The sequence below is a fragment of the Rhodococcus sp. TAF43 genome (genome assembly GCF_052113525.1).
Lineage (GTDB): Bacteria > Actinomycetota > Actinomycetes > Mycobacteriales > Mycobacteriaceae > Prescottella.
In genome coordinates this window covers 1-57671 of the sequence record NZ_JBFRDL010000026.1, presented here as the reverse complement: position 1 = coordinate 57671, position 57671 = coordinate 1, and the positions used below count along the sequence as shown (strand labels likewise).

The window sequence follows — 57671 nt, the reverse complement described above, 5'->3', positions numbered from 1 at the left end:
GGCTCGAAGTAGTCGATGGCGGCACCATCGGTCTTCACCGGTTGCTGCGACTCGGTCAAACCTTCATCCTCTGTTCCGGTCTGGGGCGCTGGGCACCCTGCGCCCTCTATCAAACCGGACGAATGCCCGCGCACAGCGCGCAACACCGGAACGTGCCGACGTCGGCACGGCCTGCACCTACACGAGTCGCCTGCCGCGCCGGATCCGACGTTGCAGGTCGCGCATCAGCACCCGACTCGGCAGATGCCGGACGAATCGGGGAACGAAGCGGTTGACGAACGCGACGAAGATGAACAGGTGCTCGAACCGGCGGCGATCGTCCTCGCTCCACTCCAGCCCGAGCTGTTCCCGGAACAGCGGCGCCAGGAATCCGGCGGTGAGGAACTGCAGCAGGTCACCGAACACCAGTCGCAGCGGCCACGACACCATCCGCAGTCCGATCAGATCGGTGAGGTATCCGCGGACGGTGTCGTCGATCGCGACCCGCTCGCAGGCGATGTTCCAGTACCGGTCGAAGTCGGCGCGCGTGGCCGGCCACATGTCCTCGGTGACCTGCAGCGTGGTGCCCAGGGTCGACGACGAGCGGTAGAACTCCTCGGCCTGCGCGGGCGTCATCTTCCCGTGCAGCAGCTGGTGAGTGTCCTCGAACCCGATGAAAAGGCATGCCGCAACCCACAACTGCAGTTCCCGGTGGAAGGCGTTGTAGGTCACCGGACTGTTCTCGTCCGACCGCACGTACCGGTGGGCGCCGTTCACCGCCTCCCGGTAGGCACGGCACTCGTCGTCGGTGCCGAGGATCGCCACCGACAGGTACGTGAACGTGGTGCGGGCACGCTTCCACGGATGCTTGACCAGACTGCCGGACTCGACCTTGCTCTCCGCGACCCCGTGTCCCACCTCCGGCCACGACAGCTGCATCACGACGTTCGCCGCGCCGCCGGCGAACGACCAGAAGTCGAGGGCATCGGAGATCCGGGCCGGGCCGCGTGCCCGGCGCGGCGCGGTCGCGATGCGAATCCGGGTGCGCTCGTTGGTCAGTCGCGGCTCGGCGCCCGCGAGGTCCAGATAGTTGGTCGGCATGAGACCCCTCCGCTGCCCGTGGCTACTTGGTCTCGACGTTGTCGACGACCCAGCGATCGCCGTCCCGTTCGAGCATCACGACCATCCGGTACTTCTGCGACTTGCCTTCGGGGGCAATCACGTTCTTCGCCTCCTGGTCGACGAAGGCCAGCATCACCGCACTCGAATCGTCGAGGCTCTGGACACCGATGTTCGTGACGGTGGCCGTCGCCTGCCCCTGACCGTCGGTGACGAGTGCCCGCAACGCGTCGACCATCTCGTTGTACTTGCCGGTGAACTCGGGCGTGGACATCCCCGCGATCTTGTCGCGGTTCGCGTCCAGGTTCTGGTAGTCGAACGACGCCATCGTCTGCGCGTAGTCACCGGTGGTGTCGATCGCCGCGTCGCGCAGTGAATCGAGCTGCCGCTGCTCCCACCACTGCCAGCCCGCCACCGCTCCGAGGACGACGGCCAGAACCGCCAGGATCGCGACGGGGACGATCCCGAACCGGCGCCGGTCGGTCGAAGACGGCTCGCTCGTGTCCGCGGCCGCGTCCACCACCGGTTGCGCCGCCGTGGCAACCGCACCGGTGGTCGCGGTGTCGTCGCCGTTGTCCGGCTTATCGTTCGCCATCTCCGAGCTCCTCCAGCAGTTGGTTCCATTGGTCGAGCGCCTCGACCCCGGTGGGGACGAGGATCGGGTCCTGCACCATCGGCGGGCCGATGACCGTTCCCGGCGTCGTCGCGTTCTGCAGCCCGAGATCGTCGGGGCGTGGGGCCGTTCGCGATCCGCGCTGCGCGATGTCGGTTCCGGGCGGGCAGTACAGCGTGAGGTTCGGCTCGGTGGGCGTCAGGGCGCCCACGGCGCGACGGGTCGTGTCGAAGTTGCACACGGGCCCCTGCGTACCGACGAGCGCGAACTCCGCCCGGTCCCCCTTGACGATCGATTCGAGCTTGCCGAGCCCTTCGGGGATCTCGTCGAGTCCCGCGGCCAGTGCGTCATGTCTGTCGGAGATGACCGGGGTGACCGTCGCGAGATTCGCCAGCAGCGCACCGAAGGTGTCGTGGTACCGGTCGAACAGTTCCCTGGTGCGGGTGAGCGCCTCGGGCGAACGGTCGACCAGATACACCAGGACCGGCCGGTTGTCGTCGAGTTGGCCGGTGAAGGTGCGCGCCGCACCCATCCCGCGGACGAACGAATCGGAGGCCTCTGCCATCGTCCCCACCAGGCTCGCGGTGCGCGTGAGCAGTGAGCGCAGTTCGGGTGCCTGCCGTTCGAGCAGAGCGGTGAGCCGGTCGCCGTCGTCGATCAGTCCGGTCAGGCTGGGCCCGAGCCCCTCGAAGGATGCGCCCAACTCGGTGCCGAGGGTGCTGACGGCGTCGGGGTCGATACTGCCGAGCAGCCTCGCGGCGTCCCCCATCAGTTGGTCCATCTGGACGGGCTGCTGATCCTGTGGCGCGGCCAGGGTGTCGCCGTCCTCGAGATACGGCCCGGCGGCGGTGTTCGGGAAGATGTCGACGTTCTGGATGCCGGCAACGGTCCCCATCCCGACCTTTGCGATGCTGTCCTGCGGGATCCGGGTCCCCGGATCGAGGTCGAACTCGACACGCGCACCGCCGTGTTCGGCGTCGAGCGCCACCGACGCGACCTTCCCGACCTGCACGCCGCGGTAGGTGACGGTCGTTCCCGCGGTGAGCCCGAGTGCGTCGGACATGTTCGTATGCAGTCGGATCGGGTCTCCGAAGGCGCGTGGACCGGCCACGTACGCGATACCGAACGGCACGACCACTGCGGCCGTCAGCGCGAACAGGATCAGCTGGACCAGCACGACGCGCCTCATCCGATACCTCCCGACAACAGCGAGCGCATCGACCCTGCCTCGGGCGGCAGTGCGGCCGTCCCGCCGGTGATCAGGTTCTCGATGCCGGCGGGGATGTCGAGGGTGCCGTCGAACATCAGATAGTCACCCTTGGCCGCACGATCGAAGTTCCCGAGGAAGCTGTTCATGTTCGCGAGGGTCTCGCCGATGCGAGAGTTGTACGAGCGCAGCGATGCCAGCACTGTCGCAGTGTCACCGAGCACCGCACCCAGGCCGGTCGACGACTGCGACGTCACGAAGTCCACGTGCTCGGCCAGCCGTGCGCTCGAATCGAGCAGGGAAGCAATGCGATCCCGCTGTCCCGCCAGGATGGTCACCGTCTCGGGCGCGGTGTCGAGGAACCCGTCGATGACGTCCAGCTGCGCCACCAGTTGGCGCGAGATGTCCGCAGCGAGATCGGTCGCGGCATCGAAGTCCTGCTGGTGCTGCGTCGCCGTCCCGGTCAGGGCGGTGACCGTGTCGAGCAGGTTCCGGACCTGCTGGGGTCGTCCGTCGAAGGCGGCGTTCAGTTCGCCGATCACGGTCTGCAACTGGTCGAAGCCGCTACCGGTCAGGACCGCGCCCAGGGTGGCGAGCGCGCTCTCGATCTGCGGCCCGATCTCGGTGCGGGACAGAGCGATCACGTCGCCGTCGGACAGCGCGGTTCCGGACGGCTGCTCGGGCTCCCGGAGCCGGATGAACGGACTGCCCAGCGCGGACGGCAGCTCCACCGCGGCCTCGACGTTGTCGGGCAGCTCGACCGACGACGTCAGGTTCAGGTCCACGACCGCTCCGACGGTGTCGGTGGACAGGTGCGCGACCCGACCGATCACGCGCTGTCCGTGGCGGACGTCGGCACCGAGGAGCAGTCCGTCGGCGTGCGCGAGTTGGACGCTCACGGTGTAGTTGTCGCCGGGCACGGACCGCCCCAGCGGCAGGTCCTGGATGCCGGTGCCGCACCCGGTGGCGGCCAGGGCTCCGGCCAGAGCAACCGTCACGATTCCTCGGCGCCGCATCAGTTCCCCCCGATCGGCGCGGAACCTCCCGAGAGCAGCGTGGCCAGACCCAACGGGTCGGATGCGCTGATCGGGAAGGAGATCGGATTGGTGAAGCCGGCGCCCGTGCACAGCGGCATCGGGTACTGCTCGCACAGGGGCTGCGCAACCGCGAACTGGGTGAGCGCGGTGGAGATGTCGAGCCGGATCCGGCCGCGGTCGTCGGGTCCGACGGTCTTCGACAGGTTCTGCATCAGCAGCGGCACCAGGTCCATGAACTCGGCCAGGCCCGGCCGATTCGCGGCGAGCGCGTCACCGAGGGTCGCCATGTTCTGCGAGATCACCCCCACGTCGTCGCCGTGTTCAGCGGTGAAGCGGTCGATCTGGTCGAAGACGGTCGCCAGATCCTGCAGCGGCTGGGAGATGTCGAGGTCCTGGGCCGCCCATTCGTCGCCGAGCGCAGCCAGGTCGGACACCAGCGCGTCGAGGCTCACCTGCCGCTCGTCGAGCTGGACCATGAGCGTGTTCAGGTTCTCGACCACGGCTCCGATGTCCTCACTGCGCGCGCCCACGACACCCGTTGCGGCGCCGAGGTTCCGGACCGCACGGTTGAAATCGGCGCCGCGACCGCTCATCCCGGTCGCGGCCCGCGACAGCAGCTCGCCCGCGTCGCCGCCGTCCGGTCCCAGCGCCTGGGTGAGCGTGCTGAGGCTGCCCATCAGGCCGTCGAAGTCGATCGGTGCATGGCTGCGCTCGAGCGGTATCTCCGCACCGTCCTCGAGTTTCGGGCCGCCGCGGTAGGCCGGGCCGAACTCGAGGTGCCGATCGCTGATCACCGAGGGGTTGAGCACGTACGCGTGCGCGTCCGCCGGCAGGTCGACGGTGTCGGGCACCGACGCCGTCACCCGGACGTGGGTACCCAGCGGTTCCACTGTGGTGACCGTGCCGACAGGTACCCCGAGCACCGTCACGTCGCTGCCCGGGTAGAGACCGTTGACGTACGCGAAGTCGACGTGCACGGTCTTCGTGCGGTCGGTCCCCGCGAACACGAACCAGGCGCCGGCCGCCACCGTGATCACCACGACCAGCGCGAGCACGATCCGGCCGGAGATCCGTCGGTGGGGGGCACTCATCGGCAGCCCTGCATCACGCCGAGCATGCACAGCATGTTGTCGGGGACCACGGCGGCGGGGGCGGTGACGTCGGTCCACGATCCGTTGCCCGTCGCGTCGGTGGCCGCGCGCAGTGCCCGCGGCAGCCGGGTCAGGATCTGGTCGATGTGATCGGCGTTGCGTTGCAACGTGTCCGTCACCTCGACCAGGTTGGTGGTCATCTGCCCGAACTCCTCCTCGTGTTCGGTGTAGGTGGTCGCGAGGGTGGACAGCACGGACCGGAGATTCTGGACCAACCGGGTGAGCACCTCCTTGCGCACCGCCAGGGTGCGGACGATGGTCTGTGCGTTCGCCACCGTCGCAGTCAGCGAGTCGCTCTGTCGGACGGCCAGATCCGACAGCGAGCGCGACATGGTCAGCAACTGGTCGATCTGCTCGGCGTTCTGCGCGACGACCGCGGACGCTCCGCTGATACCCGCGAGAGCCTTGCCGAGCTGCTCGGGGTCGTCCGGCATCACTTCGGACAGCGTCGTCATCATCGCCTCCAACGACTTCGCGTCGATCCGAGTCGACGCATCGGTGGCGTCCCGGCTGACGTCGTCGAGGCTGTACGGCACGGTGGTCCGGGCGAGCGGGATGAGGTTCGCCGCCGCCCCGTCGGACGCAGCCTCGTCGACAATCCCGGCAGGGACCACCTCGAGGTACCGCTTGCCGAGCACCGTCTTCAGCCGCACGGTGGCGGTGGTCCGGTTCCCGAGCGGTTGTCCGTTGTCGAGCCGGAAGTCCACGCGCACATGATCACCCGCGAGGTCGATGCCCTCGACGCGTCCGGCGGGCACGCCCGCGACGTAGACGGGGTCGCCGCCGGACAGGCCGCTGGCATTGGCCAGTTCGGCCGTGTACGGGCTGGTCCGGGCCAGGTACCACACCTTGGGTATGCCGATCGCCGCCGCGAGACCGGCCACCAACAGCACGATGCCGACGGTGCCCAGCGCCAGCGGAGTGCCCGCACCGGGGCGGCGCTCACCACGGAAGACGAACAGCCACACCCCGACGACGACGTCGATGATCCGGACGGGGAACATCATCGGCACACCTCCGAATGGGTGGTACCGAAGATGTTCGCCTCCACGTCGCCGACCTTCAGGACGAAGTTGCACAGGTAGAGGCTGACGAACCCGCCGTAGCTGCTGATCCGGTTCACCCCATCCGCGAACTGGGGCATCTGTGCGACGAAGCGTTCGAACGCATCGGTGTCCGCGATCCAGGCATCGGTGACCGATGTGAGGTCGGTGATCGAACTGCCGAACGCGCCCTGCGAGTGCGTGAGGGCGTCCGCGAGCGACGCCACCGCGCGATTCCCGTTGTCCAACAAGGCCGCCAGTTGATCGTTGCTGCCGGCCACCGAGGTGCTCAGATCACGCAGACCGGTGACGAGTTCCTCGAGTTGCGGTTGGCGCGAGTTCACCGATCCCATCAGGGTGCTCATGTTCGACAGCAGTTCCTCGAACACACCCCGGCGGTTCGCGAGATCGGTGGTGAGGGTCCCGATCCGGTCGAGCAGCGTCGCTACCGTCGCCCCACCGCCGTCGAAGGTCTCCACGAAGCCGCGGGTCAGCGTGTTGACCTCGGCGGGGTCGAGTGCGTCGAACAGCGGCGCGAATCCGTTCATCAGGGCGGTGAGGTCGACCGGCGGTGTGGTCCGCTCGAGGGGGACGACGCCACCCGGCGCCAGTGCCTCCGACGACGCACCGGCCGCGACCGCCTCGACGGCGCCGCCCGGCGGTGGGGTGAGCGCGAGGTACCGGGCACCGAGCATGTCGCCGTACCGCACGGCCGCGGTGACGTTCCGGTCGAGCGGATAGTCCGACGACACCTCGATCCCGACGACGGCCTTGCTGGTGCCACCGCCCGCGTCGGCGAACTCGATGGAGTCGACCCGGCCGACCCGGACCCCGAACATCGTCACCGGATTGCCCTGGTTGAGACCCTCGACATCGGTGAACTCGACGGCGTATCGCTCGGTGGCACCGTGCACCGGGACCGACAGCGTGTTCGCAACCAACGAGGCGCACACGACACCCACCGCGCAGAAACCGATCACCTTCGCGAGCGGAACCCAGGCCACCTTCATCGGATCTGCACCTCGGTTCCGCGCACCAGGGGGCCCAGCATGAGCGTGGACACCGGACTCTGTGCAGGCTCCGAATCCGCTGTCGCGCCGAGCAACCGATCCTGCAGCACCTGCAGCGCCTGCTGCTCGTCGGCGCCGCCGTCGACGCCGACGGGCCCACACGCCCCGGCCAGCGCGCCGTAGGAAGGACAGTCGGCAGCCGTGTAGGGCATGGGATCCGCGAACGTCGGCACGGCGGTGATGTCGAAGTGGCCGGTGGAGAACACCCGCGCGCCGGCCGCGCCGAAGGTTCGCGCCCCCTCGAGCGTGTCGACGAGCCCGGTCGGGTCCGCCGCGGTGGTCGCGAGAATCACGCCGGTCGAATCGACGACGGTGACGATCCGGTCCCGCTGCTCACCGAGGAATCCGGCCAGGACGGGCGCGAAACTCGCGGCTGCCGAGAGACTTTCGGACAGGGAATCCGGGTTGTCGACCAGACTCCTGGACACCGACGCCGCCGACGACAGCGTCGCGACGACGTCCGGGGTCGCGGTGTCCAACGCCTGCAGCACCGCCCGGAACTCGGGGGTCGCGTCGAGGAACGTCTCCGCGGCCGGGGCGAGCGTCCGCGACGCGGCGTCGAGCCGGCCGACGATCCGGCCCACCGTCTCGCCGCGTCCGTCCAGGGCCTGCGACAGCGCCGACAGGGCCACCTGCATCTTCTGCGGTTGCATCCGGTCCAGGACGTCGACGAGCCTGGTGTAGACGCCGTACAGCGCCACCGCGTCCGGCCCGGTGTCGACGCGCACCTCGTCGCCGTCGGACAGGCTCGTCTCCGACAGCGCCGCGGGCCCCGGATCGTCGACGAGCTGTATGTAGATGTCCCCGAAAAACGTGCGGGGTACCACCCGGGCCGTGACGGTCGCCGGGATCAGTCCGATGGCGTCGGCGTCGAGCTGCAGCCGGACGACCGACGACTCGGTGCCCGGCTCGATCCCCGAGATGCGGCCGACGTTGACCCCGCTGTAGCGGACGGGCGCCTCCCCGCTGATGAGTCCCGCCGACGCCGGGATCGCGACGACCACCTCCGGGTCGCGGTGCAACTGACCGGTTCCCCGCAACACCATGGCGGTGCCGGCCACCACTGCGACCAGGACAGCGATCGCGCCGCGCACGAGGAAGGCTGTTCGGCGACGGCTGTACACGTCCACGTCAGACCCCCATTCCGGGGATCGTGGGCACCAGGCCCCAGAGCGCGAACGTCATGAGCACATCGAGGATGCCGATCGCGAGGATCGCGGTCCGGAGCGCGCGTCCGGCGGCCTGCCCCACCCCGGCGGGGCCGCCCGACGCGAAGTAGCCGTACGAGCAGTGCACGAGGGCGACGACGCCCGCGAACACGATGGCCTTGAGCGCCGAGTACACGAGATCGGTCGGCGACAACGCCAGGTGGAAGAAGTAGTCGTACGTGCCCGCCGAGGCCCCGCCCCAGAACACGATCACCAGTCGCGTCGACAGGTAGCTGGCGAGCAGACCGATCATGAAGATCGGCAGGACGCACACCATCGCGGCCAGCACCCGGGTGCCGGCGAGGAACGGGATCGACCGCACCGCCATCGAGTCGAGGGCGTCGATCTCGTCGGAGATCCGCATCGCGCCCAGCTGCGCGGTGAATCYGGTCCCCACCTTGGCGGCCAGCGCGATCGCGACCACCACCGGCGCGAGTTCGCGGGTGTTCGCTATAGCCGAAAGCATCCCCGAAAGTGTTGTCATGCCGATGAGTTCGAGGCCACGGTGGGTCTCGACACCGAGCATCATCGCGGCGGCGAGGGACATCGCGAACACGATCCCGATCGTCCCGCCGCCCGCCAGCACCGAGTTGGTGCCGAAGCTGACCTCGCTGATCTGCGTGAGGACGTGCTTGCGATACCGCGTCGCCGCGTACGGCAGCGAGACGAGGGTGCGGTAGAAGAACGTGACGTGTCGGCCCACATCGGCGAGACCGTCGAGCACGGCGGATACCGGCCGGACGGCCCGGCGTAATCGCACCCTGGTGTCGAAGCCGACCATCAGTACGCTCCCACTGCCGGGACGATCACCGTGTACAGCGCCGACAGCGCGGTGTTCACGATGAACACGAGCGCGAACGCGATCACCACGGCCTCGTTGACCGCGTCCGCGACCCCACGGGGTCCGCCCTTGGCGTGCAAACCCTTGAAGGTCGCGACGAGCGTCGAGGCGAGCGCGAAGATCGCGGCCTTCACGAGCGCCATCACGAAGTCCGACATGCGGCCGTACTGACTGAAGGTCGCCATGAACGTTCCGGCCGGCAGGTGCTGGACGTAGATGTGGTAGAGGTAGCAGGCCATCACGCCGCCGAAGGTGACCATCGCGCACAGCGCGAGCGACACCACGACAGCCGCGACCAGACGGGGCGCGACGAGCCGCTCGAGCACGTCGATCCCCATGACCTCCATCGCGTCGATCTCTTCGCGAATCTTCCTCGAGCCCAAGTCCGTACAGATAGCCGATCCGGCCACCCCGGCCATCATCAGTGCACACACCAGTGCCGACGCCTGTCCCACGATGATGAACGCCACCACCGCGCCGGAGTACCCGCCGGCGCCGATCCTCCCCGCCAACTCACCGACCGACACCGCGACGAACACCCCGATCGGAATCATCAGCAGCAGAGAGGGACCGGTACTCACGCGGCCGATGAACAGCGTCTGAGTCACCGTTTCTCCGAGCGAGAGTCGCCCGCGCAGCAGCGCCCGCACGAGCGCGACGAGAGCCTGCACGGAGAAACCGATGAGGTACCCGCTCTGGAGGGCGACGTCCTGCATCGGCCCCTTGGCGGTGGGTAACTCGTACGTCATTCGCCGGCCCTCCCCAGTTCCGTGTCGAACCCGAGACCGCTGCGGCCCCCCGCGCGGTCGGCTGCGCCGTCAGCCCTGCACGACGGCGGCCGCCCCGCCCCGCAGGTCGCCCTTGACGACCTTGCCACTCGCGTTGCGCGGCAACGCCTCCACGCACACGACCGCCTTCGGGTGCTTGTAGCGGGCCAGCTGCTCGTCGAGGAACGGCTGCAGTTCGGCGAGCGTGAGGCTTCCGCCGGCGTCCGGCCGCAAGGCGATCACCGCCACCGGAATCTCGCCCCACTTGGGGTCCGGGCGGCCGATCACGGCCGCCTCCTGGATCTTCGGATGCGCGAACAGCGCGTTCTCCACCTCGGCGCAGTAGATGTTCTCTCCGCCGGAGATGATCATGTCCTTCTTGCGGTCGACCACGTAGACGAAACCCTCGTCGTCCATGCGCACGAGGTCTCCCGAGTGGAACCACCCGCCGTGGAACGCATCCGCGGTGGCGGCCGGGTTCTGCCAGTACTCGAGCATCATCGTCGGCCCACGGTAGACGATCTCCCCGACCTCGCCGGGCGCGACGTCGTTCATGTCGTCGTCGACGACCCGGGCCTGGACGGTCGGGATCACCCGGCCCACCGAGCCCAGCTTGCGGAGTGCGTCCTCACCGTCGAGCACGCAGGTGATCGGCGACATCTCGGTCTGCCCGAACACCGCAACGTTCGACGCGTCCGGGAAGGTCTCGGCCATGGACCGCAGTACGGTGTCCGATGCGGGGGCCGCGCCCCAGGAAATACCGCGCAGCTTCAGCTTTCGCGGCTGTGCCTGCTGAATCGCACAGACGGCCTGCCACTGGACGGGCACCAGGAACAGCGTGGTGACCTGCTCCTCCTCGAGGACGTCGAGCAGCGCGTTCGGATCGAACGCACCGACCGGGTAGATCACGGTGCTCAGGCCCAGCATCAGACTCGGCGCCATCGACCCCAGTGCGGCGATGTGGAACATCGGCGAGGCACAGAAGCCGATGTCGTCAGGCCGGTTCAACTGGAACGCGCGGATGCACGTCAAGGCCTGCGCTTCCATGTTGCTGTGCGTGAGCACGGCGCCCTTCGGACGGCCGGTGGTGCCGGAGGTGTACATGATGAGTGCAGGCGTGTCGTCGGGGATGTCGAGTTCCGGACGCGGCGCACCCTCCTCCGCGATCAGATCCTCGTATCCGAGTACGCCCCGCTCGGTGTCGCCGCCGACCGTGACGGACAGTTCCAGTCCCTCGACCTCGGCCCGCACGGCCGCGGCGAGCGGCGCCAGGGTCGTGTCCGCCACCACCACGCGAGCACCACTGTCGCGCACCAGGAATGCAACCTCGGGCACGGTCATCCGGAAATTCACCGGAACCGCGATGGCGCCCACCGCGTTGGTTGCGAGCACCACCTCGAGGTACTCGGGACGGTTGAGCATCAGGATCAGCACCCGATCGCCGGCGCCGACACCGCGTCGGGACAGCGCATCCGCGACCCGCTCGACCCGCTCGTGCAGGGTCGACCACGTGACGGTCGCACCCTGAAATCGGAGCGCGGTCCGGTCCGGAATCATCTCCGCGTGCCGCGCGACCTGATTGTTCCAATTGTTGCGACGAAACCGGCGCGCCTGCAGGGCGGCGGCGGGAACAGCAGCGGAAGTGACCATCAAGGTTCCTCTCGTGCGTGGCGGGTCCTCCCGACCTGACCGGACCCGTGGTTCGATGTGAGGCAGATTACATGTTATGGGCAGTTTCAGTGAGCACTTTGTTAATTGGGATTCTCGAGAGGTACCGACCCGGGCGGCCCCCGGCGACGACAGCCCCGCGGGCGCCGACAATGCCTTGCAACCTGCACTTATCGGACGATCGTCCGACAACCTCCGGTCGGATACCGCGCCCGGAACGCCTCGAAAAGTAGACACAGATTCCACTTCCTACGGAAAGTGCGGACGCCTCTTCTGCAGCATCGCCGCCGCCCCCTCCGCGAAGTCCGCGGAGACGAGCAGTTCGGACTGACCCCGCTTCTCCGTCTCGAGCGCCTCGTCGAGCGCGGCCAGCGTGCCCGCGTTGAGCGCCCGCTTCGTGAGCTCGAGCGCCCGACGCGGCCCCGCCGCGAGTGTCGACGCGACCCCGCGCGCGTGCGCCATCAGGTCGTCGTCCGGCAGCGTGCGCGACACCAGACCCAACCGGTCGGCGTCGCCCGCGGACACCCGCTCGCCCAACAACGCCATCTCTGCGGCCTTCGCCCGACCGATCGCGGCCGGAACCAGCACGCTCGATCCCCCGTCCGGCATCAGACCGATGCCGACGAACGCGAGCAGGAAGTACGCACTGTCCGCCGCATAGGTGAGGTCGGCGGCGAGCGCGATCGACACGCCGACCCCCGCAGCCGGCCCGTTCACCGCAGCGACGACGGGAACCGGAACCTCCACGATCGCTCGGATCACCTCGTTCGCCACGTCCATGACGACCGATGGATCGGCCGGATTTTCCGCGGCTGCAGCCAGATCGGCGCCCGTGCAGAAGGCCCTACGGGCCCCCGTGACGAGAATCGACCGCACACTCGGATCGCTTCCGGCCGCGCGGACGGCCGCACCGAGATCGCGCATCGTGGCCATGTCGACGGCATTCATCCTTTCGGGCCGCGCGATCGTCAGTTCCAGAACCGAATCGCGCAGGTCCTGCTGCAGGCCGCTGCCTGTCGTCGTGGTCATACCCGAGCCCCTTCCTCGATCGAGTCCGTGAGCCGTCCCCGGATGATCTCCTCGGCCTCCTCGATCATCCGCCGGACCAGCACGTCGCAGGTGGGAATGTCGTCGATCAGCCCCTGACTCTGTCCGGCGGTCCAGATACCTGCGTCGAGATACCCCTCCTCGAACACACGCCTGCCGCGGGCGCCGGCAACGAGGTGCTGGATGTCCGCGAACTCGCATCCCCGCGATTCGATGTCGACCACCTCGTCACTGACCGCGTTGGCGGCGACCCGGGCGGTGTTCCGCAACGTCCTGAAGATCAGCCGGGTGTCTCGCTCGCTGTTGGCGACGATCTGTTCCTTCACCCGGTGCGCCACCGGTGATTCCACCGTGCACATGAAGCGGGTGCCCATGTTGACGCCGTCGGCACCCAGCGCGAGCGCAGCCACCAACCCCCGGCCGTCGGCAATCCCGCCCGACGCGATGACGGGGATGCGCAGTGTGCGGGCGGCCGCCGGGATCAGGATCAGCCCCGGAACGTGCCGCACGCTGGTGCACTTGTGGACGACCTTGATGCCCGCATCCTTGAAGTGCGGCAGATGCTCGACCGGATTGGCGCCGGCGGTCTCGACGATGCCAACTCCGGCATCGATGATCACCTGCCGGTACTCCGCGTACGGCGGTGGTGAAATTGACGGCAGGATAGTGAGGTTGACGCCGAAGGGCTTGTCGGTCAGACGCCGCGTGCGCTCGATCTCCTTCGCCAGATCGCCGGGTGTGGGCTGAGTGAGCGCGGTGAGGAACCCGAGTCCGCCGGCCTCCGCGACGGCCGCGACCAGCTCGGCACGCCCCACCCACATCATTCCGCCCTGGACGATCGGATAGCGGACTCCGAACATCTCCGTGAAGCGGGTTCTCACATGGGCCTCCTCGGATCCGGGTGACTCGGATGAACTCGGATGAACGAACAGGAACGAAAGAATCGGACGCGAACGAAAGGGCGGTGCGACACGAGCGGCGAAGCATCCGGCCGTCTGACTCAGACCGGACCGTGCAAGAATTGGCGTTAACTTTCGCGACGCACCGCCGGTTTGTCAACCCCTCGTGTCCAGGCGAATGTCACTGACGGACGGAACAATCCAGTTCACAAACAAGGGTCATCGGGACTCACCTGTGCGTTATGCTTCGGCCACCAGTCCCCACGCGTCAGGAGGTTCGGTGGCGGAACGGACGAAGGCCGGGGCCCGCGCGGGACGTGTCCGCATCGACGTGCAACACGTGGCCACCGGCGAGCCTCGGCGCAGGCCGAAGAACCGGAAGGCGCAGATCGCCGCGGTCGCCGCGGAAGCCTTCAGCGAGCGTGGCTACCACAGCGTCAGCATCGACGAGATCGCCACGACTGTCGGCATTTCCGGTCCGGCGCTCTACCGCCACTTCCCCAACAAGTACGCGCTCTTCCTGCACGCCGCGACCGGGCTCGCGACCGCACTCGAGGACGCCATCGCAGACGACGCGAACGAGGTCGCTCCCGACCCGGCCGAACGTCTCGATCAACAGATCCTGGCCGCGATCCGCACCACCGTCGCCAACCGGCGGACCGCCGGTCTCTACCGCTGGGAGAGCCGATATCTCGAGTCCCGCGACCGTGCGTGCATCCGAGACACCATCTCGACCGTGAACCGGCGGATCGGCGCGACGCTCGAGGAACTCCGCCCGGACCTCGGTCGGCGGGACAACCTGCAGATCTGCGTCGCCATGCTCAGCGTCATCGGGAGCATCACCGTCCATCGGGCTACATTGCCCGCTCGCCGCCTCGAGAGCCTGCTCCTCGCCGCCTGCCGGTCTGTGTCCCGGGCCGAACTCCCCACGCACGAGGAGCCCGAGACTGCCTCCGACGGAGGCAGCGGAATCCCGTTGTCCAACAAGAGGGAAGTGCTGCTCAACGAGGCGATCCTGCTGTTCCACGCCCGCGGGTACCACGAGGTGAGCATCGAGGAGATCGGGCAGGCTGCAGGCATCAACGCGTCCGGCGTCTACCGGCACTTCTCGAGCAAGTCGGACCTGCTGGCCGCGGCGTTCCACCGTGCAGCGGACCGGCTGGCCGTCGCGGTCAGTACCGCATTGGGCGATTCCAGTACGCCGCGCGAGGCCCTGGCGTCGCTCGTGGAGGTCTACGTGCGGCTGTCGTTCGCGCAATCGGAACTGATGAGCGTGTACTTCGCCGAGATCGGCAGCCTTCCGGATGCGCATCGCACGGACCTGCGAAACACGCAGCGGCTCAACGTCGAGGAGTGGGCCCGCCTGCTCCGGGAGTCCCGGCCCGGACTCTCCGCGGTCGAATGCCGGTTCCTCGTCCATGCGGCGCTGAGCCTGGTGCTGGACGTCGGGCGGGTGATGCGCTTCGAACCGACCGCGGCCAACGAGGCGCGGGTTCGCACACTCATGCTCGCGACACTGTTCGGCGAGACGACCGACGCGTGAGTGTCTCGGCGACCGCTGCCGTACTGCGCGGGCACGGAGAGCCCTTCAGGCTCGAATCCGTCAGGGTTCCCTCCATCCGCGCGGACGAGGTGCTCGTTCGCGTCCACGGCGTGGGCATCTGTCATACCGATCTCACGGCCGCGGCGGGCGGCGTCCCCTTCCCCCTGCCGGCGGTTCTGGGACACGAGGGCTCCGGGGTGATCGAAGCGGTCGGGGCCGAGGTGACCGGGCTGGCGCCGGGCGATCCCGTGGTCCTCGGCTTCGACTCGTGCCGGGACTGCCGCAACTGTGTGCGGGGCCGGCCCGCCTACTGCACGCGCTTCGCGGCACTGAACTACGGCGGCACCCGCGCCGACGGCAGCACCACGCTCACCGAGGCCGACGGGTCTGCACTGCACGGCAACTGGTTCGGACAGTCGTCGATGTGCTCGTACGCGGTCACCTCCGCCCGTAACACGGTGCCACTACCCCGCGACGTGCCCGTCGCGCTCGCGGGACCTCTGGGCTGTGGCCTGCAGACGGGGGCGGGGACCGTCCTCGAGGTCCTCCGCCCCGAACCCGGTGCGTCCCTCGCGGTGTTCGGTCTCGGGGCTGTGGGGATGGCGGCGGTCATGGCCTCCCCCACCGACCACGCCGACGTGGGCCGGGCGGTGCGCCACGCCTCGGACGGCGGCGTCGACTTCGCGGTGGAGTCGGTCGGCACGGACTCCGTTGTCCGTCAAGCCTTGTCGTCGCTTCGCGCTCCGGGAACGTGCGCGACGCTGGGCCTGCGACCGGGGCGGAACCCGATCACCGTCGACCAGAGCCACCTGCTCAACGGCCGTACCCTCACCGGCGTGATCGAGGGCGACGCCGACCCACTGGTGTTCCTACCCCGGCTCGTGGATCTGTGGCGGCAGGGCCGGTTCCCGATCGAGAAGATCGTTCGGACGTTCCCGATCGACCGGATCGACGATGCTGTGACCGCGGCCCGGTCCGGCGACGTGGTCAAGGCGGTACTGACGTTCACGACCGACGACACAGGAGGTTGAGCATGAACTTGCAGGACGAGGTCGCGGCGCTGCGGGCCCGCACCGATCGGATCGATCCGCGCGAACTCGACGAACTCTGGGCACGGCTGGAGCCGTGCCGCCCTGTCGACCTCATCGGATTCCGCTGGCGTGGGTTTGCCTTCGACACCGGGCACCGGACGAGCCGTCTTCTCGACAAGGCACATTGGTACGGCAAGGCGTTCGCGAGCGAGTCGGACGTCCAGCCCCTGCTCTGCCGCGGCGAGGACGGACAGTTGTTCTCCGACATCGGGACCGGGCACGGCGAGGCCAGCCTCTGGGAGGTGGCCTTCCGCGGCGAGGTGACCGCAACGATGGTCTACGACGGCATGCCGGTGTTCGATCACTTCAAGAAGGTCGACGACGACACCGTCATCGGCGTCATGAACGGCAAGGGCACGCTGGTCTTCGACGGCGGCGAGCACTTCTGGTTCGGGCTCGAACGCGACGTCGCACTCTGACGCCGCCCCCATTTCGCGACCGACGGCTCCGCAGTGGCGGGACCGAGACGATCGAAGGAAGAATGGGTGTGGAGCAACACGCGGCCCGGATCGGAGGTGGYCGGGATGCTGCGATGGTCGATGCCCGCCGGTCGGGTCGTGGGTGTTCGCATCTACGCGCACTGGTCCCTGCTCGCGACCCTGGTCCTGATCGCCGGCCTGATGTCCACGTCGGTCCTTCCGACAGAGTTCGGCGGACGGTCGGCCATCGAGTACTGGACGGTCGGCACGGTCGCCGCCGTGCTGTTCCTGCTCTCGATCGCCGCCCACGAAGTCGCGCATTCGATCGTGGCTATCCACGACGGTGTGCCGGTGGAGCGCATCACGCTGTGGCTGCTCGGCGGGATGTCCGAGTTGCGCGGCGAGCCGGCCGATCCGCGTTCGGAGTTGCGGATCGCGCTCGCCGGCCCGCTGGCCAGTCTCGCGATCGGGATCAGCGCGGTGATCCTCGCCTTCGGCGTGCACGACCTCGTCGACCCGGTCGTCACCGCTTCTCTCGCCTGGCTGGGCACCGCCAACATGATTCTGGCCGTGTTCAATCTGCTGCCCGGCGCCCCACTCGACGGCGGACGGGTGCTGCATGCCGCGCTCTGGCGCAGGAGTGGGGACCGCCTGACCGCGGCGGCCGGCGCGGCCCGCAGCGGTCGGATCATCGGATTCGGTCTGATCGTGCTGGGCGCCGTACAGGTCGTGCTCGTCGGCAGCATCTCGGGGCTGTGGCTGATGCTGCTGGGCTGGTTCCTCCGCAACGCGGCTTCCGTCGAGTTGATGGGCGCGTCGATGCGTCACCGGATGGGAGAACTCACGGTCCACGACGTGATGAGCACCCCCGCCGTCGTCGTACACGCGGACCAGGACGTGACGACGTTCGTGTCCGACGTCCTGCCGACGTTGCACCACCGCACCTTCCCGGCGGTGGACCGGTGGAACCGACCGGTGGGCGTGTTGTCGCTACGCGACATCTCCCGCGCGTCGCCCGAGGAGCGGCGCGGGAAACTCGGGGCTCTCGCACGACGACTGCCGGACCCGGCTCGGGTACACCCCGGCGATCGTCTGGCCGACGTGACGGCGAAGGCGGTGCTGCGACCCGGCCGAGACCTCCTCGTCGTTGTGGACGGCGAGCAGGTCACCGGAGTCATCACTGCCACGGATCTGGTGCGGGTGTGCGAGCGGACGGCGCTGGGCCTGCCGGGGCGCCGACCTCCGACCGCGTCGAGCTGAACGATCCGGCCCGAGCGCGTCAGATGAGATGCCGGTGCGCCGCGAGGCGCCGGCGCATGTCCCGCAGGTAGTACGTGGCGGTGATCTGGCGGATCGGCCGCGGAACTCGCCGGTAGACGACGGGCAGGACCGCCATGAACCGGTCGAAGCGGCGCTGATCGCGTGGGCTCCACGGCAGCTCGAACTGGTCACGGATCCGGGACGGCAGCAATCCGATCGTGAAGAAGCGCTGCAGCGGCATCACCAGCCGCACCGGCAGCGGCGCCCTGCCACCGGAGAGCAGGCCCCGCACGTACGCTCGCACCTGATCGTCCACCTCCGCCGACGCGATCATCCGGTCCCAGTAGGCATCGAACTCGGCCCGGGTGGCAGGCCACATGTCGTCCCTGACCTGCAAAGCGGTGCCGTACACCGCGGACTGCCGGTACAGCCGCTCCGCGTCGGCATCCGAGGGGGCACCGAAGAACCGCGAGTACATGTCGGAGCCGTTGCGGTACAGCGTCGCCGCCACCCACAGCTGTAGCTCCGGATCGAACGCGTTGTAGCGTTCGGATCGCACCGGGACGTGTGCCCGGTTCACCAACCGGACCACAGCCTGCTTCTCCTCGGGCGTGCCGCGCGTGACGGCGTACACGTACGTCATCGTGGTGCGCAGTCGGTCCAGCGGTCGTTCGAGCGTCGTGCTGTGCTCGGCGACGCCGTGCCCCACGCCCGGCAGCGCCAGCTGGAGCAGGACGGTCGCCCCTGCCCCGATCAGCAGCATGGACTCCCCGACGAAGTCGGCCAGGTCGACCGTGCCGGCCGGCGGCTCCCCCGCCCGGATCCCGGTCTGTCGGCCAGCGGTCTCGGTGGCCATCGCATGGCCTCCCTTCCCAGTCGAGTTGCTCTCCACAGCAACCGGATTCGATCCCGCGGTCATGTCCAGATCCCCGCTCGCCCCAGGTGCGCGACCAGCCGCTCGGCCGCATCGTCGAACTGGATGCGGGTGTGGCGCACTACCGCGTCCCGATCGTGGACACGGATCGCCTCGATCAGACTCGTGTGGGATCGCACCGCCAGCTCACCCCATGCCGGATCCGCCGCGTACAGCCGGTAGGGCGTGTACCGCGCGGCGTTGAGCAGGAACCACGCCAGCTTCGGGCCGCCCGCGATGCGGCACAGCTCGCGGTGGAACTCGTACTCCGCGTCCGCGATCCGGTCCGGGTCCGCGAGTGTCACGGCGTCACGCAGCACGTCGTTGAGTTCCCCGAGCCGGGTCAGGTCCTCGGTCCCCGCGGACCTGGATGCACGCACCGCCAGCTCCACGGTGATCTGCCCCTGCAGCCAGAAGATGTCGTGCACGTCCTCCGGCGCCAGACGTGAGACGACGTAGCCACGGTTGGGCACCGACTCGACCATGCCCTCGCCGCGCAGGGTCAGCAGGGCCTCGCGCACCGGCGTGACGCTCACCCCGAGTTCGGCTGCGGTCTCGTCGAGTCGCACGAACTCGCCGGGCCGCAATCGCCCCGACATCACGGCGCCGCGCAGATGCGCCGCCACGTCGTCGGAGAGTTGTGTCCGACGCAGCGGCCGCGTCGGACGTACCGGTGCAACCACGATCGGCTCCTACAACCCGTACGTCTTGCCGATGATGTCGCGCTGGATCTCGTTGGTGCCACCGTAGATCGACGACACCAGCGTCTTGCGAACGTGACCCTCCATGTCGAACTCGGTGGCGTACCCGTAGCCGCCCATCATCTGCATGCCCTCGAGCGCCACCTTCTTCGCGGTCTCGGTGGCCTTGAGCTTCACCATCGACGCCTCGCGCGGGAACAGCTTCGTCGGGTTCGCGTCGATCAGTCGCGCCGTGCTGTACACCAGCAGCCGGGTGCACTCGATCTCGGTGGCGAGGTCCGCGATGCGGTGCCGCAGCGCCTGGAACGTCCCTACCGGTCGGCCGAACTGCTTTCGCTGCGTGATGAATTCGAGCGCGTCGTCGAACGCCCGCTGCGCCGTGCCGAGCATCATGGCGCCGAGGATCAGCCGTTCGATGTTGAGTCCGGTCATCAACTGCGTCCACCCGCGGCCCACCTCGCCGACCACGGCGTCGTCGGGCAGCAGGACATCGGTGAGGTACAGGTCGTTGACCTCCTTGCCGCCCATCGTCTCGATGCCGCTGATCTTCAGTCCCGGGGTGTCCGCCGGCAGGTGGAACATCGTGAGCCCCTCGTGCTTGGAGCCGCTGCGATCGGTGCGCGCCACCAGCAGGATGTTCTCGGCGAAGTGCGCGTTGGAGCACCACGTCTTCTGCCCGTTGATCAGCCAGCCGTCGGACACCTTCTCGGCCCGGCAGCTGAGGTTGCCGACGTCGGAACCGGCCTCGGGCTCGGACATCGAGATCGACTCGGACGCCCCACGGACGATGCCCCCGAGCACCGCCTCCTTCTGCGCGGGCGTCCCGAACTTCTCGTACGCGGCGCCGGTGATGAGGGTGGGCCCGATACCGCCGATCGGCGCCATGCCGCGGGCGGCCTGCTCGAGCAGGATGCACATGTCGACGGCGGTGCCGGCGGATCCGCCGTACTCCTCGGGGACCGTGACACCGAGCCACCCCAGCGCCGCCATCTTGAGGTAGAGGTCCTGGTTGTGGTTGTGCTCGCCGCGTCCGGTGAGGGCGTCACGCTGTTCACGGGTACCGCATTCCTTGCGACAGAACGCGGCCACTGCCTGCGCGAAATCCTGTTGCTCGGCGGTGAAGTCGATCGTCATTGATGTGCTCCTGCCTGCGAAGAATCGAGTGAACCGAGATCCGTGCGGTACGGGCCGGGCGAGGACGCCGCGCGTGGGGGTTGTCCACACCGGCCGCGCCGAATAGTGTGAGCGTCACCACAGTAAATCACATCAAATATATTTGATGCGATCCCTTGGAGGAAGCCCGACATGACCCGAGAACTGTCTTCGAGCGACGCGGCACCCGGTTTACCTGCTTCTCCATCCCCCACCGACGCACCCGCGATCGAGAGCCTCGATCCCCGCACCGGCCAGGTGCTCGCCGAATACCCCGTCGCGAACGCGGCCGACGTGCACGCGGCCGTCGAGCGAGCACACGGCGCGGCCCGCTGGTGGGAAGCACAGGGGTTCCGTGGACGCCGCGACTGGCTGCTCGAGTTCAAGAAGGCGATCGCCTCGGACGCCGACGGTCTCGCGAGGGTCGTGTCCGCAGAGACCGGCAAGCCGCACGACGACGCGCTCCTCGAGGTGATGCTCGCCGTCGAGCATCTCGACTGGGCCGCCCGCAACGCCAAGAAGGTCCTCAAGCCCCGTCGGGTGCCATCGGGACTGGTCAGCGCCAACCAGTCGGCCACCCTCGGCTACAAGCCGATGGGCGTCGTCGGCGTCATCGGCCCGTGGAACTACCCCGTGTACACGCCGATGGGTTCGATCTCGTACGCCCTCGCCGCCGGCAACGCGATCGTGTTCAAGCCCAGCGAGCTCACCCCCGGTGTCGGCAAGTGGCTCGAGGCCAAGTGGAACTCGCTCGCCCCGACCCAGCCCGTGCTGCAGGTGATCACGGGGCTGGGCGCCACCGGCGCGGACCTGTGCCGGGCCGGGGTCGACAAGATCGCGTTCACCGGGTCCGGCCCGACCGCCCGCAAGGTGATGGCGGTGTGCGCGGAGACGTTGACCCCCTTGGTGGCCGAGTGCGGCGGCAAGGACGCGATGCTGGTCGCCGAGGATGCCGATCTGGACAAGGCCGTCGAGTTCGCCGCCTTCGGCGCGTTCGGCAATGCCGGCCAGACGTGCGCGGGCGTCGAACGCATCTACGTCGCCGAGCCGGTGTACCGGCAGTTCCTCGACAAGTTCACCGCCGCGGTCGAGCGCGTCCGTCCGGGCAGCACGGACGGGGACACGTACGGCCCGATGACCCTGCCCCGCCAGGTCGACGTCGTACGCGGCCACATTGCCGACGCCCTCGACAAGGGCGCTCGCGCGGTGATCGGCGGAATCGACTCCGTGCACGAACGATTCGTCGATCCGGTGATCCTCACCGACGTCCCGGAATCCTCGTCGGCCGTGTGCGAGGAGACGTTCGGGCCCACCGTCGTGGTCAACAAGGTGCGCGACCTCGAGGAGGGCATCGAGCGCGCCAACGCCACGTCCTACGGCCTCGGTGCGTCGGTGTTCACCGGAAACCGTTCCCGCGGAAAGGACATCGCGGACCGCCTGCGCACCGGCATGGTGTCGGTGAACTCGGTCCTCGGGTTCGCGGGCATCCCGTCGCTGCCGTTCGGCGGCATCGGGGAGTCCGGGTTCGGCCGCATCCACGGCGCCGACGGTCTGCGCGAGTTCAGCCGACCCAAGGCCGTGACCGTCCAGAAGTTCTCGGCCCCACTGAACCTGCTGACCCTCGAGCGGTCCGCGCGGGACATGAAGATCTCCGCGTGGATGCTCAAGGCCCGGCACGGTCGGTGACCGGGATGAGCCTCACCAACTCTCGCCGCGCCGGCACCTTCCCTCCACCCGACCCCGACCAGCGGCCCGGTCCGGGCCGGATGGGGTGGGTCGAGGTGATCGAGCAACTCGATCCAGCGACCCGGCACCAGGACATCCTGCGGATCACGGCGGGCTACGAATTCCCGTGGGACTACCAACGTTCCCTCGAGTTCGCGCTGTTCCGGACGTACTGCGTTCCGACGATCTCCGAACTCCTCGCCCGCACGGGCGAATTCGAGAACCGGCCGCAGAAGCGTTACGACGACACCGCGCTCCTGATGGCCGAACTCATCGAGCACGGCTACGACTCGCCGAGGGGGCGGGAGTCGCTGCGGAACATCAACCGCATGCACGGCCGCTACACGATCTCGAACGACGACATGCTGTACGTGCTGTCGACGTTCGTGTACGACCCGATCGACTGGATCGACCGGTACGGCTGGCGTCGGCTGCATCCGCACGAGCGCCTGGCGTCGTTCCACTTCTACCGTCAGGTGGGAATCTGCATGGGAATCAAGGACATTCCCGACTCGTATCAGGATTTCCAGCGCTTCAAGATGGACTACGAGCGCGAGCACTTCGTCTACAGCGAGGACAACCACCGGATCGGTACGTACACGCTCGGCCTGTTCCAGTCGTGGTACCCGAAGGCCCTGGCCCGCCCCGTCGCGGCGGCCGTCTACGCGCTGATCGACCACCGCATGAGTACCGCGTTCGGATTCCCCAAGGGCTCACCCCGGGTGCGGGCAGCCGCCGAGGCGGGGCTGCGTTCCAGGTCGGCGGTGGTGCGCCTGCTCCCGAAGCGGCGGGCGTCGGCGTCGGCGCACGATCCGCGGAACCGCACCTACCCCGGGTATCCGGTGGGCTACTGCCCGCGGGACCTGGGGGTCGAGCAGGATCACTCACTGCGCGAGTCCTGAGCTTCCCCGCTCCCGAACGCCGCCTCCACCGCGTAGATGTCGCGGTGGAGGCGGGGTTCGGTGGCCACGAGCGCCACCCCGGCGGGCGGCCGGTCCACCGCCAGACGGGGCACCAGCGCCGCCGCGAGTCCGGCGGCGGCAAAGGCGAGGTGCGTCGAGATGTCGGACGCCTCGAAGTCGACCCGGGGCTCGAAACCCTGCCGCCGCAGCGTCCGCACGAGCCACGCGTGGAAGGCGGTCCCCGAGCCCCATGCCACCCACGGCATTGCCGACAGCGCCGACAACGGAACCACGGCGCTGCGCGCGAACGGATGATCCGCGGGGAGGGCGACATCGGCGGTGTCGCGGTGGATCAGTCGCGATTCCAGCTCCGTCGGGATCTCGACGGGCGCCGATTCCCAACTGTCGACGACACCGATGTCGATCCGGCCCCGGCTGACGGACTCGAGTGTGACCTCGGTTTCGGCCTCGGTGACCGTCACGTGGACGTGGTACCGGGACAGCAGGAACGTCACCGCGCCCGGAAGCACGAGCCGTGACGCGGTGACGAACGCCCCGAACCGGATCGGGCCGACGACCTCACTACGCATCGCCACGATCTCGGCCTCGATCCCGGAGGCGTGGGACAGCAACTGGTCGCCGCGACGGGCGAGGAGTTCACCGGCCGGCGTCAGCCGCACCCCGCGCCCCGTCGGCTCGAGCAGGACCGCACCGACCTCGCGTTCGAGTTTGGCAAGCTGCTGGGACACCCCGGAGGGCGTGACATGCAGGATCCGGCCGGCCGCGGCCACCGACCCCGCCTGCGCCACGGCGCACAGCGCTCGTACTCGATCGAGGTTCAACACGGTAGAAACACTACCGAATCGTAAGAAGAACTTCTTACTTGTCGTTTCCGCAGGTAGAACGCAGAATCTCAGAAGTGCGTACCGTTCGTTTCCCCACCGCCCGCCCGGCTGCCGGCCCCGCGTTCGGCGGGTTCCGCGACCCGCGGGCCGTTGCCGTCTGGGGAGCCCTCTACATCTCGCTGACGGCCGTCCTCATCCGCCTCGCGGACGTGGCCCCCGCGACGGCCGTGTTCTACCGATGCCTGCTCGCGCTGCCGCCACTCGCGTTCCTCGCGCTGCGCGAGCACCGGGCCGGACACGGATTGTCCCGCCGCGCCGTCGCCCGCTACGCCGTCGCCGGATCCCTGCTCGGTGTCGACTTCGCACTGTGGTCGCAGTCCATCCTGCTGATCGGAGCCGGTATCTCCACCGTCCTCGTGAACGTCCAGGTGGTCGTGGTCCCGCTGTTCTCGTTCCTGATCTTCCGGACGCGCATTCCGATGCGGTTCGTCGTGTCCGCCCCGGTGTTGTTCGCCGGCATCGCACTCGCCGCCGGACTGAGCGACGGCGCGTCCACGGGCCCGGACCTGGCGTGGGGAGCGTTCCTCGCGCTGCTGTCCGGCGTCGCGTACGCAGGCTACATCTTCATCGTCGGCCGATCCGGTTCCGCCGAGACCGCCGCCGCCCAGGTCCTCGTCTCGACGGCCGCGGCGGGCGTGGTCGGCTCGGCCGCCGGATCACTGTGGGGTCCGGTCGATCTCACCCCCGGGTGGAGTGCGTTCGGTTGGCTGCTCACCCTGGCACTGTCGGCGCAGTTCCTGGGCTGGATCATGCTCGGCCGGTCGCTGCCCCGACTGGCACCCGAGGTCGGCGCCACCCTCCTGCTGCTCCAACCGGTTCTCGCGATCGCCGCCGCGATGGTCGTGCTCGGGGAGCGCCCCACGCTCCCGCAGCTCGTCGGCTGCACCATGGTGATCGGGGCGGCCTGGTTCGTCTCGATTCGACCGGGCGTTTCGCGGAAAGCGGTCCCACTGAGCGAGATTCGGCACACGCAATAGTGACGGAGGCGACAATGGTGCCTCCAGCGCAACCCCTGGTTCCGCCGTTTCGGCGGGCAAGGCAGATCGGGCCCGGGACTCCTCTCAGGCCACAACAGCTAGGAGGCTCGACTCATGTATCCCGGCGTCTACGCAGCGACCTCACCCGACCGGCCGGCGGTCGTCATGGCCGCCACCGGCGAGACGGTGACGTATCGAGAGCTCGAGGACCGTTCGAACCGACTGGCGCAGCAGTGGTTTGCGCTCGGACTCCGCAAAGGAGACCACGTCGCGATCCTCGCCGAGAACCACCCGCGATACTTCGAGGTGTACTGGGCGGCAGTCCGATCCGGGCTCTACATCACGGCCGTGAACCGGCATCTCACAGCGGACGAGGCCGCCTACATCGCCAACGACTGCCGGGCGAAGGTGCTGGTGACGACGACACGCATGACCGACCTCGCGGTCGCGGTCCTCCCTGAACTGACCGACACGCCGCACCGGTTCATGATGGACGGCACCGTCGACGGGTTCGAGGCGTACGAGGCCGCGATGGCGCGGTTCGATCCGGCCCCGCTCGCGGAGCAGCCCCGCGGCGACATGATGCTCTATTCGTCGGGAACAACCGGTCGCCCCAAGGGCATTCGACGGCCGTTGACGGGTATGGACATCGACGACCCGCGCGGCATGGGCGCCGGCCACTTCGCGAGCAGCCTGCTCGGGATGGGCGAGACCTCCACCTACCTGGTGCCGGCACCGATGTACCACTCGGCGGCGCTGCAGTGGTCGGTCGGCGCGCAGGCGCTGGGTGCGACGGTGGTCCTCATGGAGCGCTTCGACGCCAGGGACTTCCTCGCCGCGATCGAGCAGTACTCCGTCACGCACACGCAGGTGGTGCCGACGATGTTCGTCCGACTCCTGAAACTGCCCGCCGCGGAACGGGAGAGCTTCGACCTGTCGACGCTGCAGAACGTCCTGCACGCGGCCGCCCCGTGCCCTCCCGCGGTGAAGCATCAGATGATCGACTGGGTGGGGCCGATCGTGTGCGAGTTGTACTCGGGCACCGAGGGAATGGGCATCACGTTCATCACCGCACAGGAATGGCTCGACCGCCCCGGTTCGGTGGGCCGCGCGGTGCTCGGCGTCCCGCACATCTGCGACGAGGCCGGCAGCCCGCTCCCGGCCGGCGAGATCGGCACCGTCTACTTCGAGCGCGACGTCGTGCCGTTCGAGTACCACAACGACACCGACAAGACGGCCGACTCCCGGCATCCCGACCACGCGCGGTGGTCCACCGTCGGCGACGTCGGCTACCTCGACGCGGACGGCTACCTGTTCCTCACCGACCGCAAGTCGTTCATGATCATCTCCGGGGGCGTGAACATCTGTCCCGCCGAGATCGAGTCGTGCCTCTCGGCCCACCCCGAGGTGTCCGACGTCGCGGTCTTCGGGCTTCCCGACCCCGAGATGGGCGAATACGTCCACGCGGTGGTCGAACTCGATCCGGGGGTTCCCGCCGACGACGTGACCGCCGAGCGGCTGCGCGAGTACGTCCGAACCCACCTGGCGGGCTACAAGGTTCCGAAGACCATCGAGTTCTGCGAGCGGTTGCCGCGCCTGGCGACCGGCAAGGTCAAGAAGCACGAGTTGCGCGATCTGGCGCTGCGCGCCCTCGCCTAGAAACGCCGAACGGGCGGTTACTGCGCTCGGCTCTCGGCCGATGTCGCAGTAACCGCCCGTTGTCGATGAGCTAAGCGGCAGCCTTGACTGGTTCGTCGTCGGTGAGGCGGGTGTCCGGGGCTTCGATCGGCCCGATCTCCTGCGCGTAGTGGAAGTGCGGGCGCCGGTGGCCGAGGAACGATCCGAACCACGACATCACCGCGACGTAGCGGTTGCGGAAGCCCACCAGGTACACCATGTGCACCGCGAGCCACAGCACCCACGCGACGAAGCCGGTGAGCTCGATGCTCTTGACCTTCGTCACGGCGCGGAAGCGGTTGATGATCGCCATCGAGCCCTTGTCGCGGAACTTGAAGGGCGTGCCGCGCTTGGTCTTACCGAGGATCGTCGCGGCCACGTGCCGGCCACCCTGCATCGCGACAGGCGACTGCCCGGGCAGGTTGTTCAGCGACGTCATGTCGCCGACGGCGAAGATGTCGGCGCGGCCACCGACGGTGAGGTCGGGGTTGACCAGCAGGCGTCCGGCGCGGTCGGTCTCGCAACCGGTGCGCTCGGCGAGCGCGGCCGCGAAGTCGTTGGCCTGCACGCCCGCCGACCAGATGATGGTCTCGGCGGTGCGACGCTCACCGGTGTCGCTGCCGTGCGCCTTGAAGGTCGCGCCGTGCTCGTCGATATCGGTGACGAGGGTGCCCAGGACCACCTCGACACCCGACTTCTCGAGCGACTCCTTGGTGTACTCGCTGAGCTTGCCGCCGTACGCGGGCATCGCGACCCCGGCGCCCTCGACGAGGGTGACGGTGACGTCGTCGGCGGTGACGCCGCGGATCGACTGCTCGAAGTAGCGACCCGCGAGCTCCTTGATCTGCCCGGCCAGCTCGACGCCGGTCGCACCGGCACCGATGACGATGAAGCTGAGCAGGTTCTTGCGGCGCTCGAGGTCGGTGGTGGTGTGAGCCTCCTCGAAGCAGCGCACGATCTGGGCGCGCAGCCGCTCGGCGTCGTCGACGGTCTTGAGCGCGTAGGTGACCTTCGCGAACTCGTCGCGGCCGAAGTACGACTGCCGTGCGCCGGTGGCGGCGATCAGCGAGCTGTAGCCGAGGGTGTGCCGCTGACCGGCAGCCTCGTAGACCAGCTCCTGCTCCTCCGGGTGCACGTCGACGACGCGGCCGAGCCGGACGTCGGCGTTGGGGTACTTGGCGAGGATCGCGCGCACCGACGGGGCGATCTCACCGGCGGCCAGGACACCGGTCGCCACCTGGTACAGCAGCGGCTGGAAGAGATGCTCGGTGGTCTCCGAGATCAGAACGAAGGGCTTGCCGGCCTTGGCCAGCTTCTTCGCCGCAGCGAGGGCACCGAATCCGGAACCAACGATCACTACTTCGGTCCGGTCGACTGCTACTTCGCTCACGGGTACCTCCTCGTCGAGATGTATGAGGAACACCGTAGGAGCGCTAACGACGTTTGCGCCAGTAATCAGGGATATTCGGAAAACAGTTATCTCGATTACTCATAAGTAGTATGTCGTCATGGACTTCCGACAGCTGCGCTACTTCCTCGCCGTGAGCGAGGAGCTGAGCTTCAGCCGAGCGGCCGAGCGCTGCTTCATTTCGCAGTCTGCCATCAGCCACCAGATCACCAAGCTCGAGCAGGAACTCGGCGCGCCGCTGTTCGAACGATCGACCCGGGTCGTGCGCCTCAGCCCGGCCGGAACCCGGCTCGTACCGATCGCGCAGGAGGTGCTCAGCCTCGAGACCAAGGCCTTCGCCGTCGCGAAGGGACCGCGCGACCGGATCCGGATCACCGCGAGCATGAGCTTCGCGCCGCAGAGCCTCGACGCCATCGCCCGCGTGCGCGAGCGGCACCCGGACCTGGACATCGAGTTCGTGATCAAGAACTTCACCGACCGCATCGACGCGGTGTCCGCCGGGGACGCCGACATCGCCCTGATCCGCGGGGAGGTGGACCGACCGGGCCTGGAGACGGTGGAACTGGGCGTCGAGGACCTGATGATCGCGACGTCGAGCCGGCATCCGGTGTCGGCGTTCTCCACCGTCGAACTGGGCGAGCTCGCCCCCTACCCGCTACTGCTGCCACCGCGGTCCAGTCAGGTCCTGATCCACACGGTCGTCGAGAACGCCTTCGTCGACGTCGGACGCCGGGTGCAACTCGGGCCACCGATCGCGCGCGACCACACCGCGATCCTCGACGTCATCACCAACCCCCGGGCCTGGACGGTCCTCTACGCGAGCACCGTCGGCGAGGCACCCCGCACCGGACTGGCCCTCATGCGGGAGGCTCGCAACCGGCTGCGCGTGCCCGTGAGCGGGATCGTCCGCACCGGCGCGGCCGCCTCCCCCGGCCTGTCCGACCTGGTCGAGTCGCTCCGCCGGACGGTGACCGCGCAGAGCAGTGTGCCCCCGAATCCGGGACACGGACTCGGGGGCACACCGCAGGCTCGGTAGCCGCTACAGCGTCCGGCGCCCCGACAGCGCGCGACCGAGCGTGAGCTCGTCGGCGAACTCGAGATCGCCACCCATCGGCAGCCCCGACGCCAGCCGGGACACCGTCAGGCCGGGGAAATCCCGCAGCATCCGCACCAGGTACGTCGCCGTCGCCTCCCCCTCGGTGTTCGGGTCGGTCGCGATGATCACCTCGGCGACGTCGACGCCGTCCTCCTGATTGCCGATGCGGGCCAACAACTCCCGGATCCGCAGCTGGTCCGGCCCGATGCCGCTGAGCGGATCGAGCGCGCCACCGAGAACGTGGTAGCGCCCCCGGAACTCACGGGTGCGCTCGATCGCCTGCACGTCCTTCGGTTCCTCGACGACGCACACCATCGTCCGGTCCCGACGCGGGTCGGAGCAGATGCGACACTTCTCCTCCTCGGAGACGGTGCCGCACACGATGCAGAACTGGACGCCGTCGCGCACCCGCTGCAGGACGGCCTGCAACCGGTCGATCTCCGGCGGCTCGACCGTCAACAGGTGGAACGCGATGCGCTGGGCGCTCTTGGGCCCGATACCGGGCAGCTTGCCCAGCTCGTCGATCAAGTCCTGGACGGGACCCTCGTACAACGCGCGGTCCTAGAAACCGGGCAGTCCGGGCAGACCGCCCCCACCGAAGCCGCCAGCCAGCGGGCCGAGCTTGCTCGCCGCGAACTCCTGCGCCTTGTTCGACGCGTCGGCGATCGCACCGATGACGAGATCCTGCAGGGTCTCGACGTCGTCCGGATCCACCACCTTGGGATCGATCGTGAGGCCGACGACCTCACCGGTGCCCTTGACCGTCGCGGTCACCAGGCCTCCACCGGCCTGACCGGTCACCTCGGCCTGCGCCATTTCCGCCTGCGCGGCCATCAACTGCTGCTGCATCTGCTGCGCCTGCGCGAGCAGCTGCTGCATGTCGGGCTGTCCACCTGGTTGCACCTGAATGGTCCTTTCTGAAGTCGCGTTGCCAGCGTAGTCCGTCGCGGGCCTTACCCCAGCTCGCGAACCAGATTCGACAGCGTCTTCTCCTGGATCTTGCGCAGCCCGAGGGGCGCGAAGGTGCGCTCGAAGAAGCCGCCGATGCCGCCCGCGCCCTTCCACTCCGTCGTCGTGGTGACCGTGGAGCCGGTCCCGGAGGGGGCCACCTCCCACGTCGTGACGAGTGATGAGTTCGCATCACGCTCGGTGATGGTGTGGCCGGCAACGGTGACCGACGCCTTGATGTCACGCGAGCGCTTCTCGGTGGCCTGCAGCGTCCACTGGGCAACCGTGCCCGCGCCCTGGCCGCCCTCGAGCACCCGATAGTCGAGATACTGCTGCGGCAGGATCCGCGGTCGGACGGTCTCGTAGTCCGACAGGGCGGCGAGCACATGCTCGGGGGCCGCGGTGGTGGTGATCGAACTGCTGGCGCTGACCTGTGCCACTAACTGTCTCCTTGCTCTGGGTGTACCCCTCCATCCTGCACGTTCGCCCGCGATGGCGACGATCGTGCGGGCACCTCACGCCGCGGCCGCCAAGTCGTTAGCATGGCTACAGAATGGCGACGCACCGGGATATCCGTGGCCCGCCGATCCGACTAGCGATAGCGTCAGGGTGTGGCCGACTCTACGAGTGGTATCCGCGAAACTGGACTCGCCGCGCATCGCGCAGGAGTCGATCGTCTGCTGACCAGCTACCGGGCAATTCCCCCGGACGCGAACGTGCGACTGGCGAAGAAGACGTCGAACCTGTTCCGAGCACGGGCGAAGAGCACCGCCCCCGGACTGGACGTCTCGGGCCTCGACGGCGTCATCTCGGTGAACCGGGAGGCGCGCACCGCCGACGTCGCCGGCATGTGCACGTACGAGCACCTCGTGGCCGCCACCCTGCCGTACGGGCTGGCGCCGCCGGTGGTTCCGCAGCTCAAGACCATCACCCTCGGCGGCGCGGTGACCGGGCTCGGCATCGAATCGACGTCGTTCCGCAACGGCCTGCCGCACGAGTCGGTGCTCGAGATCGACGTCCTCACCGGGAGCGGCGACATCATCACCGCCACCCCGGACGGGGAGCACTCCGATCTGTTCTGGTCGTTCCCGAACTCGTACGGGACCCTCGGCTATTCCACGCGGATCCGGATCGAGCTCGAGGCGGTGAAACCCTATGTCGCGCTGCGCCACCTGCGCTTCACCGACCTGAAGCAGCTCGAGGAGACGATGGACCGGATCGTCGAGGAGCGCAGATGGGACGGGATCGCGGTCGACTACCTCGACGGCGTCGTGTTCACCGCGACGGAGGCCTACCTGACGCTCGGGGTGCAGACCGACGAGCCGGGCCCGGTGAGTGACTACACCGACATGGACATCTACTACCGGTCCATCCAGCACGAATCGGTCAACCACCCGAAGACGGACCGCCTGACCATCCACGACTACCTGTGGCGCTGGGACACCGACTGGTTCTGGTGCTCGCGCGCGTTCGGCACCCAGAACCCCAAGATCCGCCGCTTCTGGCCGAAGCGCTACCGCCGCAGCAGCTTCTACTGGAAGCTCATCGGGCTGGACCAGAAGTACGACATCGCCGACCGCCTCGAGGCCCGCAAGGGGCTGCCGCCGCGTGAGCGCGTCGTACAGGACATCGAGGTACCGATCGAGAACACGGCGGACTTCCTGCACTGGTTCCTCGACGAGATCCCGATCGAGCCGCTGTGGCTGTGCCCGTTGCGCCTTCGCGATCCCGCGCATCCCGCGGCGGACACCACGCGGCCGTGGCCCCTGTACCCGCTCGAGCCCGGACGCACCTACGTCAACGTCGGATTCTGGTCGTCCGTGCCGATCGAGGCCGGCGCACCCGAGGGCGCGGCGAACCGGCTGATCGAGAAGAAGGTCAGCGACCTCGACGGTCACAAGTCCCTGTACTCCGACTCGTTCTACGGCGAGGACGAGTTCGCGCTGCTCTACGGCGGCGAGCACTACACCCAGATCAAGAAGCGGTACGACCCCGATTCACGTCTCCTGGACCTCTATTCGAAGGCGGTGCAACGAAAGTGACGACTCTCAGAACGAACCCCGACACGGCGCAGAAACTCAGCATCGCGGAGATTCTCGAAACCGTCTCCGACGGCCGGATCCCGCTGCGATTCACCGCGTACGACGGCAGCGCGACCGGGCCGGAGGACGCACAGTACGGCCTCCACCTGAAGTCGACACGCGGCACCACCTACCTGGCCACCGCCCCCGGCGACCTCGGCATGGCCCGCGCGTACGTCTCCGGCGATCTCGAGGCCGTCGGCGTCCATCCCGGCGATCCGTACGCGATCCTGAAGGCGATGACCGACCTGCACTTCCACCGCCCGTCGGCGAAGGAACTCGCAACGATCACCCGGTCCATCGGCTGGGACAAGTTGCGTCCCATCGCTCCCCCGCCGCAGGAGCACCTGCCGCGGTGGCGCCGATTCGCGGAGGGCCTGCGGCACTCCAAGACCCGCGACGCCGAGGTGATCCACCACCACTACGACGTCTCGAACACTTTCTACGAGCACGTGCTGGGCCCCTCGATGACGTACACGTGCGCCGCGTACGAGTCCGAGGACCAGAGCCTCGAGGACGCGCAGGAGAACAAGTACCGACTGGTCTTCGAGAAGCTGGGCCTGAAGGAAGGCGACCGGCTGCTCGACATCGGTTGCGGCTGGGGTGGAATGGTCCGCTACGCCGCCCGGCGCGGCGTCAAGGTCATCGGTGCGACGCTCTCGCGGGAGCAGGCCGAGTGGGCGCAGAAGGCGATCGCCGAGGAGGGCCTGTCCGAGCTGGCCGAGGTGCGGTTCTCGGACTACCGGGACGTCCACGAGACCGGGTTCGACGCCATCTCGTCGATCGGCCTCACCGAGCACATCGGCGTCCACAACTACCCGGCGTACTTCGGCTTCATGAAGGAGAAGCTGCGCGAGGGCGGACGGCTGCTCAACCACTGCATCACCCGGCCCGACAACCGCAGCGGCGCCAAGGCCGGCTACTTCATCGACCGGTACATCTTCCCGGACGGCGAGCTCACCGGCTCGGGCCGGATAATCAGCGAGATCCAGAACGTCGGCCTCGAGGTCCGGCACGAGGAGAACCTGCGCGAGCACTACGCGCTGACCCTCGCCGGCTGGTGCCGGAACCTGGTCGAGAACTGGGACGCGTGCGTCGCCGAGGTCGGCGAGGGCACCGCGAAGGTGTGGGGCCTGTACATGGCCGGTTCGCGGCTGGGATTCGAACGCAACGTCGTTCAGCTGCACCAGGTGCTGGCCGTCAAGCTCGGACCCGACGGCGAGGCGAACGTGCCGCTGCGCCCGTGGTGGAAGGGCTGATCGCCGCCACACCGATGTCGCCGATGCCCGTCGTCCGAGTACGGACGGCGGGCATCGTCACGTCGTGCGGGAGGCCGCGTTCACCTGGCGTGCCGCCCGCTCGATCGCCGCGGCCGCTCGTTGCACGGCCTCGGCCATCCGGCGGTCGTTCGTGATGCGGTCGAGCGGACCGCAGATCGAGATCGCGGCGGGCTTGGGGATCCCCCGCGATATCGGCGCCCCGATGCACCCGAGCTCCGGGACGGCGGTGCCCCGGTCGTAGGTGACCCCCTCGGCGAGGGCGCGATCCAGTTCGGCCTCCAGGGCCTTCCGCCCGCCCACGACACCGGCCTCCAGGTGCGCGAACGCCGGCTGGTCGAATACCTCGCGCGGAAGGGTCATGAGCAGCGCCTTCCCGACCGCCGAGCGGTGCACCGGATAGCGGGCGCCGATCCGGGACGGGACGTTGGCACCGAACGTGCCCGACAGCTTGTCCCAGTAGATGCTGTCGGCACCGTCGAGGAACGCGAGGTGGACGACGGCACCGGTGGACCGGTGCAGATCCTGGAGGATCGGCAACGAGGTCCGATGGAACCAGTGATTGCGCACTGCCCGCGATCCCAGTTCGAACAGGCGAACCCCCAGCTCGTACCGCGATCCGTCACGGTTGAGCCAGCGCATCGACACCATCTTCTCGAGCAGACGATGCGCCGACGAGCTGGGAATTCCGGTGAGCCGCGTCGTCTGACTCAGGGTCAGATACCCGTTGTCGTCGAGCGCCTCGAGCACCAGCTCGATCCGATCGAGCATCGACGTGGCGGGGGCCTGTTCACGGTCATCCGACACGGCCGAGTCCTCTCCGCTAGGGCAGGTCAGACAGGTCAGACACCGATCCTTCTGACATCGAGATGTACAGCCCCGAAATATAGTTCCCCCGCACGCCCCGCAGGCACGAGTTCCCACCGACAGAGACGAAGGTGCCCTCCGTCCGGTGACGGACGGAGGGCACCTTCGAGATTCTGCCGAAAATTCGCCGCTCAGGCCTCGAGCGACGCCGGCGGGGTGAAGCGCTCGCCGTACTTGGCGGCGAGTTCCTCGGCGCGCTTGACGAAGCCGGCCTTGCCGCCCTCGTAGCCGGCGACGAACTGGCTCACGCCACCGGTCCATGCCGGGTAGCCGATGCCCATGATCGAGCCGATGTTGGCGTCGGCGGTGGACGTGATGACGCCCTCGTCGAAGCACTTCTGCGTCTCGATGGCCTCGATGAACAGCATGCGGTCGATCAGGTCCTGGATCGGCGGCGTGACCGAACCGGAGTTGAAGTGCTCACGCAGGCCCTGCCACAGGCCGGAACGCTTGCCGTCCTCGTAGTTGTAGAAGCCCGCGCCGCCGAGACGGCCCTTACGGTCGTTGCCCTCGACCAGGTAGTTGATGACGTCGCCGGCCGGGTCGGCGGGCAGTGCCTTGCCCTCGGCCAGCGCGGCGGCCTTCGACTCGGCGCGAATCTTCTGCATCAGCGTCAGATTCAGCTCGTCCGACAGCTGCAGCGGTGCCGCCGGGTAGCCGGCCTGCATGCCCGCCTGCTCGATGGTGGCCGGCTCGATGCCCTCGGCGACCATGCCGATGGCCTCGTTGACGAAGGTGCCGATCACGCGCGAGGTGAAGAACCCGCGCGAATCGTTGACGACGATCGGGGTCTTGCGGATCGCCTGCACGAAGTCGAACACCCGCGCCAGCGACTCGTCGGACGTCTTCTCGCCGCGGATGATCTCCACCAGCGGCATCTTGTCGACGGGCGAGAAGAAGTGGATGCCGATGAAGTCCTCGGCCCGCTTGACGCCGGTCGCGAGATCGGTGATCGGCAGCGTCGAGGTGTTGGAGCCGAGGAGCGCGTCGGGCTCGACGATGTCCTCGATCTCCTGGAACACCTTCTTCTTCAGGTCGGGCGACTCGAAGACGGCCTCGACGACGAAGTCGACACCCGCGAAGTCGGCTGGATCCGCGGTGGGCGTGATCAGCGCCAGCAGGGCCTTGGACTTCTCCTCGGTGGTCTTGCCGCGGGAGAGCGCCTTGGCCTCGATCTTCTCGGAGTACGCCTTGCCCTTCTCGGCGGCCTCGATCGTGACGTCCTTGAGCACCACCGGGATTCCGGCCTTGGCGCACACGTACGCGATGCCGGCGCCCATCATGCCGGCGCCGAGGACGCCGACCTTCTTGATCTCACGCTTGGGGATGTCCTTGGGACGCGAGGCACCCGAACCGATCGCCTGCATGTCGAAGAAGAACGCCTGGATCATGTTCTTCGCGACACGGCCGGTGACCAGCGAGGTGAAGTAGCGGGACTCGATGAGCAGCGCGTTGTCGACGTCGACCTGGCTGCCTTCGACCGCGGCGGCGAGGATCGCGCGCGGCGCCGGCATCGGCGCACCCTTGAGGGTCTTGCGCAGGTTCGCCGGGATGGCCGGCAGGTTCGCCGCGAACGCCGGGGTGGCGGGGGTGCCGCCGGGGATCTTGTAGCCCTTGACATCCCACGGCTGGACGCCGCCCTCGGGGTTGGCCTTGATCCACGCCTTCGCGGCGGGGACCAATTCGTCGACGGAGGAGACCACCTCGTCGACCAGGCCGACCTCCTTGGCCTGCTGCGGCCCGCGCTGCTGGCCCTGCAGCAGCATCTGGGTCAGCGCGGTCATCAGGCCGAACATCCGGACGGTGCGGACGATGCCGCCGCCGCCGGGCAGCAGGCCGAGGGTGACCTCGGGCAGGCCGATCTTGACGCCCTTGACGTCCGCCGCGATGCGGTGGTGCGTGGCGAGTGCGATCTCCAGGCCGCCGCCGAGCGCCGCACCGTTGATGCAGGTGACGACCGGCTTGCCGAGGGTCTCGAGGCGACGCAGGTCGGCCTTGAGGGTGAGGCTGTGGTTGAAGATCTGCTCGGCGTCCTCGGGGCCGACCTTCATCATGTTCTTCAGGTCGCCGCCCGCGAAGAAGGTCTTCTTGCCGGAGGTGAGGACGACGCCGGTGATCGAGTCCTTCTCCGCGTACAGCCGGTCGACGGTCTCCTGCATCGACGAGATGTAGCGGTCGTTCATGGTGTTCGCGCCCTGGTTGGGGTCGTCGATGGTGAGCACGACGATGCCGTCGGCGTCCTGCTCCCAGTTGATGATGTTCTGATCGCTCACTGTTTCGTATCTCCTGCTTGGTCCGTGAGCGTCAGACGCGCTCGATGATGGTGGCCACGCCCATGCCGCCGCCGATGCACAGCGTGACGAGGGCGCGCTTGGCGCCGCGGCGCTCGAGCTCGTCGACCATGGTTCCGGTGATCATGGCGCCGGTCGCGCCGAGCGGGTGACCCATCGCGATGGCGCCACCGTTGACGTTGAGCTTCTCGTCCGGGATGTTCAGGTCCTTCTGGAACTTCAGGGCGACGGCGGCGAACGCCTCGTTGATCTCGAACAGGTCGATGTCGTCGACCGTCAGACCGGCCTGCGCGAGCACCTTGTGCGCGGCCGGCGTCGGGCCGGTGAGCATGATCGTCGAGTCGGCGCCGGAGGTGGCGGTCGCGACGACGCGGGCACGCGGTGTCAGGCCCATGGCCTGCCCTGCGCTTTCACTGCCCACGAGCACCAGCGCGGCGCCGTCGACGATGCCGGAGCTGTTGCCGCCGTGGTGGACGTGGTTGATCTTCTCGACCCAGTGGTACTTCTGCAGCGCGACGGCGTCGAAGCCGCCCAACTCACCGAGACCCGCGAACGACGGCGCCAGCTTGCCGAGCGCCTCGGCCGTGGTGCCCGGACGCATGTGCTCGTCGTTGTCGAGGACCGTGATGCCGTTGATGTCCTTGACCGGGACGACGGACTTGGCGAAGTAACCGCCCGCCCACGCCTTGGCGGCCAGGTCCTGCGAGCGCGCCGCGTAGGCGTCCACGTCCTCGCGGGTGAAGCCCTCCATGGTGGCGATCAGGTCGGCGCCGATGCCCTGCGGCACCAGGTAGGTGTCGAAGTTGGTGGCGGGGTCCTGCATCCAGGCGCCGCCGTCGGAGCCCATCTTCACCCGGGACATCGACTCGACGCCGCCTGCGATGACCAGCTCGTCCCAGCCGGAGCGCACCTTCTGCGCGGCCATGTTCACGGCCTCGAGGCCGGAGGCGCAGAAGCGGTTGATCTGCACGCCGCCGACCGTCTCGGGCATCCCGGCCACGGTCACGGCAGTGCGGGCGATGTCGGCGCCCTGGTCGCCGAGCGGGGAGACGACACCGAGGATCACATCGGAGATGCGGTTCTCGTCGAGGTCCGGGAAGCGGGTGCGCAGTTCCTGGATCAGGCCGGTGACCAGCGAGATCGGCTTGACCGAATGCAGCGAACCGGTGTTCTTGCCCCGGCCGCGCGGGGTTCGGATGGCTTCATAGATGAATGCCTCTGTGGTCACTGTGAGGTGTTCCTTCCTGTTCACGTCTGCGTGCCGCCGCAGCGACCTGCCCATTCGAGGCACAGACCTCGGCTCGCTTCACCTTAGAACGTGTTCCATTTTGCGGGAAGGACCGAAGCGATCCCGGTCTGTGACCGAGGCGATCACCGGACCCTCCCGCGGGCGTCGCCATCAAGCATTCGATCGATTCGGCCGTTAGCCTTCTGGGGAGTCGGGCAGTGCGGAGGGATCGAAGTCGATGAGTGCAGTGGGGGGCGGATCGCGGTCCGGGCTGACACGACGGGGCTTCCTGGGCGCGGCCGCGCTCGGTGCGGCCGGCGCGGCGAGCGTGACGGCGGTGGCGGCGGTGGCGGCCCCCGGGGTGGCCGCGGCGCGATCCACCGTCCGCCGCAGTGCCCCCGCGCAGGGTCTTCCCGCACCCGGATCCATCACGGCGACGGATCCCGCGCTGCTCAGCGCGGTGGAGGCCGCCAGCCTCCTGCAGTCCGGCACGCTGCATCCCCGAGAGTTGCTCGACGCCTGCCTGAACCGCAGCGCCGCCTTCGACGGCGCGACCGGCGGCTGGGTGCGGATCTATCCCGAGATGGCGTACGAGGCAGCCGATGCTGCGGCGCAGCGACTGTCGGGCAAGGGCCGCGCCGCCGTCGGCGACGCCCCGCTGGTGTGCGGGTTGCCGCTGGCTCTCAAGGACCTGTTCGCGGTCGCGGGCCTGCCGCTGACGGCGTCGAGCAAGGTTCTCGAGGGCAACATCGCCGCCGGTGACTCGACGGCGTGGACGCGCCTGCGCGACGCGGGCATGGTGTTGATGGGTCACGCGCACACCGACGAGTTCGCGATCGGCGTCGCCACCGAACAGGTGGGCAACCCGTGGAACACCGAGTACTCACCGGGCGGATCGTCGGGCGGCAGCGCGGCCGTCCTCGCGGCGCGTTTCGTCCCGCTCGCAACCGGCACCGACACGGGCGGTTCGCTCCGTCTGCCGGCGAGCGCGTGCGGGATCACGTCGATCAAACCGACGTTCGGCCGGTGCAGCACCCGCGGCGTCATTCCGTTGACGTGGACCCGCGACCACGCCGGACCGATGGGCCGCAGCGTCGCCGACGCCGCACTACTCCTCGGCTTCATGGCGGGCGCGGATCCCGACGATCCGACGACGACGGTCGGCCCCGACGTCCCGGCCGGCGGCTACCCGATCGCCGCGAAGGGCGGCCCGACACCGCTGTCGGGCAAGCGGTTCGGTGTGGCCCGACGCAGTGTCGATGCGCTGCCCGCACCACTCGGCACACTGTTCGCGGAGTACCTCGATCTCATCGGACGCCTCGGCGGCAGCTTCGTCGACGTCGCGCTGCCGATCGCCGGCCCGGACCTGTTGACCGGCGACTCCGCCGAGATGGGCAGCTACCACAAACAGTTCGCCGACAAGCTGGGCTCCTACCGCCTCGACAACAACGTGACCGTCGCCGGCGCCCTGGCGGCACTGGCGGTTCCGTCGATCGACTACATGACCGCTGCCCGCAACCGACTGGTGTACCAGCACGAGTACAACCGGATGTTCGCCGACAACGACCTCGACGCCGTCCTGGTGCCGGGCTCGAAGGTGGACGGGTCCAAGCGACTCGAGATCGCGGGCGTCTCGGTGTTCGGCGGTACGACCGGGGACGTGCGGTGGGCCAACCTCACCGGCGCCCCCGTGATCTGCACGCCGGCCGGACGTTCCGCGGCCACCGGGCTGCCCTTCGGGGTCCAGATCGGCGGGCGCCCGTGGGACGAGACCGCGCTGATCGAGATCGCACTGGAACTACAGGCGGCGCGCCCCGATTGGACCGAGGCGCCCCCGGTGGCGCCGGCGCCGCGGCAGATCCCGCAGGTCCGGGTCACCACCCCCGGTCCGGGCCCCGATCCGACCAACACGGCGAACATCGGTTTCGGATTCCACTTCCTGCCGACGACGTCGACGGTCGCCATCTGATCGTCACCGCCCGGGACTCGACCTGCTCAGTGATCCATGACGATCCGACCGCCCTCGCCGGTCGGCGCCCCCGGCAGGGTCTCATCGGCCGCCCACTCCCGTCGCGTGTACGCCTGCACCCGGGTGAACAGGCCGGTCGGGCAGGTACCCGAGGACCTGTCGCACCCGCCGGCGGCGTACACGATCCCGAGGACCGCGACCGTGCCGTCGGCCCGCGGTACCCACACGGGGTTTCCGGAATCGTTCGGGGCGACGGCGGGGGCCGCGTCGAGGCCGGCGAAACTGCAGGTGTCGCTCGTAGTGGGGCACGGTGCCGTCAGGCGTCCGCACCGGACGTTGCCGGCCGCCGCGGTGTATTCCGACGCGAACCACTCGGCGCCGGACTGGCACACGACGGCCCCCGGCTCGAGGTCGTCGGCGACAGCGGCGATTCTCGCCGTGCGCGGCAGCGTCACTCGATCGGTCCCGGACCCTGTCGGCACCACCACGACGTCGTCCGGCGTCGCGCCGCGGGCCGCCGACAACGTCAGCACCGGCGAGACGGGCTCCGGACCGGTGTCCACCATGGACATGTCGAGACCGGATCCACCCGTGACCGAGCCGAAGTCGGCATCCCAGCGGCGGGTGCTGTGGCTGACAACCGCCTGCGTGGGCCCCGACCACCCGAGCTCGAGGTGCGCACCCACCTTGCCGCCGACATGACCGGCAGACAGCAGGTAGTACCTGCCGTCCCGTTCCAGCGCTATCGAGTACTTGCCCCACTGCGCATGCGCCGAACCGGGATACGTGTTGTACGTGACGAACGGTCCCGCGGTCCGAGCGGGGTCCGGCGTCCGGATCGGTGGCTCGGCCGGCACCACGGAAGGTGCCGCATACGCGGCGGTCGGCGGGTCGTCGTGTCCGCCGCCGTCGAGCCGGTCTGCGTCACGTGTGTCCCACACCGTCACGACGGCGAGTACCGACGCGACAACGAACGCAATCGCCGCTCCCGACAGAAGGATTCGACGACGCACGACGGAAGTGTCAGGCCAGATCGGGCAGCTCGTTCGGCCGCACCCGCGATGCACGGACGAGGAGCAGCCCCATCACCAGCACGAACATCACCAGGACCAGGGCGCCGGCAACCGGCGCGCCCGTGAAGGCCAGCGTTCCCCCACCGGCCACGGCCGCCGAGCCCGCACCGGCACTAGGCCCCGCACCCAGTGTGTACATCCGAATCCTCTTCTTCTCGTGTCGTTCTCGACTCCGATACTCCGCTACCCCGCTCGATGATGCCTCGCGCAGCACCGCCGCCAGCGCCGGGCGGTCCCGATGTGCGGGTTCGGTGCGCGCTACCGCACCACTCAGGTGCCGGCGATCCGGTGCATCGGCACCGACGTTCGCTCGGCGTTGCGTTTCGTCTTGACCCAGTCGCTCTGACGACTGATGAGGCGCCCGAAGGCCCTCCACGCCACGACGTAGGACATCAGCATGTAGCCCACGTAGCTCATGCCCAACACGATCCCGTGGAGACGCGACAGCTGCGGTTCGCTGCGCCGGCGATACAGCGGACCCCAGATCGCGAACTCGCCCACACCGAGGATCAGATAGGACACGAACAGCGCCCACCCGCCGCTCACCAGGTACGACTTGAAGAACTCCGGGTAGTTGACCATGTTCCAGGTCATCACCAGCAGTGGCAACGGATAGACGATCGTGCCGATCACCTGCAGCCAGGGAGTCAGCATGAAATAGGTGATCTCCCATGCGCCGAGGTTGGTCACCCGCCGTGAGCGCCAGATCGCCGGCAGATAGCGGATGCACTGCATTCCGCCCTGCGCCCAGCGAACCCGCTGCCGGATCAGCGGTTTCAATTCCGGCAGCGCCTCCTGATCGACCCAGCTCGCCGTGGTGTACGCATTGCGCCATCCCAGCAGGATCAGGTGCAGTCCGAGTTCGAAATCCTCGAGCAGTGCGCCGTGCCACGGCTCACCGAATCGGGCCGCGACCGCGTCGAGCGCCGACAGCCGACTCAGCTGACCGTTGCCGCCGATGCTGACGGTCCGTGAGTAGCGCCGGGCCATCTGCATCGCGGAGATCGGACCCCGGAATTCCAGATCCTGCAGACGCACCAGGGTCCGGGCGAACCTGTTCTTCCACTTCCGACCCGGGCCGAGCGGCTGCGGATCCGCGCGGTTGCTCATCCGGACCTCGACCTGCACCGACCCGACGTAGTCGTTGCCGAAGCAGTCCGGGCCCGCCGAGATCTCCAGCATGTTCGGAGCAGGTCGTCCGTCCGCGTCGACGATGCAGATCAGCACCTTGTTCCGGTCGACGTCGTCGGGCAGCTGGGCGTCGATCGCGCGATAACCGAAATTGAGCGCGTCGCCCTTGCCGGTACGGGCGTTCGGGAGGGTGCGTGGGAGGAGGTGGACCATGGGATCGAACTGCTCGATCGCAGCGACGACGTCGCGCGTCCCGTCCTCCGACTCGTCGTCGGTCACCCACGCGTGACAGTCCGGGAAGTGTCGCCGCAGGTAGCTCAGGGTGTCGCCGATCACCACTTCCTCGTTGAGGCAGGGGATGATGAAGTGCAGTTCGAATTCGTCCGGGTCGCCGGGGCGTTCGGGAACGTGGCGCAGGAACGGGACGAGAATGGCGATCACATACACCAGGAACACGAGGCCGAGGATCAGCGAGAGCACGATCGTCAGGCCGAGCACGGTATCGAAGGTCACTGACAGGGACTCTCTTTCAATCGCGCACGGATCGGACCGGCACCATCCGCGACCGTGCTGGCCCGACCGATCCACCTACTGAAGACCACCAGGGTCGTGCATCCACCCGCCAACACGATGAGCGACCCGATGATGGTGTGCGCCATCTCGAAGCCGGAGCGCCCGTTGTGCACCGTGTACACCCCCACGACGACCAGGCGGATCATGTTGACACTGAGCATGGCCACGCAGCTGATGACCAGTCCGATCGTCATGTGCAACAGCCGGACCCGGCCGAAGTGGAGGTAGATGGCGGCCAGCAGCAGCATCGGCAGGATCAGCAGCGCGGTGCTGCAGCCGGTGACCAGTTCCAGGGCGAACACCTTGTTGGTGCCGATGCCGACATAGAAGGTGTCGGACCCGCGCACCCATTTGGTGGGCGCCCCGACGAGGCCGTTGAGCAGCGCCGCCAACCCCGCTTCCCAGGCACGGAACTGAGGTTGGCGAATCAATAGCATCACGATGATCAGGGCATAGACCCCGACCCCCATCCATCGGACCGACGGAGCATCCGGCATGCGCACCCCTCGTCCGGCGGTCACTTCGGGACTCCTCGTTCCCGGATCACACTCGACCGCAACACGACCGTCGAATAGACGCCGAGCACGAGTACCAGTCCGACGGTGAGGTTGGTGAGCATCAGGTGCTTGATCAGATCGGACGCACCGTCGGAGAGATTCACCGCCCAGAACTGTGCGATCGCGGCGACCGCGAGGAACAGGCCGGTCGCGCCGATGCTCTTGTCCTGCTGGTCCGGGCACACCCGCAGCACCGCGACGAACAGCACGCATGCAACGAGCGTCAACGCGACGATGAGCAGCGGAAGCGCGCCGAACATCATGCGCCAGAAGTGGTAGAAGACCGACACCCGCCACTCCTGGGTGTCGGGCCGTCCCGAATACCACGGATACGAGTAGATGTAGTCGGCCCGCAGCTTGGACATTCCCACGAGACCCCGCCCCATCATCGAGAGCAGTCGGGTGGGCTCGTGCAGGTAGACCTGCGAGAGCAGATCCCACATGGAGGTCTTGTCCAGGAAGCCCTGGTAACCCGGAAGTTCCGTGACCGAGTTCGGCGAGTTGATGCGGGAGCCGACACCGGACACGAGCGACGGATCGAGCCCCAGCCGGGCCAGGTCCTGGTCGGGATGTGGGCTGTGCGGGAGCATCTCGACGAAAACCGCGTTGTACTGGTTCAGTTCGGCGAACCGGGCCGGCTGCGTGCGTAGGTACTGGCCGACCGAGGCGAGCAGTGCACCAACCGCGCCGATTCCGAACCACCTGCCCTGCAACGGATACTGGCCGAGGGACGCCGGGTCACCCACACGGCGGCAGAGCATCAGCCCGGCCGCGACGAYGGCGAACGTCACCGCCTGGGTCTTGGTCGTTGCCGTGAACAGCGCGATCAGCCCAATCGCGGCGACGTGCCACCAGTGCACGCGCTGCGCCCGCCACATCGCCAGGGACGCCACCATCAACGCCAGTACACCGAGGATGGCCCCGGTGTCGCTGTAGGGCGACACGAAGTAGCCGGCGAACGATGCGTCGGCCACCACCAGCCACACGCCACTGACGACGAACGCCTTGCCCACCAACGATCCCGGGGTCCAGGCGAAGAGGAGTCCGGCGAGCAGGCCGAGTACGACGGCGCACAGGACGCCGAGCGCTCGCAGGTCCATGACTCCAGGCAGGCGCAACAGCGGAGTCAACCACTCGGCCAGCTGAAGCAGGTAGAGCTGCGACGAGTTGTACGCCTGCCCGTATGTGTTCCACGGGCAGTCTTCGCCGTACCACCGGTGGTCGAAGTACGTCGTGTACACCAGGTCGTCGACCGGAGTGTTGTAAGGGTTTCCGGCGCGCAGACCCATGCCGCACGTGAGCCGCTGACCATCGCCCTGGTCACTGAGGCCGATGGCGCCACCGTAGAACAGACGCATCAGCATGAGGCCCGCGAAGGCCGCGCCCGCGCCCACCGATACCCAGCCGAGCGCCGTGCCCTCGATCCGGTATCCGAAGATCCGGGAGACCGTCGCGAGCGCCGCCCGCAGTCGCGGGCGCGGCTTCGGGGGCTTGGTGCCGGGCACCAACGCCAGTGGATCCTCGGTGAATCCGACACCGTCCGAGTCGACGAGTTCGAACTTGTCGCTCATCTGAGTCCACCGCGCACGCTGCCGATGACGGTGCCGGTCGCCGGGCCGTACCAGCAATCCGCGGACGTCTCACCGACGAGCGGCTTGATCACGAAGTCGTCCGGCCGCTGCCCCGCCGTGTACTGGTCGATCACCGGCTGGCAGGCGCGGTAGGCCGCATCGAGGCGGACCTGGGCGTCCCCGTTCGGCACGGGGATCGACCCGGTCATCTCGGCGTCGTGCGGACGTGAACACACCGTCTGCTTCTCACCCGAACGGCACAGCCGAATGCCATCGGAGATGGTGCGTCCCATGATGTTCCGCAGAGATCCGGTGAACTCGGGGCGGCTCTCCGGCTGCAGCGGATCCTGCACACCGAGCGAGCACACCACCGTGCGGAGCCCGCCGGCCCATTCCTTCTGGGTCGGGTACTTCGCCCACACCGATATTCCGTACTGGTAATCGAATTCGCGTGCACCCAGGTATCCGCGAATCCCGTCCCACGGACAGACATCCGAGGCCYGCAGGCGCTCCAAGGCATTGGACGGACGATCGGGCTGATTCAGCAGATCGTCCGGCAACACACCGAATCCGTACACCTCGAGCTGATGCGGATACTCGCAATTGATCCACGGAGAGACGTTGCTGAGCGAGAGCATCTCCTCTGCAGTCTCGCGGACGTAGCAGGTGCCCTCGGCGGCCTGATAGGTGGGAAGCGCGGTGTCCGGTTCGGTCCCACACGCGACGACGAACGTCGCGACCACCGACGCCGCCGCGATCACAAAGATCGACCTGAACAACCAACCGCTCCTCGTTGAGTCCTGACACGTTCCGCGGCGACGCGAACACACCGACGGTACTGGTCCCCGCACACTCGAACCACGGCTCGCGACGAAAGGGCGGAACCACGCACGCGATGGTGCGCAGCGCCGTACCGCCCTGCTCGGCCGGCCCGTCACCCGATCGTCTCGACGACCGCGAGCGCCAACCGCTGCGCACGCACCGACTGCGGCTGCGCAGTGGTGACGACGACCGCGGTTGTTCCACGTGCAACCGCGTACACCGCGCCGTCCGGACCCCCGAACCGGCCGCCGCTCCAGCCCGCCGGTTCCGACGCGGGCGAGCTGGTCGATATCGGCGCCGCGCGGTCAACCACCTCAACCGCCGTCGTCTCGGCCTCGGTCCGCGCCACCCACACCGAGGCCACCACGGCGCCGCCGGGATCGGTGAAGACGCACGCGGGCGGGTCGACGGTCGGATCGACGAGCACCGACCCGACCCGTTCGCCGTTGAGCTCCTCGACCTGCTCGACCGAGAGGACCGAGCAGTCGCCCGCCGTACGCGGGACCGGAACGTCGGGTACCGCGGCGACGACGGCCGACGGTGCCGCCGCCACCTCCGGCGCATCCTGTGCCGCACCGCAACCGACAACTGCGCCGAGCAGAACGGCCACGACGACACCGGCCAACGCGTGGTCGGCCCTCACAGCACTGCCACCCGGGTGAACGGGACGAACGGCTCGACCACGGGAAACACCACGAGCATCAGCAACGCCACCATCGCGACGAAGAGCACCACCGCGGCGACCAGTTTCGCCGGCCAGGGGCCGGGCAGATGCCGCCAGATCCAGGCGTACACAACTATCCTTCCGAGAGGGACTTGGGAACAACGGGATTCAGCGGATCCTTCTCCGCCGTGTCGACCAGGACTGCCTGCACGACCAGCCGATCCGTCGCCGAGAAACGGGGCGTACAGGTGGTGAGCGTCAGCAGCGCGACTCCGTCCTGCGGCGGCTCCGCGTAATCCGCGTCCATCGGCACCGGTGCGATCACACCGATAGCCGTCGGATCGACCACCTGCTGCCCCACCGCGCGCTGATAGGGCGCCGGCAGTGGCGTGACGGTGACCGAATCCGCCGAACACGTGGCAGGTTTCCTGTTGGTCGCCCAGTCCAGCGCTTCGCTCGCGCTCGGCAGCACCCGGTAGGTGAACCAATGGGTCCGGGTTTCCACCACCACCGCGTCACAGGTGTTCAGCAGGTCGATGTCGTTGAACGGGGATCCCTTGCCCACGCGATGACCGGCGAGCGCGAAGTTGCCCCGTTCTCCGGGTTGCGCGGTTCCCTCGTAGTGCCCCGGCCCGATTTCCAACTCGGCGTCGGATGTGCCCTGCACCACCGTCAGCTGGAAATCGTTGCCGAAGGCTGGGATGTGCAGCTTCGCGAAGCCGACCGGTCCGGACACCGACTCGGTCGCAGTCCGCTCGCGGTCGGGCTCGGACCAGAGCTGATCGAGCTGCTCTGTGGCCGTGCGCTGTTTGCGGTCGGAGGTGAGGTCGGTCCAGTACACCTCGTACACGATGAACAGGACCCCGATCAGCGCGAGGGTCAGCAGCGCCTCGCCTGCCCCACGGTAGATTCGTTGCGCGCGTGTGACCGGCGCGTCCAGGACCACCCGCGTGGGGCTGTACGGCGAATATCGATGTCGTCCGGGCATAGGGGATTCGGAACCTCACACAGGGATGCTCGAGGCAGACGCCGGCTGCTCGTTCTTGATCAACGCGAAGACCTCGGCGCGCGAACGGATACCAAGTTTGCGGAAGATGCTGGTGAGATGCTTCTCCACCATGCGCTGCGAAACGTACAGTTGCGCAGCGATCTCACGGTTGCGCATGCCCTGCACGACGAGTTGGACCACCCGCCGCTCGATGTCGCTCAGCGTCCCGAGTCGAGGATCACCGGATGCCGGGGGCGCGGCGGCCTCCATACCAGTGCGGGTGGACCAACGACCACCACTGATCCACCCGTCGGCGCCGATGCGCTCGAACAGCGCGAAGGCCGTCCGCGCACGCTGACGGCTCTGGGTCACCTTGCCGTGCTCGAGCAGCCTGTCGGCATAGATCGCCAGGGAACGAGCCCGCTCCAGAGCGGGAACCTTGTCGTCCCGGGAACCCAGCGCCAACTCGACCAGCTCACGGGCATCAGTGATTTCGGCGACCAGCAGCCGTCCCCGTGCCAGGATCGCCGACGTCAGAGTCGTCTGGGTGCGCCGCTGCAGCCGTTCGGTCGTCACGTCCAGCATGCGCGCCGCGGCCCGCAGGTCGCCGGCAAGCACGAGCGCCTCGATGAGGTCGACGTACCGTTGCGTCTTCCAGATGCACGCATGCCGGTCGACGTGGTCGATGCTCTGCTCGAGCAGGGCGATCGCCCGTTCCGCATCACCCTGCATCAATGCGTTCTCGCCCAGCACGGCGAGCACCCTCGCCTGCAGGCTGTCGATCTCCCCCGACGCACTGACGGAAAGCAACTGGGCCGCAATCTGTTCGGCCTCACAGAACTGTCCCTGTAACCCCAGGATCTGCACGCGCTGAGCGAGCCGCAGCGTGCGCAGGTGCGTGTGAGACGAGAGGATCGCGTCGGCGTGTTCCCAGAGATTCCTCGCTCCGACGGGGTTTCCCGCAATGATCTCGCAGTCGACCTGCGCCGTGAGCAGGTACATCCGTTGGAGCGGGGTCAGGGACGGATTCGAAGCGCATTCGAACCGTGCCCGGGCCTCCTCGACCCGTCCCAGCCGGGTGAGGAACATTCCCGAGGCGGCGATACCGCGAAAGTCACGCCGGGAGAACGGCTCGACGGCGTCCGCCTCGTTGTGCAGAGACTGCGCCTCCTCGGAGTTCTCCCGCGCCAGCGCCAGGCTCATGCGTGCCAGCGTGAGCGCATCGCAGGGGCTTCCGGGGTGGCGGGTGTGGATACGCTCCGCCAACCTGTACAGCTCGTACACACCGTAGAACTGGCCCTGCTCGAGCTGAAAGAGTATCGCGACCCCTGCCAAGTCCATCGCGGCGGCGGGGGCCTCGTCGGCACACTCGCGCACTGCATCGACGACGGACTCGACGTTGATCGGCCGATCGGCGAGATAGCGCGCCTCGATCTTGACGAGTTCGGCCGCGGCACGGTCTGCCACGCATGCATCCGACCACACCACCTCGTCCGCGAGACTCTCGGCGTCGCTGCGGAATCCCTGTTCGAGCGCGAGCTTCGCGGCGGTCAACCGCAGTGCGCTCGCGCTCGTGCCGCACGACATCGAGATTGCGTCACGCAGAATCGACAGGGCGACAGAACACGACCACTCGCGGGCCATCGCGTCGGCGTTCTCCAGGACCTGCTGCGGCTCGAGTTCCGCGTCGACAGGACGCAGGACCGAAGCGTCCGTGACGCCGTCACGTCCGCTACCGAGCTCTCTCTGATACCCACGCTCGTCGACCAGGGTGTGCGCGAGCGTCCGGCGACCGGGGGTGGCAGTCCCGTAGACGGCCCACCGGTCCAGCTGATTGCCGATCCGTACCCGGTCCCCGATCCGTTCCAGCTGTCGCAGCGAGAGTAATCCGTCCAACTCGCGTTCGGGGTCGGCGCTTGCCCGGTCCGCAGCCAGTTCGAGCAGATCCGGTACCGCAACCGACTTTGCCACCGCCAGAAGGGACAACATCGTCCGCTGGTTCTCGGTCATACGGTCGTCGATTTCCATCCAACGCGACGCGCGGGAGCCGCTGACCACGATCGGATAGCGGATCGACTCGATTCCGTCGACCTGCCRGTCGGTGACCGTCTCGCACAGTTCCAGCAACGCACCCGGATTACTGCGCGAGATGCGGTGCAGCTCATCGACGAGAGCCGGCGCCGGGGTTCTTCCGAGCGCCTCGGTCATGAGCGCGACTGCAGCGGCCTTCCCGAGCGGGGGCACTGCGACTTGAGACAGGGGCAGGAACGGTTCGGGCGGTTCGACTCCGCTGACGAGCACCAGGACGACCCGATGATTCGCGAGCCTTCGCCCCACGTACCCGAGGAGCGTTTGGCAGTCCTCCCCCATGCGGTCGGCATCGTCGACGAGTATCGCCAACGGCCCCTCGTGATCGGCATGCCGCGCGATCGCGTCGAGCAGATGTTCGGCGCGGGTGGCGATCGCGGATTTGCGGATCTCGAGCCCCGCCGTCCGCCGGGAAGCATCGCGCTGCCGACCCGATCGGCCGAGCAACGCCATCAGGCTGTAGTCGACCTGCTCGCACACGTTCGACGCGCCGCCGATGGAGACCGTGTCGAAGGAGGAATTGACGACCAACTCGCCCAGCAGACGAGTGCGTCCGGACCCGGTGGGTCCAGTGATCACGAGCGCAGATCCGAGACCGAGTTCGGCGGCCTCGAAAGCATCCTGAACCTGTCGAAGGGTGGAGATCGGCTCGGCCGTGCGGCTGCGGAATCCGCCGTCGTTCATCGTTGCCGTCGCGCCCTTCTCCCAGTCATATTGATCGTGATCGCCTATATCTAACGCTTGACCAGAGCTCTCCGCCTCCGTAAACCACGGGTCGGCGGGGATTTCACCGAATCGGTGCGGGAACTGCGGGGTGCCGCACCGATCTGTGCGGCGCCCCGCCTCCTGGCTCCGCAAGACCCGACAGCATCGAGAGGTCGGGTTGGCTGTCGACGAATGCACCGATCCGACAGTCGGACTGCGGATCGAGATGAGCGAAAGGGACAGCAAATTGTCGCACCAATCCGCGCGCAGCGAGTCACAGTCGGCTCGAATCGCGGTCATCTACGGAACCCGCCCGGAAGCCATCAAATGTGCACCCCTGGTGAAGGCACTCGAGGCCCATCCCGCACTCGACCCGACCGTCATCGTCACCGGCCAGCACACCGGCCTCGTCGACCAGGTCCACGCCACGTTCGGGATCTCCGCCGACCACGACCTGAACCTCATGGAGCCGGGTCAACCGCTGGGCCGGCTGTCCGGCCGCGTCACCACCGCCGCGAGTGCGGTGCTCCGCGCCGAACGCCCCGACGCGGTGGTGGTCCACGGTGACACGTCCAGCTCCACCGCGGCCGCCCTGGCCGCGTTCAGCGAGAACATCCCCGTCGTCCACCTCGAGGCCGGGCTGCGCTCGCACGACCTCGGCAACCCGTTTCCGGAGGAGGGTAATCGGCGGATGACGGCGGCTGTGACGGCGCTGCATCTGTGCCCCACAAACCTGGCCCGCCGCAATCTGCTCGACGAGGGTGTCGTGCCCGATCGGGTCACGGTGACGGGCAACACCGTCGTCGACGCGCTGCTCACCGTGGCGTCCAGCGACATCCCGCCCACCGACCCCGCCCTGCGGACCGCGTTGGCCGGCGGTCGACGCCTCGTTCTGCTGACGCTGCATCGCCGCGAGTCGTGGGGGCCACCGATGAGCGCGATCGCGAAGTCGGTGCGACGGATCGTCGAGGCCGTGCCCGACATCGTCGTTCTCTGCCCGATGCACCCGAATCCGATGGTGCGCGAGACACTGACCGCGAACCTGGGTGGGCACGAACGCATTCTGCTCACCGAGCCGCTGGAGTACACCGACCTGGCAACCGCGCTCCGTCACGCCCATCTGGTCCTCACTGACTCCGGCGGAATCCAAGAGGAAGCACCGACTTTCGGAGTACCCGTACTGGTGCTGCGCGACACCACCGAGCGCCCCGAGGCCATCGACGCCGGGTGTGCTCTGCTGGTCGGCACCCGACCGGACGCGATCTTCAGCGAGGCGACGCGGCTATTCCTCGACGCCGACGCGTACCGAACGATGACGGCCGCCGGAAACCCGTACGGCGACGGGCACGCCGGCGCGCGCGCCGCCGCCGCGATTGCCGAACTGGTCGGGGCCGGGTCGCGGTTGCCGGACTACGCACCCGACGGTGACTTCTCATCCTCGACGCGAATCGCCGTATCGGTCGGATAGCCGGACCGTCGGAGCGTGCTCGTGCCATCCCGCAGCGGTGCGGGATGGCGCACAGTCCGCGCGCGAGGCCGCACAGTGATCTCGCCGAACCGTCTCCGTGCCACTTCGTGGGCGAACCTGACTGTGGGGGGAGTCCCCACCTGTTGCGGACCCGTGACGCTGCAGGCGGCACGAGAATGGAGCAAGAATGAGGATGGCGTCGTTCGCAAGGACCGTCTCCGGTCTGGCGGTTGCGGCTCTGACCGCGACCACCTGGGGAATCGCCGCGGCACCGGCCGGAGCGGATCCGCTGGCCGCGCAACCGGGTGAGCTGATCGTCAACGGCGACGCCGAGAACGGCATCACCGAATGGACGGGCACCACCTTCGCGTCGAGGGCCTACAGCACCGGTCTGCAGCCGACGATCGTCAACGAGAAGGGCGCGACCGGGAAGACGTTCGACGGCGGCACCAGCTACTTCGGGGTCTCGGGTAATGCCAACAGGAAGGCCACGCAGGTTGTCGACCTGACGCCGTCCGCGGCCAGTATCGACACCGGAAAGGTGACCGCACTCGGCGGGGCCTACCTGGGCGCGATCGCCGGCCAGAACGACCGCGTCGGCGTCAACTACACCTTCACGGACGCGTCCGGTACGGTCCTGGGCACTTTCTCGCTGCCCGCCGTGACCAACAGTGACCGCGGTGGCGTACGGGGATTCGCCCGCCGCGACGCCTCGGCGCCCGTTCCGGTCGGCACCCGCTCTGTGACGGTCGACCTCGTCTTCACCGCCGCCTACGGCTCGCTCGACGCGTACGCCGACAACATCTCGCTGCGACTCGACGCGGCACCGAGCGAGTTGCAAGTGACGCACACTGCCGACGCATCGGGCCCGCTGGACGACAACCAGGTGGTCAACTACACCGTCACCTTCACCAACACCGGCGCCCAACCGCTCGCGGTCGACCAGGCGCTGGCGCTCGCGGGCCTGCTCGACGACGCGGACCTCGTCTCCGGACCGACCAGTTCGGACGCCGCCCTGTCAGTCCAGGGCTCTGTCGACACCTTCGGCATTGCCGGAACCCTGCAGCCCGGCCAGACGGTGACCATCGTCTACAGCGTGGTCACCAAAACGTATGCGCAGCAGGGTGACCACAACCTCGTGTCCCTCGTGGCCGCCCCGTCCGCCCTGCCCGGAGGCGTGCCGGCCTCGTGCACCGGTACCGCCGACTGCCTCGAAATGGCGACCGCCGACACCGCTGCCGTCCCCCTCGTGAACCCGGCCGTCGCCGGAATCACGGCGGCAGTGGGCCTGGCCGGAGGCGGCGTCCTGCTGCTCCGCCGGCGACGCACCGGAACAGCCTGAGCCCGGTCACCCAGTTCCCGCGCGCGACCGGCCCTGCCCGAGTTCGATTCCGATCTCGGGCAGGGCCTTTCGCGTCCTTGCCGCAGGCCCCTCGCCGCGCGTGACCGCCGTTCGGTCATTGACCGTGCGGCGTCGACTCCCGACAGCCAGTCCCGCGGACGGGACAGGGAACCGGTTCGACTCGACGGCTCGCGTCAGTTTCGATAGCCCAACTCGGCTGCCGTCTGCCTCGCGGCGTCGGTGACGGGTACCGCGTAGGCCGCGGTGCCGTACGCGCAGATCTCCGACCAGTTGCCGCCGAGGTCGGACGTCTCGAACCGCATCGCGACGATCACGTTCCCGCCCCGCTGCGACGCCTCGTTGATCAGTCGGCTCATCGCCTCGTTGCGGCTCTCGGTGAGGTTCTTCGTCATGCCCTGGAGCTCACCACCCACCAGCGACTTGAGGCCGGCGCCGATCTGGGAGCCGATGTTGCGGGACCGGACGGTCAGTCCGAAGACCTCGCCGATCACGCGCTGGATCTCCCAGCCGGGAATGTCGTTCGTCGTCACAACAAGCATGCCGATCAGGCTAGACAACAGCTGCGACAACGTCCCGATCGGCTGCGGCCGCGGCTCGACGACGCCCGGTCGAATGTTCGTTTGCTCAGTCCGGAAAGCGCTGACCCGATCCGGATCGCGCGGGAACCTCTCACCGAGCGGTCGGCGCCCCTGGCGGCACGCCTGCCGTCGGCGTTCAATTGGCTCATACACCTGAGACACGCGGAGCCGAAACGCGAGTCGGGAGGTCGGAACGATGTCGATGCCGTCGGGCAAGATCGAATCGCGGGACTGGGACGAGATCTCGCAAGTAGTCGCGGACGCCTACTTTCCGCACACCCTCACACCTCGCACTCCCGTCCGCACCGACTGCGCGTTTCCGCGCAGCACCGGGGAGGGACCTGTCCGCATCGCTCGACTCGGCTGGGGTGCCGACGTCTCGATCCGGTCCGATCACCCCGGTGCCTACGGCGTCAACATTCCGGTGTCGGGTCGACTCGACTCGGTCGTCGGCGGGCGCGAGGTGTCGTCGCTGCCGGGCACCGCCACGGTGTGCCCACCCGACACCGACACCCGGATCCCTCACTGGGCTGCCTCGTGCGAAATCATCGGTGTCCGTTTCGATCACGAGTACCTGGAACGGGAAATGCATCGAATCCTCGCGCGCCCCGATCGTCCACTGCCAAGCCAGGTGGACCTGTCCGCCCCCGCAGGGACGACGTGGATGCGGTTCGTCGAATCGCTGTCCGACCAGATGGAAGGACCGAACTGCCTGCTGCAGAACGATCTGGTCGCGGACCAACTGCTCAGCGCCGTCACCACCGCGTTCGTCCTCGCGGCCGTACCGGACGATCCGGAGGGCACGGAGGGCGCCGTCGCGGCGCGACCACGAATCGTCAAGCGGGTCATCGACGCCCTGCACGGCGACCCCGCCCACCGGTGGACGGCCGGCGAGATGGCCGAGCAGGCCGGCGTGAGCGTGCGCCGACTACAGGAAGGGTTCCGGCAGTACGTGGGCAGGAGTCCGACCCAGTACCTGAACGACATCCGCCTCGTCCGCGCCCGCGACGATCTCCTCGCCGCAGACCCGGGCGACACGGTCACCGCGGTGGCCCTGCGCTGGGGCTTCGCCCACACCGGCCGCTTCGCGGCCACCTACCGCAGCCGATTCGGCGTCTCCCCGTCCTCGGCCCTCCGCACGACCTGATCCTCTGTCCGCCGACATAATCCAGCCGAAGGGATCCCCGTGTTCTTCTCGACGTCCGTGCCGACCCGCCTTCGCTCGCCCGCTCCCCACACCACGGCCTTCTCACCTGCGAGACATCCCGTCGGCAGCCCACTCGTGCTGACAGGTCGCATCCACGACGACACGGGCCGGGGTGTGCGCGGTGTCTCCGTCCAGGTCCGTCGCAGCGACAACGGCGGGACGGTCCGTGCGGGCACCTCTACGGTCGTCACGGTCACGACCGACGACGACGGCTGTTTCACGATTGCGACGATTACGCCTGCGCCCTATCAGATTCCGGCTGACGGCCCGACCGGTTGGTTCATCGCGAACGAGGGCTGGAACCCGTGGCGACCGGCGCACCTGCACGTCACGGTCAAGGCGCCGCGGATGCGCACCGTGACCACTCGCCTGCACTTCCGCCGCGACGCCTGGATCCGCCACGACGCCCCGGCGAAGGCGATCCTCGACCCCCGACCCGGCGTCGGCGGAATCGACCGGGCCACAATCGACTTCACGCTCGAACGGTCGACGTCGCCGGTATCCGGCGCCTAACCGTCGATCTTGCGCGCGCCGAGGATTTCGCCGAGGAACTCCGCGGCGACCTCGTCCGGGTCGCGACGGCTCGCCTGATCCACCGGCACGGCCGCCTCGGCCATCATCTCTTCCTCATCCTCGGGGTGGTGCGAGGAGGGGTGGCCTCAGACGAACGGGAAGATCGAGCGGTTCCACCGCACTCTCGGTGGGTTGGGCCTGCGCCCGCTTCTACACCTCGGAAGCCGAACGCCGAACTGCTCTACCCCGGCTTGCTTCACTTCAATCACCACCGAGCCCACTCCGCCCTCACGGGACTCAGCGACCAGGGAGCGCACGGTCGGAGTCCCATTCGACAACAGTGTGGCGTCCTCGCCAGAAGTTGACTGCAGTGGCGTGCGTCACCTATGTTACGTGAACATCGCTACCGAGCGTTCGCTCGGTCTGTCCCATGAGTTCGAAAGAGGCGAAGATGCCCCCAACATCGGCTTCCCCGCAGCAGACCACGGCGCCGAACGCTGCGCCGGCGAACGCTGCGCCGCCGCACCCGCGCCGAGCGGCCCGTAAGGCTGCGTTTGCCGCCGCCGTGTCAACCTCCCTCGAGTGGTACGACTTCTTCATCTACGCGACAGCCGCCGCTCTGGTCTTCAACAAGACGTTCTTTGCCACTCAGAGCGAAGTTGTCGCCGCACTCAATTCGTTCGCTACCGTCGCGGTGGGTTTCATCGCACGGCCCATCGGCGGGATCATCTCCGGTCACTTCGGCGACAAATACGGCCGTAAGCCGGTGCTTGTGATTGCGATCCTGATCATGGGCATCGCGACGACCTTGATCGGACTGGTGCCGGACACCTCGATCGTGTGGCTCGCCCCGACGATGCTGGTGCTGCTGCGCATCTGCCAAGGCCTTGCTGTCGGGGCGCAATGGGGTGGCGCAGTCTTGCTGGCCACCGAGTACGCGCCCCCGAACCGACGAGGCTTCTACGGGAGCTTTGCCCAGCTCGGCATCCCGATCGGCGTGGTCGTCGGCAACGCGGTCTTCCTCATCGCAGCGTGGGCGGTGACACCGGAGGCGTTCATGTCATGGGGCTGGCGCGTCCCGTTCTGGATCAGCCTTTTCATGCTCTTCGTCGCATTCGCCATCCACCGCTACCTCGAAGAAACCCCCGAGTTCCAGCAGCTCGAGGCCAAGCTGGCCGCCGAACCGATCAAGCGGCGTTCCCCAATTCTCGAGGTCATCCGGAACAACGGGGGCACCGTGATCATGGCCGGTGGCACCTACCTGGTCGGCATCGTGATGTTCTATCTCACCATCACGGGGTCGGTACAGGTCGCCACTACAACCCTCCACATTGCCCGATCGGATGTCCTCGCGATCATCCTGGTGGCAGCGGGAGTGCTTGTACCCATGGTGCCGCTGACCGCGTACCTGTCCGACATCTACGGCCGCAAGCTGATCTACGGCATCGGCATCGTGGGCATGGGGCTATGGGCCGTTCCGATGTGGTTGCTCGTCGGCGCCTCGTCACCGCAGAACATTTGGCCGCTCGCTGCCGCCCTGATCATTTCGTGCGTCGTCATGTCGTTCCAGACCGGTCCGCAGGCAGCTCTGTTCGCAGAACTCTTCCCGCCGGAGGTGCGCTATTCGGGCGCCTCGCTCGGCTACCAGGCTGCAGCCATTCTCGGGGGCATGGCTCCGATGGCGATGGTGGCCCTCATCAACGGAGAGGTCGACAATCTCTGGCGGGTGGGACTGTTGATCGTCGCTCTGGCCGTCCTCGCCCTCGGCTGCCTCGTGGTCCTCGCCCGCCGTGCAAAACGGTGACGGGATCGACTGCAGTGTTGGTATGTGCGGCCGAAATCGTGTCCCAGGTTCCATCTCACATACCGACGCTGACGTTTCCAGATCGTGTGCCACGGGCCGAAAATCGGTAGGTTACGTCCCGCCGCCACGCGATTGCGGCCCGGTAGCGGTGGACGATGCGGTCGACCACCCGGCGGTTGTCTCGGAACAGGCGGCCCGCAGGCCGTCCGAGGAAGGAAGCACCGGTTCGATCAACAACCACTGCTCATCATTGAAGTGCTTGGTGGCCGACACGACCAGCAGTCGTCACCGATCCCTCCACCGCGGCCCAGGAGACACGCCCTAACTGTACCCGGTCAGGACGTTGGTAGCGGGCGTGTCGGCTTGATGTGAAGAGAACCTCCGAGTGGGGTGTGGCTTGTCTAAGGCCCACATCCGCTCGGAGGTTCTCGTGTCCCACCGTAATGCCCGAACCACATATCCGAACCACATATCTCGGCAGATTGCT

General features: G+C 68.0%; 53 protein-coding genes (1 of these 53 running past the window's edge). 17 read left to right on the top strand and 36 right to left on the bottom strand.

The annotated features are described in order from the left end of the window. The 14 genes from AB4Z09_RS17130 to AB4Z09_RS17065 all read right to left on the bottom strand — a co-directional run. On the bottom strand, nt 1-59 hold the start of the coding sequence (locus tag AB4Z09_RS17130) for a hypothetical protein (RefSeq protein ID WP_442240261.1). Its footprint begins 616 nt before the window's first position; 59 of the gene's 675 nt are visible here — the first part of the coding sequence; its start codon is at nt 57-59; its stop codon lies off the left edge, out of view. A gap of 118 nt (nt 60-177) precedes the next feature. After that, entirely contained in the window at nt 178-1080 is a 903-nt protein-coding gene (locus AB4Z09_RS17125; protein WP_174907777.1) for an oxygenase MpaB family protein, read from the bottom strand. A 22-nt stretch (nt 1081-1102) separates the two neighbouring features. Continuing rightward, nucleotides 1103-1693, bottom strand: coding sequence for a mce associated protein mas1a (locus AB4Z09_RS17120; protein WP_254622759.1), 591 nt, complete (start codon nt 1691-1693; stop codon nt 1103-1105). Continuing rightward, nucleotides 1680-2900, bottom strand: a complete 1221-nt coding sequence (locus AB4Z09_RS17115) for an MlaD family protein (RefSeq protein WP_174907775.1) — start codon at nt 2898-2900, stop codon at nt 1680-1682. Before AB4Z09_RS17115 ends, AB4Z09_RS17120 begins: the two co-directional genes overlap by 14 nt. Further along, the gene (locus AB4Z09_RS17110; protein ID WP_254622758.1) at nt 2897-3916 is read right to left on the bottom strand and encodes an MCE family protein; all 1020 of its coding nucleotides are present in this window, start codon (nt 3914-3916) and stop codon (nt 2897-2899) included. Before AB4Z09_RS17110 ends, AB4Z09_RS17115 begins: the two co-directional genes overlap by 4 nt. Before the next feature lie 17 nt (nt 3917-3933). Next, complete coding sequence (locus AB4Z09_RS17105) at nt 3934-5046, bottom strand: MCE family protein (protein WP_442240260.1); 1113 nt, start codon at nt 5044-5046, stop codon at nt 3934-3936. Continuing rightward, on the bottom strand, nt 5043-6110 hold the full coding sequence (locus AB4Z09_RS17100; protein WP_174914368.1) for an MCE family protein: 1068 nt from the start codon (nt 6108-6110) through the stop codon (nt 5043-5045). The genes AB4Z09_RS17105 and AB4Z09_RS17100 overlap by 4 nt, the downstream gene beginning before the upstream one ends. Then, nucleotides 6110-7159, bottom strand: a complete 1050-nt coding sequence (locus AB4Z09_RS17095; protein WP_442240259.1) for an MCE family protein — start codon at nt 7157-7159, stop codon at nt 6110-6112. Before AB4Z09_RS17095 ends, AB4Z09_RS17100 begins: the two co-directional genes overlap by 1 nt. Beyond that, nucleotides 7156-8349, bottom strand: a complete 1194-nt coding sequence (locus AB4Z09_RS17090; RefSeq protein ID WP_442240258.1) for an MCE family protein — start codon at nt 8347-8349, stop codon at nt 7156-7158. Before AB4Z09_RS17090 ends, AB4Z09_RS17095 begins: the two co-directional genes overlap by 4 nt. 1 nt (nt 8350) lies before the next feature. Next, nucleotides 8351-9208: an MlaE family ABC transporter permease gene (locus AB4Z09_RS17085; protein WP_442240257.1), complete on the bottom strand. Its 858-nt coding sequence runs from the start codon at nt 9206-9208 to the stop codon at nt 8351-8353. After that, complete coding sequence (locus AB4Z09_RS17080; protein ID WP_114721226.1) at nt 9208-10017, bottom strand: MlaE family ABC transporter permease; 810 nt, start codon at nt 10015-10017, stop codon at nt 9208-9210. The genes AB4Z09_RS17085 and AB4Z09_RS17080 overlap by 1 nt, the downstream gene beginning before the upstream one ends. Nucleotides 10018-10086: 69 nt before the next feature. Further along, nucleotides 10087-11685, bottom strand: a complete 1599-nt coding sequence (fadD5, locus tag AB4Z09_RS17075) for a fatty-acid--CoA ligase FadD5 (protein WP_442240256.1) — start codon at nt 11683-11685, stop codon at nt 10087-10089. 267 nt (nt 11686-11952) lie between these two features. Then, nucleotides 11953-12732, bottom strand: a complete 780-nt coding sequence (locus AB4Z09_RS17070; RefSeq protein WP_174907763.1) for an enoyl-CoA hydratase — start codon at nt 12730-12732, stop codon at nt 11953-11955. Next, the gene (locus tag AB4Z09_RS17065) at nt 12729-13631 is read right to left on the bottom strand and encodes an NAD(P)H-dependent flavin oxidoreductase (protein WP_174907761.1); all 903 of its coding nucleotides are present in this window, start codon (nt 13629-13631) and stop codon (nt 12729-12731) included. The genes AB4Z09_RS17070 and AB4Z09_RS17065 overlap by 4 nt, the downstream gene beginning before the upstream one ends. A 298-nt stretch (nt 13632-13929) precedes the next feature. Between AB4Z09_RS17065 and AB4Z09_RS17060 the strand changes: the two genes are divergently transcribed. The 4 genes from AB4Z09_RS17060 (at nt 13930) to AB4Z09_RS17045 (ending at nt 17962) form a co-directional block, all read left to right on the top strand. After that, nucleotides 13930-15192, top strand: coding sequence for a TetR/AcrR family transcriptional regulator (locus AB4Z09_RS17060; RefSeq protein WP_442240255.1), 1263 nt, complete (start codon nt 13930-13932; stop codon nt 15190-15192). Then, nucleotides 15189-16223 carry an NAD(P)-dependent alcohol dehydrogenase gene (locus AB4Z09_RS17055; RefSeq protein ID WP_442240254.1) on the top strand — a complete coding sequence of 345 codons (1035 nt, stop codon included), beginning with the start codon at nt 15189-15191 and terminating at the stop codon, nt 16221-16223. Before AB4Z09_RS17060 ends, AB4Z09_RS17055 begins: the two co-directional genes overlap by 4 nt. Nucleotides 16224-16225: 2 nt before the next feature. Continuing rightward, nucleotides 16226-16702, top strand: a complete 477-nt coding sequence (locus AB4Z09_RS17050; protein WP_174907756.1) for a DUF4334 domain-containing protein — start codon at nt 16226-16228, stop codon at nt 16700-16702. A gap of 66 nt (nt 16703-16768) precedes the next feature. Continuing rightward, a complete protein-coding gene (locus AB4Z09_RS17045; RefSeq protein ID WP_442240253.1) occupies nt 16769-17962 on the top strand; it encodes a site-2 protease family protein in 1194 nt (397 codons plus the stop codon). A gap of 19 nt (nt 17963-17981) precedes the next feature. Here the strand turns inward: AB4Z09_RS17045 and AB4Z09_RS17040 are convergent, their stop codons facing one another. Genes AB4Z09_RS17040 through AB4Z09_RS17030 form a run of 3 tightly spaced genes read right to left on the bottom strand, consistent with a single transcriptional unit; the run spans nt 17982 to nt 20710 of the window. Beyond that, nucleotides 17982-18818 (bottom strand): oxygenase MpaB family protein, encoded by an 837-nt coding sequence (locus AB4Z09_RS17040; protein WP_254622755.1) that lies wholly within the window; start codon nt 18816-18818, stop codon nt 17982-17984. 59 nt (nt 18819-18877) lie between these two features. Further along, nucleotides 18878-19558, bottom strand: coding sequence for a GntR family transcriptional regulator (locus AB4Z09_RS17035; RefSeq protein ID WP_114721249.1), 681 nt, complete (start codon nt 19556-19558; stop codon nt 18878-18880). Between the two features lie 9 nt (nt 19559-19567). Then, complete coding sequence (locus AB4Z09_RS17030; protein WP_114721251.1) at nt 19568-20710, bottom strand: acyl-CoA dehydrogenase family protein; 1143 nt, start codon at nt 20708-20710, stop codon at nt 19568-19570. 171 nt (nt 20711-20881) lie between these two features. Between AB4Z09_RS17030 and AB4Z09_RS17025 the strand changes: the two genes are divergently transcribed. Continuing rightward, entirely contained in the window at nt 20882-22414 is a 1533-nt protein-coding gene (locus tag AB4Z09_RS17025; protein ID WP_442240252.1) for an aldehyde dehydrogenase family protein, read from the top strand. Nucleotides 22415-22419: 5 nt separating this feature from the next. Further along, nucleotides 22420-23355: an oxygenase MpaB family protein gene (locus tag AB4Z09_RS17020; protein WP_442240251.1), complete on the top strand. Its 936-nt coding sequence runs from the start codon at nt 22420-22422 to the stop codon at nt 23353-23355. Here the strand turns inward: AB4Z09_RS17020 and AB4Z09_RS17015 are convergent. Continuing rightward, nucleotides 23334-24200: a LysR family transcriptional regulator gene (locus AB4Z09_RS17015; protein ID WP_442240250.1), complete on the bottom strand. Its 867-nt coding sequence runs from the start codon at nt 24198-24200 to the stop codon at nt 23334-23336. The two genes, AB4Z09_RS17020 and AB4Z09_RS17015, sit on opposite strands and share 22 nt — an antisense overlap. A 74-nt stretch (nt 24201-24274) precedes the next feature. Between AB4Z09_RS17015 and AB4Z09_RS17010 the strand changes: the two genes are divergently transcribed. Both AB4Z09_RS17010 and AB4Z09_RS17005 read left to right on the top strand, forming a co-directional pair. Continuing rightward, nucleotides 24275-25237: a DMT family transporter gene (locus tag AB4Z09_RS17010; RefSeq protein WP_442240249.1), complete on the top strand. Its 963-nt coding sequence runs from the start codon at nt 24275-24277 to the stop codon at nt 25235-25237. Between the two features lie 114 nt (nt 25238-25351). Beyond that, nucleotides 25352-26896 carry an acyl-CoA synthetase gene (locus AB4Z09_RS17005; protein ID WP_442240248.1) on the top strand — a complete coding sequence of 515 codons (1545 nt, stop codon included), beginning with the start codon at nt 25352-25354 and terminating at the stop codon, nt 26894-26896. Nucleotides 26897-26966: 70 nt separating this feature from the next. On the opposite strand, the gene AB4Z09_RS17000 is transcribed toward AB4Z09_RS17005, so the two are convergent. Next, entirely contained in the window at nt 26967-28304 is a 1338-nt protein-coding gene (locus tag AB4Z09_RS17000) for an NAD(P)/FAD-dependent oxidoreductase (RefSeq protein WP_442240247.1), read from the bottom strand. A 118-nt stretch (nt 28305-28422) separates the two neighbouring features. Between AB4Z09_RS17000 and AB4Z09_RS16995 the strand changes: the two genes are divergently transcribed. Next, complete coding sequence (locus tag AB4Z09_RS16995) at nt 28423-29358, top strand: LysR family transcriptional regulator (protein WP_174907747.1); 936 nt, start codon at nt 28423-28425, stop codon at nt 29356-29358. Between the two features lie 3 nt (nt 29359-29361). Here AB4Z09_RS16995 and recR read toward each other — a convergent pair whose 3' ends face one another. Genes recR through AB4Z09_RS16980 form a run of 3 tightly spaced genes read right to left on the bottom strand, consistent with a single transcriptional unit; the run spans nt 29362 to nt 30806 of the window. Beyond that, nucleotides 29362-29970, bottom strand: a complete 609-nt coding sequence (gene recR / locus AB4Z09_RS16990; protein WP_114721267.1) for a recombination mediator RecR — start codon at nt 29968-29970, stop codon at nt 29362-29364. Between the two features lie 9 nt (nt 29971-29979). Then, complete coding sequence (locus AB4Z09_RS16985) at nt 29980-30321, bottom strand: YbaB/EbfC family nucleoid-associated protein (RefSeq protein WP_114721269.1); 342 nt, start codon at nt 30319-30321, stop codon at nt 29980-29982. 50 nt (nt 30322-30371) lie between these two features. Beyond that, nucleotides 30372-30806, bottom strand: coding sequence for an SRPBCC family protein (locus AB4Z09_RS16980; protein ID WP_174907745.1), 435 nt, complete (start codon nt 30804-30806; stop codon nt 30372-30374). Between the two features lie 171 nt (nt 30807-30977). On the opposite strand from AB4Z09_RS16980, the gene AB4Z09_RS16975 reads away from it, so the two are divergent. Together AB4Z09_RS16975 and AB4Z09_RS16970 are read left to right on the top strand one after the other, a co-directional pair. Further along, nucleotides 30978-32408: an FAD-binding oxidoreductase gene (locus AB4Z09_RS16975; RefSeq protein ID WP_174907743.1), complete on the top strand. Its 1431-nt coding sequence runs from the start codon at nt 30978-30980 to the stop codon at nt 32406-32408. After that, nucleotides 32405-33706 carry a class I SAM-dependent methyltransferase gene (locus tag AB4Z09_RS16970; protein WP_174907741.1) on the top strand — a complete coding sequence of 434 codons (1302 nt, stop codon included), beginning with the start codon at nt 32405-32407 and terminating at the stop codon, nt 33704-33706. Before AB4Z09_RS16975 ends, AB4Z09_RS16970 begins: the two co-directional genes overlap by 4 nt. Before the next feature lie 57 nt (nt 33707-33763). Here AB4Z09_RS16970 and AB4Z09_RS16965 read toward each other — a convergent pair whose 3' ends face one another. The 3 genes from AB4Z09_RS16965 to AB4Z09_RS16955 form a co-directional block, all read right to left on the bottom strand. Continuing rightward, nucleotides 33764-34531, bottom strand: coding sequence for an IclR family transcriptional regulator (locus AB4Z09_RS16965; RefSeq protein ID WP_442240246.1), 768 nt, complete (start codon nt 34529-34531; stop codon nt 33764-33766). A 191-nt stretch (nt 34532-34722) separates the two neighbouring features. Continuing rightward, nucleotides 34723-36864 carry a 3-hydroxyacyl-CoA dehydrogenase NAD-binding domain-containing protein gene (locus tag AB4Z09_RS16960; protein WP_174907737.1) on the bottom strand — a complete coding sequence of 714 codons (2142 nt, stop codon included), beginning with the start codon at nt 36862-36864 and terminating at the stop codon, nt 34723-34725. 31 nt (nt 36865-36895) lie between these two features. After that, nucleotides 36896-38110 (bottom strand): acetyl-CoA C-acetyltransferase, encoded by a 1215-nt coding sequence (locus tag AB4Z09_RS16955; protein WP_174907735.1) that lies wholly within the window; start codon nt 38108-38110, stop codon nt 36896-36898. A gap of 238 nt (nt 38111-38348) precedes the next feature. On the opposite strand from AB4Z09_RS16955, the gene AB4Z09_RS16950 reads away from it, so the two are divergent. Further along, nucleotides 38349-40079 carry an amidase gene (locus tag AB4Z09_RS16950; RefSeq protein ID WP_442240245.1) on the top strand — a complete coding sequence of 577 codons (1731 nt, stop codon included), beginning with the start codon at nt 38349-38351 and terminating at the stop codon, nt 40077-40079. A gap of 26 nt (nt 40080-40105) precedes the next feature. On the opposite strand, the gene AB4Z09_RS16945 is transcribed toward AB4Z09_RS16950, so the two are convergent. From AB4Z09_RS16945 to AB4Z09_RS16900, 10 genes are all read right to left on the bottom strand, one after another. Continuing rightward, the gene (locus tag AB4Z09_RS16945; protein ID WP_174907732.1) at nt 40106-41092 is read right to left on the bottom strand and encodes a hypothetical protein; all 987 of its coding nucleotides are present in this window, start codon (nt 41090-41092) and stop codon (nt 40106-40108) included. 10 nt (nt 41093-41102) lie between these two features. Next, nucleotides 41103-41291, bottom strand: a complete 189-nt coding sequence (locus AB4Z09_RS16940) for a hypothetical protein (RefSeq protein WP_114721283.1) — start codon at nt 41289-41291, stop codon at nt 41103-41105. Between the two features lie 131 nt (nt 41292-41422). Further along, nucleotides 41423-42796 (bottom strand): glycosyltransferase, encoded by a 1374-nt coding sequence (locus AB4Z09_RS16935; protein WP_442240244.1) that lies wholly within the window; start codon nt 42794-42796, stop codon nt 41423-41425. Beyond that, on the bottom strand, nt 42793-43326 hold the full coding sequence (locus AB4Z09_RS16930; protein WP_442240243.1) for an exosortase/archaeosortase family protein: 534 nt from the start codon (nt 43324-43326) through the stop codon (nt 42793-42795). The genes AB4Z09_RS16935 and AB4Z09_RS16930 overlap by 4 nt, the downstream gene beginning before the upstream one ends. A 47-nt stretch (nt 43327-43373) precedes the next feature. Further along, entirely contained in the window at nt 43374-44984 is a 1611-nt protein-coding gene (gene wsfD, locus AB4Z09_RS16925; RefSeq protein ID WP_442240242.1) for a glycan biosynthesis hexose transferase WsfD, read from the bottom strand. Beyond that, nucleotides 44981-45763: a septum formation family protein gene (locus tag AB4Z09_RS16920; protein ID WP_442240241.1), complete on the bottom strand. Its 783-nt coding sequence runs from the start codon at nt 45761-45763 to the stop codon at nt 44981-44983. Before AB4Z09_RS16920 ends, wsfD begins: the two co-directional genes overlap by 4 nt. Nucleotides 45764-45918: 155 nt before the next feature. After that, on the bottom strand, nt 45919-46449 hold the full coding sequence (locus AB4Z09_RS16915) for a DUF2020 domain-containing protein (protein WP_442240240.1): 531 nt from the start codon (nt 46447-46449) through the stop codon (nt 45919-45921). After that, nucleotides 46446-46601: a hypothetical protein gene (locus tag AB4Z09_RS16910; protein ID WP_174907722.1), complete on the bottom strand. Its 156-nt coding sequence runs from the start codon at nt 46599-46601 to the stop codon at nt 46446-46448. The genes AB4Z09_RS16915 and AB4Z09_RS16910 overlap by 4 nt, the downstream gene beginning before the upstream one ends. Before the next feature lie 2 nt (nt 46602-46603). After that, complete coding sequence (locus AB4Z09_RS16905; protein WP_114721290.1) at nt 46604-47458, bottom strand: class E sortase; 855 nt, start codon at nt 47456-47458, stop codon at nt 46604-46606. A 15-nt stretch (nt 47459-47473) separates the two neighbouring features. Next, the gene (locus AB4Z09_RS16900; protein ID WP_442240239.1) at nt 47474-50230 is read right to left on the bottom strand and encodes a LuxR C-terminal-related transcriptional regulator; all 2757 of its coding nucleotides are present in this window, start codon (nt 50228-50230) and stop codon (nt 47474-47476) included. A 247-nt stretch (nt 50231-50477) separates the two neighbouring features. Here AB4Z09_RS16900 and wecB point away from each other — a divergent pair, with 247 nt between their 5' ends. Both wecB and AB4Z09_RS16890 read left to right on the top strand, forming a co-directional pair. Beyond that, the gene (wecB, locus tag AB4Z09_RS16895) at nt 50478-51719 is read left to right on the top strand and encodes a non-hydrolyzing UDP-N-acetylglucosamine 2-epimerase (protein ID WP_174907718.1); all 1242 of its coding nucleotides are present in this window, start codon (nt 50478-50480) and stop codon (nt 51717-51719) included. A 193-nt stretch (nt 51720-51912) separates the two neighbouring features. Then, nucleotides 51913-53061: a DUF7927 domain-containing protein gene (locus AB4Z09_RS16890; RefSeq protein WP_174907716.1), complete on the top strand. Its 1149-nt coding sequence runs from the start codon at nt 51913-51915 to the stop codon at nt 53059-53061. A gap of 194 nt (nt 53062-53255) precedes the next feature. On the opposite strand, the gene AB4Z09_RS16885 is transcribed toward AB4Z09_RS16890, so the two are convergent. Beyond that, nucleotides 53256-53621 (bottom strand): YbjQ family protein, encoded by a 366-nt coding sequence (locus AB4Z09_RS16885; protein WP_114721413.1) that lies wholly within the window; start codon nt 53619-53621, stop codon nt 53256-53258. A gap of 235 nt (nt 53622-53856) precedes the next feature. On the opposite strand from AB4Z09_RS16885, the gene AB4Z09_RS16880 reads away from it, so the two are divergent. The 3 genes from AB4Z09_RS16880 (at nt 53857) to AB4Z09_RS16870 (ending at nt 57184) form a co-directional block, all read left to right on the top strand. Continuing rightward, nucleotides 53857-54807, top strand: a complete 951-nt coding sequence (locus AB4Z09_RS16880; protein ID WP_442240238.1) for an AraC family transcriptional regulator — start codon at nt 53857-53859, stop codon at nt 54805-54807. A 39-nt stretch (nt 54808-54846) separates the two neighbouring features. Beyond that, on the top strand, nt 54847-55380 hold the full coding sequence (locus AB4Z09_RS16875; RefSeq protein WP_442240237.1) for a dioxygenase family protein: 534 nt from the start codon (nt 54847-54849) through the stop codon (nt 55378-55380). Between the two features lie 451 nt (nt 55381-55831). Beyond that, nucleotides 55832-57184, top strand: coding sequence for an MFS transporter (locus tag AB4Z09_RS16870; RefSeq protein WP_442240236.1), 1353 nt, complete (start codon nt 55832-55834; stop codon nt 57182-57184). Nucleotides 57185-57671: the final 487 nt, after the last annotated feature.

Excerpts from the sequence above, each read along its gene's own strand:
- AB4Z09_RS17125 (WP_174907777.1), bottom strand. The coding sequence starts at position 1,080 with ATGCCGACCAACTATCTGGACCTCGCGGGCGCCGAGCCGCGACTGACC.
- AB4Z09_RS17120 (WP_254622759.1), bottom strand. The coding sequence starts at position 1,693 with ATGGCGAACGATAAGCCGGACAACGGCGACGACACCGCGACCACCGGT.
- AB4Z09_RS17115 (WP_174907775.1), bottom strand. The coding sequence starts at position 2,900 with ATGAGGCGCGTCGTGCTGGTCCAGCTGATCCTGTTCGCGCTGACGGCC.
- AB4Z09_RS17105 (WP_442240260.1), bottom strand. The coding sequence starts at position 5,046 with ATGAGTGCCCCCCACCGACGGATCTCCGGCCGGATCGTGCTCGCGCTG.
- AB4Z09_RS17100 (WP_174914368.1), bottom strand. The coding sequence starts at position 6,110 with ATGTTCCCCGTCCGGATCATCGACGTCGTCGTCGGGGTGTGGCTGTTC.
- AB4Z09_RS17095 (WP_442240259.1), bottom strand. The coding sequence starts at position 7,159 with ATGAAGGTGGCCTGGGTTCCGCTCGCGAAGGTGATCGGTTTCTGCGCG.
- AB4Z09_RS17080 (WP_114721226.1), bottom strand. The coding sequence starts at position 10,017 with ATGACGTACGAGTTACCCACCGCCAAGGGGCCGATGCAGGACGTCGCC.
- fadD5 (WP_442240256.1), bottom strand. The coding sequence starts at position 11,685 with ATGGTCACTTCCGCTGCTGTTCCCGCCGCCGCCCTGCAGGCGCGCCGG.
- AB4Z09_RS17070 (WP_174907763.1), bottom strand. The coding sequence starts at position 12,732 with ATGACCACGACGACAGGCAGCGGCCTGCAGCAGGACCTGCGCGATTCG.
- AB4Z09_RS17050 (WP_174907756.1), top strand. The coding sequence starts at position 16,226 with ATGAACTTGCAGGACGAGGTCGCGGCGCTGCGGGCCCGCACCGATCGG.
- AB4Z09_RS17040 (WP_254622755.1), bottom strand. The coding sequence starts at position 18,818 with ATGGCCACCGAGACCGCTGGCCGACAGACCGGGATCCGGGCGGGGGAG.
- AB4Z09_RS17030 (WP_114721251.1), bottom strand. The coding sequence starts at position 20,710 with ATGACGATCGACTTCACCGCCGAGCAACAGGATTTCGCGCAGGCAGTG.
- AB4Z09_RS17025 (WP_442240252.1), top strand. The coding sequence starts at position 20,882 with ATGACCCGAGAACTGTCTTCGAGCGACGCGGCACCCGGTTTACCTGCT.
- AB4Z09_RS17020 (WP_442240251.1), top strand. The coding sequence starts at position 22,420 with ATGAGCCTCACCAACTCTCGCCGCGCCGGCACCTTCCCTCCACCCGAC.
- AB4Z09_RS17005 (WP_442240248.1), top strand. The coding sequence starts at position 25,352 with ATGTATCCCGGCGTCTACGCAGCGACCTCACCCGACCGGCCGGCGGTC.
- AB4Z09_RS16995 (WP_174907747.1), top strand. The coding sequence starts at position 28,423 with ATGGACTTCCGACAGCTGCGCTACTTCCTCGCCGTGAGCGAGGAGCTG.
- AB4Z09_RS16950 (WP_442240245.1), top strand. The coding sequence starts at position 38,349 with ATGAGTGCAGTGGGGGGCGGATCGCGGTCCGGGCTGACACGACGGGGC.
- AB4Z09_RS16940 (WP_114721283.1), bottom strand. The coding sequence starts at position 41,291 with ATGTACACACTGGGTGCGGGGCCTAGTGCCGGTGCGGGCTCGGCGGCC.
- AB4Z09_RS16930 (WP_442240243.1), bottom strand. The coding sequence starts at position 43,326 with ATGGGGGTCGGGGTCTATGCCCTGATCATCGTGATGCTATTGATTCGC.
- AB4Z09_RS16905 (WP_114721290.1), bottom strand. The coding sequence starts at position 47,458 with ATGCCCGGACGACATCGATATTCGCCGTACAGCCCCACGCGGGTGGTC.
- wecB (WP_174907718.1), top strand. The coding sequence starts at position 50,478 with ATGAGCGAAAGGGACAGCAAATTGTCGCACCAATCCGCGCGCAGCGAG.
- AB4Z09_RS16890 (WP_174907716.1), top strand. The coding sequence starts at position 51,913 with ATGGCGTCGTTCGCAAGGACCGTCTCCGGTCTGGCGGTTGCGGCTCTG.
- AB4Z09_RS16885 (WP_114721413.1), bottom strand. The coding sequence starts at position 53,621 with ATGCTTGTTGTGACGACGAACGACATTCCCGGCTGGGAGATCCAGCGC.
- AB4Z09_RS16880 (WP_442240238.1), top strand. The coding sequence starts at position 53,857 with ATGTCGATGCCGTCGGGCAAGATCGAATCGCGGGACTGGGACGAGATC.
- AB4Z09_RS16870 (WP_442240236.1), top strand. The coding sequence starts at position 55,832 with ATGCCCCCAACATCGGCTTCCCCGCAGCAGACCACGGCGCCGAACGCT.